Raw genomic sequence first — 57,671 nt, forward strand, 5'->3', positions numbered from 1 at the left:
CAGGAGTTGTTTCTAAGATAGTTAAATAGTCCCACCATATATAAAGGTTACGGATATATTCGTAATTTCTGAGATAAGGAATGGCCGAGTCCAGAAATTTTATAAGAAGAAGTAAAACTTCTTTAATATGACACCTTGAATAACTAAAAAATAATTTAAATAAGCGGGCCTGTGCTCGCTTTTTTATTTAGGAGAATCTATGATTAAGAAAAAAATTTTTCTTCCATTCTTACTTACTTTAATATTAATACTTACTTCTTGCGGCTCTTCTTCAAAAGTTAAAGATGAAAATCCTACAGAAGAAGTAAAGATTGAAGAAAGTAAAAAAATAAGCAAAAAAACTAAGCCTGAAAAAAAGCCGATAGGTGAACCATACGAAATAGGTGTTACCCCTGATGATTATAATATGGATTATGACACCTCTAGACTTTTATCTCTAGAAGATAAAAAAAGTAAGTATTATCCAAAAGATGGGGTAAGGGGATTATATTTCAACACAGGATCAATAAATATTCCTGAAGTATATGAAGGCATAATGGGAATGATAGAAGAAAGTAACCTAAATGCTGTAGTAATAGATGTCAAAGATGACTGGGGAAATATAACCGTAGATTTTGATACCGATAATGAAGATATACAGTATGCAAATACAAAGCTTATAAATGCTAAAACCTTAATAGATGATCTTCATTCAAGAGGCATATATGTAATTGGTAGAATTACAAGCTTCAAAGACTCAATTATAACCAAAATTCACCCAGAATGGGGCTTTACGAAAGCAGATGGTAGCCTTTGGGCAAATGGTCACCAAGAAGCCTTTATGAATCCATTTTTAAGAGAAGTGCAGGATTACAATATTCATATCGCAGAGCTTGCAGCAGAAGCTGGATTTGATGAAATACAATTTGACTATGTAAGGTTTGCAGAAGGTTTTGAAACATTTGGAGATAGCTTAGATTACTCTAGAGGTGAATATGAGAAAGAAAATATGGATGAAGGAGATAAGAGGGTTGCGGCTATTACTAACTTTGTAAGAAGAGCTAGAGAAAGTATACAAGCTTACGGCATACCAATATCTGTAGACGTGTTTGGATATGCTCTACAAGCTGGAAGAGCAAGTGGTATTGGTCAAGATTTCTCTGAAATATCAAATCAGGCTGATATAATGTCATCTATGATATATCCATCCCACTGGGGTCCATATTCATTTGAAATTGAAAAACCTGACTTGGAGCCTTATGAACTAGTTAAAAGATATCTAAAGGAAGAACAAAAAATATTTTCAAAACTCGAGCACAAACCTCAATCCCGTCCATGGATACAAGATTTTACCGCTTCTTGGATAGGAGAGGGAAATTGGATGGAATATGATGCTGATGCTGTACAGGCTCAGATAGATGCGATTTATGAATCAGGTCAAAATGAATATTTGATATGGAATGCAACAAATAAATATTCCAAGGGGGTTGATTATTAAAAAGAGGCTTAGGCCTCTTTTTTAATATAAAAATAAGACTAGTAAACTAGTCTTATAGTCTGTGTTTCTTTCTAAATTGTGAAGGAGTTTCTCCAACTTTTTTCTTAAAAACTTGGTTGAAATAGGACTGGGAATTAAAACCCACTATGGCAGATACTTCTTCCATGGTGTGGTTGGTTGATATAAGAATATTTTTTGAAACTTCAATTCTCTTTAAAATTAAATACTCAATTGGAGTGATTCTATATGATTGCTTAAATTCAGAAATAAGGTGAAACTTATTCATATAAGCCATAGCAGATAGGTCTTCTAATTTGATATCTTCGTGGTAATTAGCATCCATATAAGATTTAATATAGTCAATTTGTCTATTGACTCTCTTATCGTGCTTAACAACTATTTTTTTTCTATATTTTCTAAGTAAATTAATTACTAAAGCACAAGCTAATGAAGAAGCCATAGACCTTGCAAATAAATCGCTTCCCTTATACTCTCTAATTATATCGCTAAATAGCCCTTCAAATTGCAAGGATTTATTTTTATTATCAACGTGGAAATAATTGATATCCATACTTTCATCATTTTTAAGTCCAGCAATTGAAATGCTTTCAATTCCGAAGCCAATAAGCTTGCATGAGCTAATACTTTTATCCACATATAAGGTATGTCCGATATTAGGATTTATTATTACAAGATCACCAGCATTAAAATCTATTACTTCACTTTCTATAGAAAGTTTGCCATATCCTTCAGCTAGATAATAAAAATATGTAAAAGGATGAAACTGAATCCTACTAGCTGCATTTTTGGCAAGAGAATTCTCTTGGGCATCCAATATTCTTATATCAATATTATTTATTGAATTATCATTTTGTAATAATGGTTGATTGTTATCCATCTTAAACCTCTAATCTTTGATGCAAATTTTATAGAAATTGCGTAAAACACTTCTAAAGTATTAATATTATACTATATTTTTTAGGGATATTTAACAATTTTCATTTCAAAAACCATCACTATTTTAGAAAAAATTAAAATATAAATCATAAAATTTTATTAAAGCCAATTTCTTTAAAATGCTAAAAAAGATAAATTGATATAAAAGCTAATAAAAGTATAGTTTGAATAGGTGATAAGATGAGATTAATATCAGATGATATGGCAAATCAAATAAAGGAAAGTTCAGATATTATAGATATAATTGGCGAATATGTCGACTTGAAGAGAGCGGGCTCCTCCTATAAGGGATTATGTCCATTTCATAACGAGAAAACCCCATCATTTACAGTTGACAAGAAGAAACAATTATTTCACTGTTTCGGATGTGGAGCAGGAGGGGATGTTGTTTCTTTTATAATGCAAAAAGAAGGCCTATCATATCCAGAAAGCTTGGAATTTTTAGCCAATAGAGCAGGAATAAATTTAATTTATCAAAATAACCCTGGGGAAAATAAATATAAAAATCACCTATATGATATCAATAAAGATATAATGATGTTTTTTTATAAAAATTTATTAACCAATAAAGCTCCTCAAGATTATTTAGTAAAGAGGGGATTAAGAAGCAATATAGTTAATACCTTTATGCTTGGCTATGCTAAAGATTCTTGGGATGATTTGTTAAATTATGCAAAATCAAAGGGCTATAAGGAAGAGGACCTCTTATCTTTAGGCTTAATAGCTAAGTCTAAAAATGGCAATTATTATGATAAGTATAGGAATAGAGTGATTTATCCCATAATAGATATTTATGGTAGGGTAATAGGTTTTGGCGGCAGGGCAATAGATGATGCCATGCCAAAATATCTAAATTCTCCAGAATCTGAGATATTTAAAAAAAGATATAATTTATATGCTTTAAATAATTTCAAAAAGCAAAATAAAAGAGATTTAATCCTAGTTGAAGGCTATATGGATGTTATAGCTCTCAACAATTGGGGTATAGATATAGCTGTAGCAAGTCTTGGTACAGCTTTTACACTAGATCAGGCAAAACTTGCGAAAAGATATGCTGATAATATCTATGTTTGCTATGATTCTGATGGAGCAGGAATAAAAGCTACTCAAAGAGCTATAGATATTTTTAACCAAGCAGATATAAGCGTAAATATAATTGAGCTTGGAGAGGGACTAGATCCTGATGATTTTGTAAGAAAATATGGCAAAGAAGCCTTTATCGATAAAATGGATAAGGCCTTAGACCAATATAATTATAGGTATAATCAGATATTAGATTCTTACTCACAAGCAAGTGAGAATGAAAAGTTTGATAAGTTAAATTTATTTATAGAATTTCTTGCAAGCATCAAGCAAGATCTTACACGTGAAATTTTTATTAATAACGTATCAAAGCTATTTGACATTGAAAAATCAACTTTAAAAGAGGCTATTACAAAGTATAATAATAAACAAAATAGAACAAACTTCTTTAATAATAAACCGATTGATAAAAAGGTAATAGTTAAGGAAGAGAAGTTAGATTTTAATCAATATGAATTAGAAATTTTAAGGCTTATTTTTATGCAGCCTGATGATTATAAAGAAGAGTCTGAATATTTTGATAAATTTTTAAAAAATCAAAAATTAATTGATTTTAAAGATTTTTTGATTAATAAAGAACCTAGTAAATTTGACAAGAATGATAAGGATTTTAAATTTATTCTAGCTTATGTTATGAATGATAAGAATCCTATCTTAGTAAATGAGTTAAAAGATAAGATTAGCCTGTATGAAAGGCTCCAAAAGATAAAGAAATTAAGAGAAACTGGGCCTACAATTAGTAAGGGGAGAAATGATGACCAGCGATGATAATAAATTGCTCGAAGATGAAGTTCTAAAAGAAATTGTTGAAGAATTTATCTCGATAAGCGAATCCCAAGATGGGGTAATAACATTTAGTCAGATAAATGAATTCGATGATTTTAATGATTTAGAAATTGAAAATCAAAAGTTTATAATAGAAAAAATTACATCTTCAGGAATAGAAATCGTGGAAAAGTCTGAGACTGAGTTAGACAAAGAGGAAGAAGTTGAAGAAGAAATTGACGATGATGAAGATGAAGATATCGATGAAGAAGAGATTGAAAAGGAAATAGATAAGTCTGTAGATGATTTGGCTGGCCTTAAGCTTGATGATCCCGTAAAAATGTATCTAAAGGAAATTGGTAAAGTAAATCTCTTAACAGCAACCGAAGAAATTATTTTATCAAGAAGGATGGAAGCTGGAGAAATAGCCAGAAAAGCTTTAAATGGTAATAAATTTAACAAGCAAAATAAGACTAAACTTGCCAATGATGTATTTTTTGGTGATTTAGCTAAGATATTAACCAATGCCAGTGATAAGCTATCTATAGGCCAAGAAATAGATGCGGAAACAATCGAAGACTTAGATGGTTTGGTCAATATGGGTCGCTTGTTTAACCAAGTTATGACAGATGACCTTGATAAGGACCAGCTTGAGCAGCTTAATGCGAAAATTTTGATATGCAATATAGCCCAACAATCAGTTAATGATGATGACTTAAGCAAGAGGGAAGCAAATATCTTATGTGACCTTTTTGATTCCTTTGACCATATGTTAAAAATCATCGAAAATTCTGAAGTTGTAAATTTGGTGTACCAATCATTTAATGATTTACTTAAAAAAGCAGCCAACAAGGACTTCATTAAGACAAATGATCAGATGGTAATAGATAATCTAATAAAAATATCTGAACTTGCTGGTCGCCTTGAAAATAAAGATAAGTTAAATGATGATGAATCATCATTTTTAGTCTACATGATAAATAAAAGAGATTTTGCTCTTAAAATGTTAAACAATGAAGAATTTACAAGCCAAGAGATAAGAGAATTAAAAAATCAGATAATAAAGTCACAAAGGGCTAAGGAAAAACTAGCTGAAACAAACTTAAGGCTAGTCGTATCCATAGCTAAAAAATACGTAGGCCGTGGCATGAACTTCTTAGATTTAATTCAAGAAGGAAATATGGGTCTTATGAAGGCAGTCGATAAATATGACTACAACAGGGGTTTTAAGTTTTCAACCTATGCCACTTGGTGGATTAGACAGGCTATTACCCGTGCTATAGCAGACCAAGCTAGAACAATAAGGATACCGGTTCACATGGTAGAAACTATAAATAAGCTTGTAAGAATTCAAAGGCAATTGGTGCAGGATTTGGGACGTGATCCATCAAATGAAGAAATAGCTGAAGCAATGGGCATAGAAGTAGATAAGGTATCAGAGATTAGAAAGATTGCCCAAGAACCGGTAAGTCTTGAAACACCAATCGGTGAAGAAGATGACAGCCACTTGGGAGATTTTATAGAAGATGATAGTGCGATAGATCCAGGCGAGGCAGCAAATTATTCAATGTTAAGAGAACAACTAAATGAAGTTCTCTCATGCCTGGGTGCTCGTGAGAAAAGAGTCCTACAATTAAGATTTGGCTTGATTGATGGTACTCCACGTACCTTAGAAGAAGTTGGCAAAGAATTTGATGTAACTCGTGAAAGAATTAGACAGATAGAAGCAAAGGCACTTAGGAAATTAAAATCTCCTAATAAGAGCGAATTATTGAAAGACTTTTTATAAAATGGAAGATAAGAAAAGATTATTAGATATAGTTAAAATACTAGATAAAAATAAAAAAGTCATAGATGTAGGAACCGATCATGGATTGGTTCCTTTATATTTGGCAAAAAATAATATATCAAAAGATATAATAGCAACAGACATCTCAAAACCATCTCTGCAGAAGCTTATAGATAGGTTAGATGATAATACATCAAAGATAATAAAAACTATCCATACAGATGGTTTTAAGGGCCTAAAAAGCGAACCTAATCAGGTAGCAATTATTGCTGGTATGGGTGCAAACACAATTATTGATATAATAAATGATAGTTTAGATTTTGTAAGTAATTTAGATTATCTCATTATAGAATCAAATATTAATACAAGTTTACTTAGAGAATATCTAATGGAAAATGATTTTGATATTGAATTAGACTTTTTAACCTATGAAAAAAGAAAATTTTACGATATTTTAAAGGTTAAAGATAAGAAAACAAGAGATTTGTCATTTGAAGAGTACTATTACGGTTTTACAGATATTGAAAATAAGGGCAAACTTCTTTTAGAAAAGCTAAAAATAGACAAGGATAAAAATAAGAATTTCCTTAATCATATAAAAGAAAATTCTGATGATAAAAAAGCTATTAAAAAAATTGAAGACAGGTTAGAAGCGATAAGAAAGGTGGAAGAAAGGTGCAAATAAAATATTTAATTAGCAAATTAGAAGAAAAGTATCCTTTTTATTTACAAGAAGAATGGGACAATTCTGGCTTACAAATAGGAAATCCTGAAGATGAATTAAGAGGAGTCGTCTTATCCTTAGATTTAGAAGAGGAAAGTATAGACTTAGCTATTGAAAAGAGAGCGAATTTAATAATTACTCATCATCCTTACTTATTTTCACCAACTAAATCCATTGATTTTAGGAATAGTTTCTATAATAGATTAGAAAAAGCGATTAAAAATGACATCACAATTTTCGCCTTCCATACTAATCTTGATATAGCAGAGGGTGGAGTAAATGATAATCTTGGAGAGATAATTGGCTTAAAAGATATGAAAAGCTTAGAGCAAGGTAAAGAACTTGGCCTTGGAAGGTACGGTAATATTGAAAAAATAAATGCTAAAGATTTTCTTAGTCAAGTAAAAGAAAAGTTGCAAGCCAATGAAATTATTTGCTATGGAGATGTTAACAAAGAAATAGAAAAGGTAGGAATATGTGGTGGTGCAGGTGCCTCCTTATTAGATGATGCTATAAGCCTAAATTGCGACTTATTTATAAGCGGAGACATAAAGTATCATGAAGGTATGGATTATGCAAATAAGGGCCTAATTATTGCCGATTTAGGACATTTTGCAAGCGAGAACCATATAATATACAAATTAGAAAAAGAAATAAAGAAAATAATAGGAGATGAAGTTTTTACCTTTTCAAAAACAGACTCATTTAGAACCTTTATTTGAAATTTTTAAAAATAAAGATAAAATACAATACGGAGTAAATTAGATAATCGCGGGGCTTAGGCCACGAGGAAAGTCCGTGCACCATAGAGCAAGGATGCTTGATAACGTCAAGTAGGAGTGATCTTCAGGCAAGTGCAACAGAAAGTATACCGCCAAAATTTGGTAAGGTTGGAATGGCGAGGTAAGAGCTCACCAGCTGTCCTAGTGATAGGCAGGCTATGTAAACCCCATCCGGTGCAAGAACAAAAGGACGCAAAAGGGCTTGCTCGGTCCTGTCCGCAAAATGGTAGTTCGCTTGAGCTTACTAGCAATAGTAAGCCTAGATAGATGATTATCCACGACAGAACACGGCTTACAGATTTACTCTTTACATAATTACTACAGAATTGGTTACAAAAAACAAAAGAGCTGTAGGAAAAAATTACACTTTAACCGGTTACATTTTATAAATATTGGGTAATTTCGGAATAATTCTCAATAAGTATAAAAAAATCCTAATAAAGTGTAATTTTTTTGTAACTAATTATTGACACTTTTGTAAAAAAGATATAAGATATAGTCAGATTTCAAAATAAAACAATAGATTTAACAATTCATAACAATTATGGAGGAGTTATTAATAATGAATAAGAAAAACATAGGTGCGGCGCTTTCAGTTATAGCTGCATCAGCTGCTGTAGCAACAGCATACGCTACAACAGTTACAGATTTACAAAATGATAAACATACAAATTCTTTAATATCTGAGGAAAACAAAGAAGTTGAAAGCTCATCTTCTTTCGTAAAAAGCGATTATACTAAAGAAGTAAAAAATACAAAAATTGCCGGCCAAAAGAGAAATACAGCTAAGGCTAGCAAAGAAATAAAAGAAAACATACTAATTGAGAAAACTGCTCAAAATTTAGTTAAGCCACAAATTATTAAAGCTGAAAAAATAGCTGAAGAAAAAGCGAATCAAGAAGCAGCTAAAGAAATTGTAAGCTATGACGATAAAGATGAAAATGGTGTAGTTAAATATGATGACTCAGACCTTGACCAAGTAATAGTAGATAATTCTAAAGCTAGCGAAAAAGTAGTAGAATATGATGATTCTGCTATAGAAGAAGATGTCGCAGAAAGCCCAGCTAAAGAAGTAGTTACATATCAAGATGATAACGATGTGGAAACTAAAGAAGAAGCGGTAGAAACACAGTCAACAAAACAAGAAGTTAAGGCTCCAGCCTTAGAAGATAAATTTGTAAATACAAATAGTTTAAATATAAGAACAAGCAAAGATGCTAGTAACAACTCAAATATCCTTAGATCAATCAAGGCTGGGGATAAGCTAGTAGGTTATGTAGATGGTGAATGGTTTGTAACAAATGAAGGTTATGTAAACCTAGCTTACCTATCAAACGCATATCCAAGTGCTCTAGTTGAACAAATAAAAGCAGAAGAAGCAAGAGTTGCAGAAGAGGCAAGAAAAGCTGAAGAAGCAAGAAAGGCTGAAGAAGCTAAGAAAGCAGAAGAAGCCAAAGCTCAAGAATCTGCTCAAAAAGCACAAGCCCCAGTAGTTAGAGAAGCAATCTCAAATGCTGAAGAAGCTGTATCAGTAGAATCAACACAAAATACTCCACAAGTTAACCAGAACGCTCAATCAGCAGCAGGAATAGCTAGTCAATACGTTGGGTCTGCTTATGTTTGGGGTTCATCAGATCCAAGTGTAGGTTTTGATTGCTCAGGGCTAACATCTTATGCTTATAGACAAATAGGGGTAAGCTTACCTCACAGCTCACAAGCCCAATTTAACAATGGATATGCGGTAGAATTAGGTAATCTAAAGGCAGGAGACTTAGTGTTCTTCTCATTTGGTGGAGGATCTATCGATCACGTTGGAATTGTAACAGGATCAGATGGTACTTTCGTACACGCATCTACTCCAGAAACAGGCGTTAGAGTTGATAATTTATTCAACGGATCATACCAAAGAGCATACAGAGGAGCTAGAAGAATATTCTAGAAAAAATATAAGCATCCAGAAGCAAGAGCTTTTGGATGTTTTTTCATGGAGAAAAATGAATTTATTAAATACCAAAAATTTAAGAGATGAACTTCTTAATAAACTAAAAAATAATAATTTTAAAAATAAAATCCTACTATTAAGTAAAAATCCAAATAAGGAAGCTATATTTTATAAAAACGTAATAATCAAAAGATGTGAAGAGTTTGGAATTTCTTACGTGGAAAAAGAATTTGATGGAGAAAATAATCATGAAATAATTTCCTTTATAAATTCTTTTGACAAAGCGGATGGCTTTATCATTTTAGCACCTTTTGGCTCAGGTGAAGATTTGACATATTTAAAAGAATCGATCAAAATTAGAGACTTAGATGGTTTTACATTCAAATCCTTAGGCAAGTCTATGGAAGGATGGATAGATTTTCTTCCTGCCACATCAAGAGCTATTGTTAAATTTTTAGAAAATCAACAAATAGATTATAGGGGAAAAAATATAACAATTGCTAATAGGACAAGTGTAATAGGAAAACCACTATCTATGTATTTAGCAAGTAGGGGTGCAAATGTAAGTGTGATAAATAGCTCTTGTCAAAATCCTAAGAGTTTTATCAAAAACTCTGACATTTTTATATCAGCAATAGGGAGTGCATCTTATTATGATCAAACTTATTTTAAAGATGATAGCTTAATAATAGATGTTGGAACTTCGTATATAAATGGTAAGATAGTAGGAGATGTAGACGTAGAGTCTATAAGTGAAATGAATGTCGATTACCTAGGAAGCAAAAGTGGTATAGGTGCGATTACCACGCTTACCTTGTTGGAGGGAATGATAGATAATGCCAATAGTAAATAATGAAAATGATTTAAAAAGATATAATGAATTTGTAAGAAATAGCCCTTACGCTAGACCAATGCAAGATACAGCTTGGTCAAAAATTAAAAACAACTGGACAAATGATTATGTATACATAGAAGAAAATAAGCAGATAATTGCTGCAATGTCTGTGATAGGAATCAAAAATACAAACGGTAAACACTTCTTATATGCTCCTAGAGGGCCAGTATGTGATTTTAGGGATACAAAGCTAGTGGAAGCACTAATAAAGGAAGCGGAGCCTTTAAAAGACAAATACGATGCCTTTCTTTTAAGAATGGACCCAGAGCTAGTATTTGATGAGAAATTAGTCTATGATTATAGGAAATTAGGTTATGATTTTAGAAGTGTGGGACTAGATACTCACTCCTTTACCCAACCAAGATACAATATGATAATAGATTTAACTTGTCATAATGAAGATGAAATATTTGAAAGCTTTTCATCAAAGGGAAGGTACAACGTTAGAAAATCGATAAGAGCTGGAATAAATACAATTATAAAAACTGACGACGAAGGCCTAGATATATTCTATGAACTTACAAAAATAATGGCAGAAAGACAGGAAATCGGCCATAGACCAAAAGATTATTACCAAAGGCTAATAGAATATTTAGATGCAGAAATATTTATATCATATTTTGAAGATAAGCCTCTTTCAGCATCCTTATTAATTCCTTATGGCAATAAGGTTTATTACCTATATGCTGCAAGCTCAAACGAGCTCCGAAACAAGATGCCAAATTATAATATGATTTGGGAAGAAATAAAATGGTGTCTAGAAAAAGGTTATGATTATCTAGATCTAGGTGGGACATTTAGTCTAGATTCAAAAGATGGCCTATATAGGTTTAAGCAATCCTTCTGCTATCCGGATAAGTATTCTAACTTTATAGGTGAATTAGATGTTGTCTATGATAGGGAAAAATACGAAGAATTTTTAATCACAAAATAGTAAAACTCCTCGATAAGAGGAGTTTTTTATGGTTATTATTTACTTAATTGTTTAGCAACCCTAACAGCTTCCTCATATTCAGGAAGATCAGTATTTTGCTTTAAGTATTGGACATATTTTATTGTATTATCCTTATCAACAACAAATACAGACCTATTTAGAAGTTTTAATTCTTCAATTAAGGTGCCATATTTACTTGAAAAATCTCTTGTATTATAGTCTGAAACAAACTTAATTTGATCAGCTTTTTTATTTTTCTTAAATCTGATTTGAGCAAAAGGCAAGTCATTTGAAACTGTAAGGATTATAACATCGTCTGATAAAAACTCAGTTGCTTTTTGAAACATCTTTGTTTGAAGTTCACAAACATCAGTATCTAGAGAAGGAACTACAGAAATAATCTTGATTTTTCCATCCTCTTCATCATAAAAATTATAAGGGCTAAGGTCCATCTTGTTGGCAACAAAATCAGGTGCCTTATCTCCAACCTTAAGTTCCTCACCTAATACAGTAATATCTACAGTACCGAATTTTCCTCTTCTTGTCATAAAACTCTCCTTCATTTTTTCATCCTATTAGCAATATTGTATTACAAGAGCATAAATTATCAATAATTTTAAAATATTAATCTTTAAGTTATTGTAAATAAGGCAAAGATGGAGTATAATTAGCTAGTATGAATTAATAAGGAGGCAAAATGGCTAATTTAGTTTTACAAGCAGAAAAAAGAGAAGCTACTGGTAAAAATAAAGTTAACAAACTTAGAAATAGTGAATTAATACCAGGAGTAGTTTATGCCAAAAATCAAGAAAATGTAAATGTTCAATTTGAAGCTAGAGAATTTGATAAAGTTCTTAGACAAGCTGGAACATCTACAATTATAACACTAGATGTCAATGGAGAAGGTAAAGAAGTACTTATCAAAGATTTCCAAACTCATCCATACAAAAACCAATTTTTACATGTAGATTTTCAGGCTATAGACCAAAATCAAGCAATCAGAGTATCTGTTCCAGTTAACCTAATTGGTAGAGATGATTTAAATGCTGATGCAGGAGTACTAGTACAAAATATCGACGTAGTAGAAGTAGAATGTCTACCAAAATACATCCCACAAACAGCAGATGTTGAAATCAAAGACCTACAAATTGGTGAAAACAAAACAGTTGCTGATCTTGACATCTTCAAAGATGAAAACATCAACGTACTTGCTGATGCAGAAGAAGTTATCTGCTCACTACAAGAAGTATCTGAAGAAGAAATCATTGATGATGAAGAAACAGCAGATGCAGCTGATGTACCAACAGTTGATGAAACTGAAGAATCTGAAGATAACGAATAATATTTAAAGCCATTGCTCTTTATTATAGACAATGGTTTTTTTATTTGGAAATTTTAAAGAAAAAATACTCCTAGACTTATTTTGGGAAAATATAGTATAATGTATATATGAACGGAAAATTTATAGTATTTGAAGGACCAGATGGGTCTGGAAAAACAACCATATTAGAAAAAGTTAAGACGATATTAGAAAATGACTCTCATCCTGTAAGCTTCTATAGGGAGCCAGGTGGAACACCCATTTCTGAAAAAATCAGATCAATAATAATTGATAATGAAAATTCCGAGATGTCAGCAAAGACTGAAGCTCTCCTATTTGCAGCAAGTCGTGCCCAGCTTGTAGAAGAAAGAATTAAACCGGATTTAAAAGCGGGTAAAATTGTAATTTGCGATAGATTTGTCCTAAGTTCATTATTATATCAAGGATTAGGTAGAAATTTGGGTATAGATAAGATAAAGAACATAAATAATTTTGCAACAGAAGGTCTTAAGGCTGACTTAAACATATTTTTCAATATTGACTATAAGACAGCTTTAGAAAGAAAAAGAGCCAATTTTTCTGCAGATAGACTAGAAAACGAAGATTTTTCATTTCACAGAAAGATTTTTGATGGATATATGCAAATGGCTGATCTCTATAAAGATGAAATAGTAAAGGTGGATGCTAGAAAGTCTATAGAAGATTTAACAGAAGATGTAATCAAAATTATTTATGGCTTATTGGAGGAATAAAATGAAATTATTAGTAGCTATAGTACAAGATGCAGACGTTAATTTTTTAATCGATGCCCTAACAGAAGAAGGTTATAGGATAACAAAGCTTTCAACAACAGGTGGCTTTTTAAAAAAAGGCAACACTACCCTCTTAATAGGTGTGGAAGAAGTTAAATTAGACGAAGCACTTGGAATAATAGAAAAGAATTGTAAGAAAAGAAATACCACTACAACAATAATAAATCCTACAGGTGAAAGCTCACTAATAAGCACAACAGTACCTATAGAAATAAGTGTAGGTGGGGCAACAGTATTTATAATTGATGTTGAAAAATATGTACAAATATGACCATATTAGAAAGGCAATTAGCAAATAATAATTTATCTAATGCCTACATAATAGAAGGAGAGGATGTAGGATATAATTTAAAGTACTCCCTAGATTTTGCAAAGGAAGTATTTGATTCTTACGATGTAAAGTCAAGTATAAATTCTGACTTATCAGTAATAGATAAGGAAATAATAGACATATCTACAATTAGGACGCTAATAAAAGATATGGTAATTAGACCTACAAATGGGAAAATCAAAATTTATATAATCCATAATGCTCAAAATTTGAGGATTGAGGCAGCAAACGCCATGCTAAAAAGTCTTGAAGAGCTTAAGGATTATATACTTATAATTTTCACAACAGATAATAGCGGGAAATTACTTCAAACTATAAGGTCAAGATGTCAAATAATTAGTATATCTAATGGAAATTATAAAAACGATATTGATTTTGAGAGACTTTCCGATATAATTAGAGAGATTTATGAGGGAAATCTCTCCTTTTATTATAAAGAGAGAGATTATTTATTAGCCTATAAGGATAAAAAAGATGAATTAATATCATCAATCCTTGAAATTTATAAAGGATTAATTGATTTAAAATATAAAAGTAAAAAGCCATACAGATCAAGCTATGCATATAATCTAGAAAAACTTAGCCAAATGGATTTAAATGTTATAGAAAGATTAATCAGTAAGCTTGAAGAAATACAAATTGCTTATAGGAATAATATTAATTTTGAATTAAGTATAGAAAATATATTTTTTAATATATATAGAGAAGGCAGGAAAGATAAATGAATGTAGTTGGAATAAGATTTAAAAATGCTGGCAAAATATATTATTTTAAGGCCAATGATTTAAACCTTTGTTTTAAAGATAAGGTGATAGTCGAAAGCTCAAATGGTCTAGAACTAGCAGAAGTAGCGCTTGCAAATATAGATATTGACAAGGATAAGTTTGACAAAGACTTATCAAGTGTAATAAGAAAGGCAAGCTCCAGAGATTTAGAGATAGATGAATCAAATAAAGAAGAAGCCCAAGAAGCAATGGAGCTTGCAAAAGAAAAAGTAAGAGACCATCAGCTAGATATGAAAATCGTTGAAGGTGAGTACAGTTTCGATAAGAGCAAAATTACTTTTTATTTTACATCAGAAAACAGGGTAGACTTTAGAGCTCTTGTAAAAGATTTAGCGTCAATATTTAAGAATAGAATTGAGTTAAGACAAATCGGTGTTAGAGACCATGCTAAGCTTAAAGATTTTCATGGCTCATGTGGACAAAAAACTTGCTGCTCTCGTTTTATGACAGAGTTTAATCCTTTATCAATAAAGATGGCCAAAGACCAAGGAATAACCCTAGATCCAAATAAGATATCTGGAGTATGTGGTAGACTTATGTGCTGCTTAGATTTTGAGGAAGATAATTATCTAAAAGCTAAAAAAGAGCATCCTAAAAAGGGCCATAAAGTTTCTACTGTAGATGGAGTAGGTACGGTGGTAGATAATGATTACATTAGAGGTTTGTGTAAGGTTAGGTTAAACCTTGATGAAAGCGATGAGGAAATTGAAGATTTTTATAGGATAGAAGAGATAAGCAAAGACAGATGATAATAATTATCATTATGAATAATTAATCAGATTTCTAGAATATTTTAATAAAATTTCATGTTTTACTTGACATATTATGAATATTATTGTATACTAATCATATAATAAACATAGGAGGAAATTATGGCATACAGAATAGATGAAAATACTTGTATTTCTTGTGGTTCATGCGAAGGTGAATGCCCAGTAGGAGCAATCTCTCAAGGCGATGCTGCTTTTGAAATTGATGCAGATGCTTGTATAGATTGTGGTTCATGCTCAGCAGTTTGCCCAGTAGAAGCAATCGACCAAGAATAATTTCATAGTACATAAAGAATAAGAGACCCCTTTGGGGGTCTTTTTATATGCAAAATATAATTCTCAAATAATTCTTGTTTGTAGTAGATTAAGATAATACTTGAGTAAAGCAAAAATTAAGGTATTATCTATAGAAAATATCTTAGTCGAAAAAATATTTTTGATGATTAATATTAAGATAATTTATTTGTAAATTTAAAACTTAAATAATTATATTCAAGGAGTAAGAAGTGAAAAGAGTAGTAGGACTTGCTATACTAGGATATGGTACAGTTGGCCAGGGGATAGTAAAGCTAATTAGAGAAAAACAAGATTCAATTAAATTCTATACTAATGCAGAAATTGAAATAAAAAAAGTTTTGGTTAGAAAAGTTAGAGATTCTTATGGAGTTGATATTGATAAAAATTTACTTACAACAGACTTTGATGAAATAATAAATGATTCATCTATAGATATAGTTGTCGAAGTTACATCATCAGTTGATCAAGCTAAGGATATGATGCTTAAGGCTATGAAAAATGGCAAGCATGTAGTATCGGCAAACAAGGCTGCTATTAGTAAATATTTTCCTGAATTAAATGACCTTGCTAGGGATTTGAATCTTCACTTCCTTCACGAAGCGGCAGTTGCTGGAGGGATTCCAGTTTTAAAACCCCTTGGGGACCTTGTAATGGAAAATGAAATCACTAGGGTTAGGGGGATTTTAAATGGTACATGCAATTATATTCTATCTAAGATGACTGAAGAAGGACTTGATTATAGCGATGTCTTAAAAGAAGCTCAAGATTTAGGATATGCTGAAGCTGACCCAAGTGCAGATGTTGAAGGTTTTGATACCCATAGAAAGTTAAGAATTCTATCTACAATGGCTTTTAGGCAAGAAGTCAGTGAGGATGATATACTCGTAGATGGTATTTCTAAAATTACAGCAGATGATATTAGAATTCTTAAAGATAATGGCAGGACTATAAAACTAATAGGTGATTCCTATATTGAAGATAACAAGATTAAGGCCTGTGTTGCCCCGGTAGGAGTATATTCAGACTCATATTTTGCATCTGTAAGAGGTGCCTTTAACTCTGTTACTGTCTTTGGTGATATGGTAGGAGAACTTAAATTTTATGGCCAAGGTGCAGGCATGCTTCCTACAGCCAATGCTATCATAAATGACATAATAGATATTATTTTTGATAGACAATCCAAGGTAAGACTTGGCGAAGGTCTAAATAGAAAGATAGATAGCAGTGATATAAGGGCTGATTTTTATCTAAGATATGACAGAAATCTTGTAAATTTAGATGATTTTGATGAAGAAGTTATCGATGATAAATTAAAGGCAAGTCTAATAAGGGATGCAAAATATGTTGATTTAAAGGAAAGACTAGAAGCTGATCCTAATTCTCTTATAGTTAGACTTGAAGGTAGGAATTACTAATGAAATACGTATCCACAAGAACAGACAGAAGCCAAATAAATCCAAGCCAAGCTATAATTAAGTCTATAGCAGATGATGGTGGCCTGTTTGTGCCAATGAATTTTCCTCCATTAGGAGACTTATCTAAGCTTATTGATTTAGATTATAGAGAACTTGCTAGCTACATTTTAAAGATGTATTTTGATGATTTAGGAGATAAGCTAAATATCATTGTAAAAAAGGCTTATGATCAAAAATTCCCAGAGGAAGTTGTAAAGATTAAAGAAACAAATGCCTTTATAATGGAGCTATACCATGGTATAACTCATGCTTTTAAGGATATGGCCCTATCAATACTTCCTTTTTTACTTAAGGCTTCATTAGAAGTAAATGGAGATGATAAGAAAGTTTTAATCCTCGTTGCCACATCTGGAGATACAGGAAAGGCAGCCCTAGAAGGATTTAAGGATGTAGATGGGGTAAGGGCAATGGTCTTTTATCCAAAAGATGGGGTATCAGCCATTCAAAAGCTACAAATGATAAGTCAAGAAGGGGAAAACCTAAATGTTTTTGCTATAAAAGGAAATTTCGACAATGCCCAAACATCAGTAAAAGATGCTTTTAATGACAAGGAATTTAATAAAAAAATCCTAGAAAAAGGCTATGAATTATCATCGGCAAATTCTATAAATATAGGTAGGCTCATCCCACAGGTTGTTTACTATGTTTACACCTATCTAAGACTAGTACAAAATAAAAAAATAAAACTTGGTGAAAAGGTAAATATTGCTGTGCCTACAGGCAATTTCGGAAATGTTCTAGCTGCTTTTTATGCAAAAAACATGGGGCTTCCGGTTAATAAATTGATCATAGCTTCAAATGATAATAAAATCTTAACAGATTTTTTCGAAACTGGGTCTTATGATTCAAATAGAAAGTTGATTTTAACATCATCTCCATCTATGGATATATTGATTTCTTCAAATCTTGAAAGACTATTATATCACCTATCTGATGGAAACGATAAAAAAGTGGCCGAAGCCATGGAATCTTTAAACAAGGATAAAATTTATCTTTGGGATAAGAACTATGATGATTTAATCTATGCAAACTTTGCAGACGAAGAAGATGTAAAAGATGCAATAAAAAGTACTTATGATTCCTACAAATATTTAATAGACCCCCACACAGCTGTTGCTGTAAGTGTTTATGAAAAATATAAAAAAGAAACAGGCGATGATACAAAAACAATAATAGCATCAACAGCCAATCCTCTTAAGTTTCCTGACAAGGTTTTAAATTCCCTAGGAATTGATGGAGGAGATGATGATTTTGAGAAGCTTGAAAAAATAGGAGAGCTTATGGCTAAGGAAGTTCCTGAAAATCTATCAGCCTTGAAGGATATGGAAGTAATCCATAAGGATATAATCGATCCATCTAAGCTAAAAGAAGAAGTTTTGAGGAAATTAAAATGAAGGAATTTATAATCAAGGTACCTGCAACAAGTGCAAATGTAGGTTGTGGCTTTGATAGTTATGGTTTATCACTTAATCTTTTTAATAGTTTTAACTTTAGGGAAAGTGATGAATTTAGAGATGATAACCTAGTTATAGATGCCTATAAATATACTTTTTCTTACCTAGGAAAGGAAGCTATTCCTATAGAGGTAGAAATAGATGGGCTAGTGCCAATGACAAGGGGTCTTGGGTCTTCATCTACTTGTATCGTTGCAGGAATTTATGCTGCCCTTTACATCTTAGAAGGAAAAATTGATAAGGATTTAGCCCTTGATATTGCAGTAGAGATAGAAGGCCATCCAGACAATGTAGGACCTGCAATATTTGGAGGACTTTTGCTTTGTGTAAGGGATGGGGAGAGAGTTTATCATAAAAAAATAATACCAAATAAAAATCTTGAATTAATCGGTCTAATTCCTGACTTTAAGCTAAGGACAGAAGATTCCAGAAATGTGATATCTGATAAACTTCTACTAAAAGATGCTATAAATAATATACAAAGAGCGGCTGCTCTTGGCTTTGCCCTAAAAGATTTAGACAAGGATTTGATAAAAATTTGTCTAGATGATAAAATCCACCAGCCATATAGGAAATCCTTAATAAAAGGCTATGATAAAATATATAATAAATCATTAGAGCTTGGAGCACTAGGTGTTTACTTAAGTGGAGCAGGTCCTACAATGATGCTAATAGCAGATAAGAGAGATGATATTTTTGATGATATCAAAAAAAATATGGCAAGTGATTTTTCAACTTGGCAGGTAAAAAAACTTAAAATTGACCCAGAAGGGGCATATATAGAAAATTTATAAAAAAGGCTAGCTTTAAATAGCTAGCCTTTATAGATGGAGCTAGAAACAGGACTTGAACCTGCAACTTCCGGTTTACGATACCGTTACTCTACCATTGAGTTATTCTAGCATAAATACATTTTACTAGTATTTTTTTATTTCGTCTATATAATATATAGTGTTAGAATTAAATAATTAGAATGGAGCAAAAATGGACTATTCAATAATTTTAGAGCAAATTTACAATTTTATAATAAATAATCAATTTATAGGATTTGCAATAGGAGCTTTTCTTGTCCTAATCATTCTATATATTGCATCAAAGACCTTTAGAAAAAGCGGCTTATTTTTACTGACAACAAGCTTTTTAATCGATTTAAGTATAAGGAGTTTGCCATTTGATATATATAACAACTACCCTTATGTTTTCAATATTGTGATAGGCCTTTACATAGCAGCTTTCATAGATTTTTTGATAAGAGTTTTGTTAATTTTAATTAAGCTTAAAAAGAAAGAAAAGCGTGAAGATTCATCCCTAAAGAATTTTGTGAAATTTACTGGGATAAGACCTTTTTTACTCATGCTTATCGTAAATCTTGTTAATTTTAATAATGTCTTACCTAAAAACATTATAAATCTTTTAACAAGTCTTTCTTTTTTGTATATGGTTTTTAAGACCTTATATTCGACTTATCAATATCTGAGCCAAAAAGAAAATATAGTTATAGACGACCAGATGGATTTTTCGGATATAGATGCTTATTTATCATCAGATAATAAAAATTCTAAGAAGCGCCATAGAAGAGTGCTTAAAAATAAAAGTAGTATAGAAGAGGCAAAAGAGAAAATAGATTCAAAAGGGCCTATTCCTATGTCAAATTTCAAAAAGAAATTAAAAGCTGATGAACCCATAGAAAAAATTGAAAAAGATCTCTCTAATACCGATATAATTAATTTGATGGCTAGTTCAAACAACTTAGTAACTACAATGACTCTAACAGATTTGAATACAAAAAAAACAATCTCTTACAAGAGTGAGAAAGCAAAATTTAATTTATTAGAAGATGACTCCTACAGGGTGGATTTAGAATTTGAAGTTATAAATGATTATGACTATGGTAGATTTATGGATATTCTCTTAGCCTATGATGAAGATAGGGAAAGGTATAAATTCGAGTTAAGTATAGATGATAACAAATCAAGAGAGCTAAAGATGGTTTTCTTTGATCCAAGTCATATTGATAAAGTAAATGAGAAAGATCATAGCTTAGCTGGTAAAACTATATCTTTAATTTTTCCGAAATATAAGATAAACTTCATTAAAGGGAACTACCAATGATAAACAGAGAAGAACTATTAAAATCATGGAAATCTGATAGGAGATTTCTAAGTACAAGTGCTTTAAAGGTAATAGCATCTACAGCCATGCTTCTAAGTCACCTAGCACAATCATTTTTATTATATGGTTTAGGATATATTAAACTTGCAGATACTTTCATGCTAATAGGGAGAATCGCCATGCCAATATTTTCCTTTCTATTAGTCCAAGGGATTATACTAACAAGTGATATTAAAAAATACTTGGCTAGGTTATTAATTTTTGCCTTTATTTCAGAAATATTTTATGACCTAGCCTTTACGGGGACGGTTTTTGACTTTTCAAGGCAAAATGTATTTTTTACCTTATTTTTGGCTGGAACCATGCTTTATATATGGCAAATAGCTGAAGAAATGGATTCTTTCAAGAAAATATTACTTATTTGTTTGTCATTTATAAGTGTATCCTTAATAGCTATTGCCATAAACGCTGACTATACTTATAAGGTAATCACAGCTATTGGTCTATTATATTTTGCAAGAAATAGTAAAATAATGACAGGCCTTGCGATTTTATTGTCATTTGCTTTTTCGCGATTCACTAGAGGCTATGCGGTTTATATTCCTTACATGGTTTATTTATCTATACCACTCATATTTTTATATAACGGACAAAAAGGTAAATCTAGCAAGTGGGGATTTTATATATTTTATCCAGCGCATTTATTAATTATATATATATTGAAAATTATTTTATTATAAGGGATTTATGAATATTACAGAAATTTTATCAAAAGAATTAAATATTAAAGAAGACTCAATAGACAATGTTATCAAACTCTTGGATGAAGGCTCAACAGTAGCCTTTATAGCAAGGTATAGGAAGGAAGTCACAGGTAATCTTACAGATGTTGAGATAAGAGATATTGAAAAAAATCTCAACAAGCTAAGAAATATCGAAAAAAGGCAGGAAGAAATAATAAATGCCATTGATAATAAAGGCCAGCTAACAGATGAATTAAAAGAAAAAATCTTAGCAACTAACACCCTTACAATCTTAGAAGATATCTACGCACCTTTCAAATCTAGAAGAAAGACCAGGGCTGATATAGCTAGGGAATTTGGACTTGATAAGTTTTTAGATAAGCTTCTTACAGATATTAGCGATGAAGAAGCAGCCATAAAGGAAGCTATTAATTATAAGCAAGAAAATTTAGAAGATGAAAAGGAAATTATAATAAGAGCTCTAGATATACTTGCAGAAGACATTGCGAATTCAATAGAAGCTAGAAATATTATAAGAAGAGATGGCCTTGTGAGGGCATGTCTAGTGAGCAAGCTTAAGGCAGAAGAAGATAATCTTTACGAAAATTACCATGATTTTTCTAAAAAGCTTAAGGATTTGAAATCTTTTCAAATTTTAGCTATAAATAGGGCTGAAAAAGAAGATATATTGACTGTAAAGATTGAGTTTACTGATGACTATAACAAAAACTTAATCTATAAGCTCATAAGTCAGGATAAGACCTATAATTCTTACCAAGAAGGCTTGGTAAAAGCTACAATCGATGATGCTTACAAGAGACTGATGCTTCCATCAATTACAACTGAACTTAGAAATAAGCTTACAGAAGAAGCTAGCGATGAGTCTATTAGAGTCTTTGGAGATAACCTAAAGCCTTATTTGTTGCAAAGGCCAATCAAAGGCCAAGTTGTAATGGGACTTGACCCAGGTTTTAGGACAGGTTGTAAGGTAGCTGTTGTAGATAAAAATGGAAAATATTTGGATAAGGCAGTAATTTATCCGGTAGAACCCCATAAGAAAGAAAAAGAAGCGATAGCAATTCTTAAAGGTCTGATAGAAAAATACGGGGTAAGTCTTATAGCTCTTGGTAATGCAACAGCATCTAGGGAAACTGAGCTAGTTGTAAATAAACTCCTTAAGGAAGTAGAAGGTGTAAGCTATGCTATAGTAAATGAGGCAGGTGCTAGTGTTTACTCAGCTTCAGCCCTTGGAGAAGAAGAATTTCCAGACCTTGATGTAACAATAAGAGGGGCCATCTCCATGGCAAGAAGACTCCAAGACCCTATGGCAGAGCTTGTAAAAATTGAACCAAAACATATAGGAGTTGGTCAATACCAACATGACCTTGATGCTAAAAAGCTAGATTTAGAGCTTGCCAAGGTGGTTGAAGATGCAGTAAATGAAGTGGGAGTTAGTATAAATAATGCTTCCTATAAGCTTTTATCATATGTATCAGGTCTAAATCAAAATCTTGCAAAAAGAATTGAAGAAGATTTTAAGGATGGAAAGATTAAATATAGGAAGGACCTTTTAGATGTAAAAGGACTTGGAAAGAAAACCTACGAGCTTGCTGCAGGCTTTTTGAGATTTCCATCATCACCCGAGATTTTGGACAATACAGGAGTCCACCCTGAAAGCTACAAGATAGCAAAAAAACTTGAAGGTTTAAACTTAGATGAGATAAACATAGAAGAAACTGCCCAAAAATTAGAGGTAGGAGAACCGACCCTTAGAGATATCATAAAAGAGCTAAAGAAGCCCGGAAGGGACCCGAGAGATGATAATCCCGAGGTTTTAACAAAAAAAGAAGTTATGAGTCTTGATGACCTAAAAGAGGGTATGATACTTAAAGGAAAAGTTAGAAACATAACTGACTTCGGAGCTTTTGTAGATATTGGAGTAGGAACAGATGGACTTGTTCACATATCAGAGATTTCCGATAAGTTTATCAAAAATCCTCATGATGTTTTGACAAACTCTGAGGTAGTTACAGTAAAAATTATAGAAATAGATAAGAAAAAAGAAAGAATTGGTCTTTCAATGAGGAGTGTTAATTAAATGAGATTATCAAATTATTATATGCCAACATTAAGAGAAGATCCTGTTGATGCAGAAACAGCAAGCCACAAACTTCTAACCAGAGGTGCTTTTATCAGACGTCAAGCTTCAGGAATTTATTCTTTCTTACCACTTGGTAAAAAGGTTATAAATAAAATCGAAGCAATAGTTAGAGATGCCATGGATAGCCATGGAGCAATTGAGGTATCAACATCAATCTTACAACCTAGAGAAATTTGGGATGCATCAGGCAGATGGGAAACATTTGGTCCTGAGATGTTTAAAATTAAAGACAGACACGACAGAGAATATGCCCTAGGTCCAACAGCCGAAGAATCTTTCGTAGATTTAGTAAAAGATGAGCTTAATTCTTATAAGCAACTTCCACTTAATATCTACCAAATAGTAGATAAGTTTAGGGATGAGAAAAGACCTAGATTTGGTATAAATAGGTCACGTGATTTCCTAATGAAAGACGCCTACACCTTTGACCAAGACTTTGAAGGACTAGAAAAAGCATATGACAATATGTGGAAGGCTTATGAATATGCCTTTGACAAAATGAAGCTTGACTACAGAATAGTTGAAGGTGATACAGGAGCTATGGGTGGTAGAAAGAGTCACGAATTTATGGCCCTTGCTGAAAGTGGTGAAGGAGTCATCCTTTATACAGAAAATTCTGATAAGGCTTATACAGACGAAAAGGCAAGAAGCATAGTTCCGGTTATAAAAGAAGAAGAAAAAGAATTGGAATTAGTAAAAACTACTGACAAGAAAACCATAGAAGATGTAAGCGAATTCTTAAATGAAGAAAAAATCAAATGTGCAAAGGCAGTAGACCTTTTGGTAGAAGGAGAGCTTGTATTTGTCTTTATCCCTGGTGATAGGGACTTAAATATGGCTAAACTTATTGCCTATCTGGGTGTGCCAGAGCACGAAATTTTCATGGCAGATGATGAAAGTATAGAAAAATATACTGAACCTGGCTATACAGGACCAATCGGCCTAAAGGATGTAAGGGTAATAATTGATAAGTCACTTACTGAAATTAATAACCTTGTAGTGGGAGCTAACAAGGCTGGTTACCACTATATAAATGCAAACTATAAGAGAGATTTTGATGGGGAGATTGCAGAAGATTTAACCCTAGCCAAAGAAGGTGATGATGCTTATGATGGCAGCGGAAAATACTTATCAGCTCGTGGTATAGAAGTAGGAAACATCTTCCAATTAGGAACTAAATACTCAGAAGCGATTGGGGCAAATTTCCTAGACCAAAATGGCGTTTCAAAACCATTCGTTATGGGCTCTTACGGTATAGGTGTATCAAGATCTGTATCAGCAATTGTAGAGCAAAACCACGATGATAAGGGAATAATCTGGCCTACATCTGTAGCACCATTTGAAGCCATAGTTACAATTGTAAATCCAAACAAGGAAGAGCAAAAAGAACTAGGTGAAGAGATTTATAAAAATCTAAAAGATGCTAGGATAGATGTTCTTCTTGATGATAGAAAAGAACGCCCAGGTGTTAAATTTAACGACAGGGACCTAATAGGAATTCCATATAGGATAACAGTAGGTAAGGATGCAAGTGAAGGAATAGTAGAATATTCAAAAAGATCTGATCTTGAAAATATTAACCTAAATAAAGAAGAAGCTGTAGAGACAATTATAGAAAATATCTATAAAGATTTGCAAGACTAAGGCAATAATGGGTATCATAGTAGTAAAGGATATAAATTTTAGGGCATAAGCCCGGAGGAGAAAATAATGTTAGTAAATGCAAAAGAAATGTTAGACTTAGCTTATGAAAATGGTTATGCAATTGGCCACTTCAATACAAACAACCTTGAATGGACAAAGGCAATCCTACTTGCTGCAGAAGAAAAGAAAACTGCAGTTATAATAGCATCAAGTGAAGGTGCTGCAAAATATATGGGAGGCTTTAAAGTAGTAGCTGACCTAGTTAAAAATCTTCACGATGCTCTAAACATAACTGTTCCTGTAGCAATCCACTTAGACCACGGTTCATATGAAGGTGCAAAAGCTTGTATAGAAGCTGGCTTTACATCAGTAATGTTTGATGGCTCACACTTCCCAATAGATGAAAACCTTGAAAAAACAAGAGAAATTGTTAAACTAGCTCACGAAAAAGGCATCTCAGTAGAAGGTGAAGTTGGCGGAATCGGTGGAGAAGAAGATGGAGTTGCATCAGCTGGAGAACTTGCAGATGTTGAAGAATGTAAAAATCTTGCAGCATGCGGCATAGACTTCCTAGCAGCTGGTATTGGTAATATCCACGGTGTATATCCTGCTGATTGGCAAGGACTTAACTTTGAAAGACTACAAGAAATTTCTGATGCAGTTAAAATGCCAATAGTTCTTCACGGTGGTACAGGTATTCCAAGTGATCAAATCAAAAAAGCAATCAGCCTTGGAGTATCAAAAATCAACGTAAATACAGAATGCCAAATCGAATTTGCTAAGGCAACAAGAGCTTATATAGAAGCTGGCAAAGACCAACAAGGCAAGGGCTTTGACCCAAGAAAACTTCTAAAAGACGGTACAGATGCAGTACAAGCCCTAGTAGAAGAAAAAATCGAAATGTTTGGTAGCACAAATAGTGCCAAAAACTAAATAGAGATATAAAAAGAAAAATAATAGGGGCCTTGTGCCCCTTGATTTTTTATAAGACTTATGGATAATTTAAAAGATAAAAAATTAGTTGATCTAAGAGAAATAGCTAAAGACCTAGGCATAGAATCAATTAGTAAATATAGAAAAGATGAATTAATAAAACTTATTGAAGAAGAAAATAAAAATAAGGAAGAAGAAAGTCAAGAAGCAAAAGAAAATGACCTAGGTTCTAAATTTGATTGTGATGGAATACTTGAAATATTACCAGATGGTTTTGGATTCTTAAGAACCCAACTTTACGAGTCAGGTGATGATGATATCTATGTCCCACCTAAGCAAATAAAGATGTTTAGGCTAAAAACCGGAGACTACATAGAGGGAATAGCTAGAGAAAAACACGACAAGGATAAGTTTTCTCCTTTAATATTTGTATCAAGTGTAAATGGTATAAAACCAGGAGATGCCTTTAATAGACCACCTTTTGAAGACTTAACACCTATATATCCAGATGAAAGAATAAGCGTAGAAACAGATTCTAAACACTTATCTGGCAGAATAATTGATATAATAAGCCCTATAGGAAGGGGACAAAGAGGCCTTATAGTTTCTCAGCCAAAGGCAGGAAAGACAACACTAATCAAAGAAATAGAACGAGCCCTAGAAAAAAACTACGATGACCTTAAAATATTGGTCCTCCTAATCGACGAAAGACCAGAAGAAGTAACAGATTTCATAAGATTTGTAAATGAATATAGGGATCCAGAAAATGTCTTGATGAGAACTGAGGTAGCTGCATCGACCTTTGACATGCCACCACAAAACCACATAGACATAGCAGAAATGGTCCTAGAGCGAGCTAAGAGGTTTGTTGAGGAGAAGAAGGATGTAGTGATTCTTCTTGACTCCATCACAAGGCTTGCAAGAGCCTATAATATTATGACTCCTCAATCAGGCAGGACCCTATCAGGTGGTCTTGATACACTAGCACTTGTTGGTCCAAAGCAATTTTTTGGTGCTGCAAGAAATATTGAAGATGGCGGCTCACTTACAATACTAGCTACAGCCTTAGTAGATACTGGTTCTAGGATGGATGATATGATTTTTGAAGAGTTTAAGGGAACAGGTAATATGGAAATCCACCTAGATAGACGTTTATCAAATAGAAGGATATTCCCAGCTATAAATATCGAAAAATCATCAACAAGACGTGATGATCTTCTTTTATCAAAAGAAGAAATGGAAGCTATTTATAAGCTAAGAAATTCAGACCTAAATACAACAGAATCTATTCTGGAGTTAATCGATTGGATGAAAAGGACAAAATCTAACGAAGATTTTGTTAAACTGATAAATTCATCCCTTAAATAACTTGATTTAAGTATACAAAGCAGGTATAATTTTAATTGCTTATTGAAATGGAAGATAGAGGTGAATTATGAAAAAAGAATTACATCCAGAATATCACCAAGCTAAGGTAACTTGTGTGTCTTGTGGCAACGAGTTTACAGTAGGTTCAACAGAAGAAGAAATCAAAGTAGAAGTTTGCAGCAATTGTCACCCATTCTACTCTGGTAAACAAAGAACTGCTGAACGTGGTGGTAAGGTAGAAAGATTTAACAAGAAATACGGTAGAAAATAATAGAAAGAAATATAAGGTAAGGCAACTTACCTTATTTTTGTGTAAAATAATGAAAATATCAGAATTTTTAAAAAAAGATTACAACACAACACTCATAGCTCTTTCCTATATTTTAGATAAACCCAAATCTTTTATACTCTTAAATCAAAATTTAGACCTAAAAGAAGAAGAATCTAGAAAATTAAACGATATAATAAATATGAGGAAAGAATCTATTCCCCTCCAATACGCCATAGGCTGGTGGGAATTTTATAATTTAAGGCTTAAGGTTGATTCGAGAGCTCTTATACCAAGATTTGAAACAGAGATAATTGTTGATTATATTATAAAATCTAACTTTAATAAGAAAAAAATCCTAGATATAGGAACAGGTAGTGGTGCTATAGCCCTAAGTCTTGCCTATAATCTAAAGGACTCTCTTGTCATTGGATCAGATATAGAAGATAAGGCCCTAAGCTTAGCAAATGAAAATAAAGAGCATCTAGATATAAATAATGTCGGCTTTATCAAATCTGACTTATTTGAAAATATTGAAGGCAAATTTGATTTAATAGTATCAAACCCACCTTATATCAATGAAGTAGATTATGAAAGTCTCGATAAAGAGCTTTTTTATGAACCTAAATCAGCCCTTTATGGTGGTGTAGATGGCTTAGATTTCTATAGGCAAATTATAAAAGATGCACCAAACTATCTAAATGATGGAGGACACCTAATTTTTGAAGTAGGTTATGATCAAAAAGATGAGATTAATGAATTATTGAAGAATGAAAATTTTATTAAGATAAAAAACATAAAAGATTTTAACGATTTTGATAGATTTATTATTGCACAGAAAGGATAAATTATGTTTGAAAATCTAGAACATGTTAGAGAAAATTACAAACAACTTGAATTAAAACTTGCAGATCCTGCAGTTTTAGCAGATATGGATCAATTTAGAAAAGTTTCTAAAGAGTACAATTCACTAAAACCAGTAGTTGAAAAATACGAAGAAATTAAAAACGCAGAAGATACAATAGAAGAAAATCAAGAGCTTCTAAACGAGACAGATGATCAAGATATGATTGCTATGCTCAAAGAAGAAATTGATGAAAACAAGAAAAACCTTGAAGTCTTCAAAGATGAAATGCAAATTCTTCTAATACCAAAGGACCCTAACGATGAAAGAGACGTAATTGTTGAAATTAGACCAGGGGCTGGAGGTGATGAGGCAGGACTTTTTGCTGGAGACCTTTACAGAATGTATAACATGTATGCTGATAAGGCAGGCTTTAAGACTGAAGATATTGAGGTTAACAGCCAAGGGGTAGGTGGAATTAAGGATGCTACCTTTGTTGTAAGAGGTGAGGGAGCTTATTCTAAATTGAAATACGAATCAGGAGTTCATAGGGTTCAAAGAGTACCTGAAACAGAATCTGGTGGTAGGATACATACATCTACAGCAACTGTTGCAGTTCTTCCAGAAGTTGATGAAGTAGAGCTTCACATAGATCCTAACGATATTAGGGTGGATGTTTATAGGTCAAGTGGTAATGGTGGCCAGTCTGTAAATACAACTGACTCTGCTGTAAGACTTACCCATATACCAACAGGTCTGGTTGTAGCCATACAAGATGAAAAAAGTCAGATAAAGAATAAAGATAAGGCCATGAGAGTTCTTAGGGCTAGACTTTATGAGTTAGAAGAAGAAAAAAGAAATAAAGAAATAGCAGATAACAGAAAAAGCCAGGTAGGTACTGGTGATAGGTCTGAAAGAATAAGAACATATAACTTCCCTCAAGGAAGAATAACCGACCACAGGATCAATAAGACCGTTTACCAACTAGATGATTTTCTAAATGGAAATATAGAAGATATGATTAACTCCCTAATAGCAGAAGATCAAACTAGAAAGTTAGAAAAAATAGGCGAGGAAGAATAGTTGTTTGATTTCCTCGCTAAAAGATTGGTAAAGGATTATAAAAATACAGATAATCCTGATGTAAGGCTAGATTTAATAAGTGTATCGTCTCTTATTGGCATAATAATGAATATCATACTTTTTATAAGTAAGATTATTTTAGGTTTTGTAAGTAAGTCTACAGCTATCTTAAATGATGCCTTTAACAACCTTTCTGATTCGGTAGTCTCAATAATGGCCTTAGTTGGTTCTAGTTTTTCTAAAAAACCAGCCGATAAGGACCATCCATTCGGGCATGGTAGGATAGAATATGTGGTATCCTTACTTGTTTCGATAGTGATTATCTATGTGGGACTTATGCTTTTTATAAATTCTGCAAAGTCTTTTAATGATAATAACCCCAACGGTCTAAGTTTATTAAGCTTTATAATATTATTTGCCGGTATCTTGATAAAAGTATACATCTATAGGTTAAATGCAAAATTATATAAAGATTTAGAATCAGACCTGAACCTAGGTGTAATGCTTGATGCTAGAAATGATATAATTTCAACCAGCGCAATCATTTTAGGTGTATTTTTGCAAAGATTTGTAAGTTTTAACCTAGATGCTGCAATGGGTATTGTAGTAGCGTTTTTTGTTATAAAGCCTGGTATAGACTTATTTAATGAAACAGTAAAATATTTATTAGGTGAAAGAATTGATGAGCATATAGAAGAAAAGATTTCTGAAATATTATTATCTGGCCAATATATAAAGGGCATGCATCATTTGGATATTCACCAATATGGTAGGGGACAGATAATAGGGTCTTGCCATGTTGAGGTTCCAGGAAATTTGACTGTCAGTGAACTTCATAATGAAATAGACAGGATCGAAAAAATTATTAGGAAGGAAACAGGAGTGATACTTACACTTCACGCTGATCCGACTTATTGTATTTTAGATTAAAGAAGGCTAAATGAAAACAGAAGTTTTAGAGTTAGATAGAAATAACATTGATGAAAAAATAATAAAAAAGGCAGCAAGCTTGATAAATGAGGGAGAACTTGTAGCCTTTCCGACTGAAACAGTCTATGGACTTGGGGCAGATGGCCTAAATGATAAGGCTTGCCAGAAAATTTTTAAGGCTAAACATAGGCCGGCCGACAATCCTTTGATTTTACACATTTCAGATCTAGAAATGCTAGAAAAATTAGTAGATGATATAAAAGAAACGGATAAGGCCCTATTTAAGCTTTGGCCAGGGCCACTAACACTGATTTTTAAGAAATCCAAGCTAATACCTGATTCTGTCACAGCAGGAGGGGATACTGTAGCTATAAGATATCCATCAGATAAGATTGCAAATAGGCTAATAGCTACTGCAAACACACCAATTGCAGCCCCATCTGCAAATATTTCAGGTAGGCCATCGCCAACTAATGCAGCTGATGTTTTTTTTGATATGGATTCTACCATACCTATGATATTAGATGGTGGAGAGTCTAATATTGGTATAGAATCTACTGTTCTTGACTTATCAGAAGATGTGCCAGTGATACTTAGACCCGGCTTTTATACTTTTGAGTTTCTAAAAGAGATTATCCCTGATGTGAGACTAGATGATAGCCTTGTAGATGCAAGTGTCAGACCAAAATCACCAGGACAAAAATATAAGCACTACGCCCCAAAGGCTAAGATGAAAGTATTTGTAGGCCAAGGAGCAAAAGATTATATTTATAATCTTGCAAATTCTTATAAAGAAAAATCTTATAGGGTAGGAATATTAGGATTTGAGGATTCTAAAGAAATATTTAAAGATTTTAATTTTATAAGCTTTGGTGATAGAAATGACTTATCTACAATGAGCCATGTTTTATTTTCTGCCTTAAGGCAGATGGATAGGATGGATGTAGATATTATTCTAGCAGAAGGTGTTAAGGAAAATCATTTGGGTAAGAGTATAATGAATAGGATGAAAAAATCGGCAGCAGGCGATGTGAATTATATAGGAGATAAATAACAATGAAAAATGTAAAAGTATTAGACCATCCAGTAATCAAACACAAAATTTCCATTTTAAGAGATATAAATACAGGATCAAATGAGTTTAGATCTCTAGTTACAGAAATAGCTATGATGTTAGCTTATGAAGCAACATCAGATTTAGAGCTTGAAGAATACGAAGTAGAAACACCAGTTGCAAAGACAACAGGCTATAGACTAACAGGGAAAAAAATCGGTATTGTTCCAATCCTTAGAGCAGGCCTTGGAATGGTTGATGGGGTATTAGAAGTCCTACCAGCAGCTAAAATTGGTCATATTGGTATGTATAGAAACGAAGAAACCCTACAACCTGTAGAGTATTATTGCAAACTCCCTAGCGATGTGGAAAATAGAGACATACTCGTAGTAGATCCAATGCTTGCTACAGGTGGTTCAGCTTGTGATGCTATAGATAGACTAAAAGAATATGGCTGCAAATCTATCAAATTATTAAGTGTAATAGCAGCACCTGAAGCTTTCAAATTACTTGAAGAAAAACATCCAGATGTAAAAATATATATAGCTCAATTAGATGAGAAATTAAATGAAAATGGCTATATAGTACCAGGACTTGGTGATGCCGGCGATAGGCTATTTGGCACTAAATAAGGACTTGATATGGCGGGAAAAGAAATTTTAGTAATAAATTCTAATGGACCTCTACAGGGAGAAGTGAATATTTCTGGAGCGAAGAATTCGGCTCTTCCAATACTAGCTGCCTGTGTGTTAGGTACAGAAGAAATAATATTGGATGGTGTTCCTGAGCTTAAGGATGTAGAGATAATGGTCGAAGTCCTTAAGCATTTAGGAAGTGAAGTAAAGTATTTAGACACTAATACCTTAAGCATAAATTCAGCTTCAATTAATACCTGCGAGACACCTTTTGATCTAATGGATAAGATGAGAGCTTCATTTGTTGTTATGGGTCCACTCTTATCAAGATTTAATGCAGCTTACACAAAGGCTCCAGGCGGATGTAATATAGGAAGTCGTCCAATAGATTTACACTTAAAGGGTTTTGAGGCTTTAGGAGCATCTAATATAATAAATGATGATGAAATATCTATAGAAGCAAAAGATGGTCTAGTAGGAACAGAGATATACCTAGACTTCCCATCAGTAGGAGCTACACAAAATATTATCATGGCAGCGACTCTTGCAAAGGGTAAGACCACTCTAGAAAACGCAGCCAAGGAACCAGAAATAGTAGACCTTGCTTCTTTCTTATCAAAAATGGGAGCAAATATAAAGGGAGCTGGTACATCAACAATTGTAATTAATGGCGTAGAAAAGCTAAAGGGAACAAGACATACCATAATTCCTGATAGGATAGAAGCAGCAAGCTATATGACAGCTGCAGCTATGACTAGGGGAGAGGTATTGATTAATAATGTTATCGGCAGCCACATCAGACCTGTTATAGCGAAGCTTGTTGAGATGGGTGTTGAAGTAGAAGAGATTGAAGATGAGGATAAGATTATTGTAAGGGCAAATAAGGGCAAGCTTAAGGCTACCAACATCCAAACACTTCCTTATCCAGGTTTTCCAACAGATGCTCAAGCTCAATTTATGGCGCTAATGACAGTTTGTGAAGGTGAGAGCAGGATTCAAGAAACTGTTTTTGAAAATAGGTTCATGCACGTAAATGAACTATCAAAAATGGGGGCTGTTATCGCAACATCTGGTAATAGAGCGACAATTGCAGGTGTTGAAAAACTTCATGGAGCAGATGTAAAGGCAACAGATTTAAGAGCAGGCGCTGCCCTTGTAATGGCAGGACTTGTAGCTGAAGGCACTACTAGAGTATTTGACATTTACCACATAGATAGGGGCTATTCAAATCTAGTAGAAAAACTTACCAAGCTTGGAGCAGATATTAAGAGAGTTAGAGTAGAATAAATGAAAATAGAAGGCATAGTAACAAACATTAGGTATAGAAATGATGAAAGTGGTTATAGTGTAATGACCCTTGACACTACTGATTCAGATATTACCATTGTTGGTACTATGCCTATTTTTAATGAGGGAGATAGGATAGAAGTAGAGGGAGATTTAACCTATCATGATAAATATGGTGAGCAGATAAATGTCAGAAATGTAAGTCTTAAAAAACCATCAGATAAAGAATCAATAATTAAATTTTTATCAAATTCAAATATAAGAGGAATTGGACCTAAAACAGCTAAGGCCATCTATCAAAAATTCGGAAATGAGTCTCTGGACATCCTATATGACAATACAGAAAGACTTATAGAAGTAGAAGGAATTGGCAAGAAAAAACTAAGAGATATAAGCTTATCGGTAGAAGACACTAGAGATTCTAGACAAACTATGGAATTTTTAAATAAGCTAAGAATTTCTTACAATCTTTCTATGAAAATCTATAATAAATATGGTGAAAATACCAGAGATATAATAAGGGCAAATCCTTATAAGCTTATAGAAGATATAAAGGGAATCGGCTTTAATATGGCAGATAGCCTTGCTCGTAGTATGGAAATGAAAGTCAATTCATCATTCCGTATATCAGCAGGACTTTCCTATGTGATTGATTATGAGGCTGTTTTTAATGGCCATACAAGCTTAAAATTAGAAGATTTGATAATTAAGACCCAAAATTTACTAAAAATAGATAAAGACCTAATATCTAGACAAGTTGAAGAAGATTTGCTTTCTGGCAAACTTGAGCTGGTAGTAATAGATGATGTCTCCTATGTATATGCCAAAAGTCTTTATAAGGCAGAAAAATCTGTAGCAATGAACTTAGCCAAAAAAATTGCTGCCTCTTACATTTTTGATGTAAGTATAAATGAGGACTTAGATCCATATTCCAAAGAACAAAAAGAAGCTATAAATAAGGCTTTTGAGAATATGCTACTTGTAATAACTGGTGGGCCAGGTACTGGTAAAACAACCATAATCAACGCTATAACAAAGATACTTGATGATAATGATCTATCCTATGCCTTGGCAGCTCCAACTGGTAGGGCGGCCAAAAGAATGCAAGAATCAACAGGTAAGGAAGCCTATACCATCCATAGGCTTGTGGGAATCAGGCCAGATATGCCGATAGCTGAATATAACGAAGAAAATCCAATCGAAAAAGACTATATAATTGTCGATGAGATGAGTATGGTTGATATTTATCTGATGAAAAGTCTTCTCGATGCGATCGGGGAAAATACAGCCCTAATTCTAGTGGGAGATAGCGACCAGCTCCCATCAGTAGGCCCTGGTAATGTCTTATCAGATATTTTAGAAACCAATATCAATTCAGTGAGGCTAGAAAAAATATTTAGGCAGGCAGGAGAATCTAATATAGTTTTAAATGCCCACAGGATAAATAAGGGTGAATATCCGTTTTTAAACCAACCGGGCAAGGATTTTTTCTTTATAAATGCAAATTCTAAAAATTTTAAGGAAAGTCTCCTAGAATTAATAAAAGATAGGCTACCAAATTTCTATAAACTTGACCCGATAAATGACATCCAAGTCCTATCCCTATCAAGAAAGACAGCTTGGGGAGTCGATTCTATCAATGAAGCCATTCAAGAAACTATAAATAAGCAAAATATTTTTTTGAAGATAAATAATAAGACTTTTAAACTCTACGATAAAGTCATGCAGGTTAGGAACAATTATGACCTAAAGGCAATCAATATGGTTGAAAATGACGATGGAGTTTATAATGGCGATATTGGTATTATTAAAGAGATTGATTCAAATGAGGAAAGCTTTAAGGTAGAATTTGAAGATGGTAAGCTTATAAAATATAAAAAAGAAGACATAAAAGATCTTGACTTATCCTATGCCATCACAGTCCACAAGTCTCAAGGCTCAGAATTTAAGTGTGTTATAATTCCTATGATGCAGGTGGCACCTATGCTTTTAACTAGAAACTTACTTTATACTGGTATAACTAGGGCTAAGAGCCTTGTAATACTATTGGGTGAGAAGAGATTTATAAAAACAATGGTCGATAATAATAGGTCAAATAAGAGAAATACCAACCTAGCCTATTGGATAGGGGAAATGGAGTCTATACTTGCTGATTGATTTTTTATTTTTAGACCCTAACAAGTGTTATATTTGTAAGGAAGAATATATCTACAAATACCATATCTGTAGAGATTGCTTTGACAAACTAGACTATGTAGATAATGAATTTCTAGTAGGAAATACCAAGGCCTATGCCATGTTTTTTTATGATGATTTTTTGAAAAAACTAATAGGGGATTATAAGTTTGAAAGAAATACATCCCTTTCCAGAGTTTTTTCTGAATTTCTGTATGAATATGGGACTAGGAAAGGCTTATTTGATGCTGATTATATATTGACATCTCCATCTTCAAAATCAACTCTAATAGATAGGGGATTTGATCAAATAAGGATGATTACAGATGACTTTATAGAAAGGATAAGGCCAAGCTATCTGGATGAATTTAGAAAAGTTAAAGACACCAAGGCTCAGCATGATTTAGGCAGGGAGGAAAGGAGTCTCAACCTAGTTGATGCTTTTGTTTGCCAAAAAGATTTGACAGGCAAGTCGGTTCTTATTATCGATGATATCTTAACAACGGGCAATACAGCTAAGGAAATCATTAAAGTATTAAAAGCATCTCATGCCAAAGAAATAAAAGTATTGGCCCTTGCTTCAGAAAAAAGGGTAATCTAAAAGCCAAGCACAAGCTTGGCTTTATTTGTGCCCTTAGGCAAGACTTTCTTCTTTTTCAGCTTCCTTAAGGAATTCATAAATTTTTACGGCTAGGGCCATTTCAATTCTTTTTCTAAATAATTTGCAAGAATATTCGTGGGTGTGGTTTAAATCGCCTGTGGCATTGTAGTTATTTGCCGCACAGCCTCCTGAACAATACATATTGGCCCAGCATGACCTACACTCTTCTTTAGAATAGCAGTTGCAGGTTTTAAAGCGATTTACAAGCCCCTTATTTTTTACTCCATCATAGATATTTCCGATTATAAAGTCTTCATTGCCTACAAATTGATGGCAAGGATAGAGGTCGCCTGTAGGGGTTACTGCCATATATTCTGTACCAGAACCGCATCCAGAAAGTCTCTTGTGGATACAAGGCCCATTTTCAAGATCAATCATATAGTGGTAGAAAATAAATTTATCATCCTTATCAATTGCTTCCATCATCATGTCAGCAAGTTTCTCATATTGATCATAGAGGATATCAAGGTGCTCATCTTTTAGAGCATATTCATTATCAGGTGAACCAACAACAGGTTCAAGGGATGTCCTCTTAAAACCTAGGTCAAGATAAGTCTTGATATCTTCTGTAAAATCAAGGTTATTGGCTGTATAGGTTCCTCTCATATAGTATTCCTTATCACCACGTCTTTCGACAAGTTTTTGAAATTTTGGAACTATAAGGTCGAAGGAGCCTGTTCCCTTCATAGTTTTTCTGAAATGATCGTGCTTTTCGCGTCTTCCATCCAGGGATAAGACAACATTTTTCATGTTCTCATTTAAGTAGTCAATATTTTCGTCGTTTAGAAGTAGGCCATTGGTTGTAAGGGTGAAGTTAAAGTGCTTGTTAAATTCTTCTTCCTTACTTCTAGCATAGTCTACTGTGTATTTTACAACGCTTAGGTTCATCAAAGGTTCACCACCAAAAAAGTCAATATCTAAATTATAGTGGCTTCCAGAATTTTCTAGTAAAAAGTCAATAGCAGCTTTGGCCACTTCCTTTGACATAATCGCATCAGGTCCATGATAGGTTCCACCCTTAGCAAAGCAATAATCGCAGGTAAAATTACAGGTATGGGCTACATTTAGGCAAAGGGCCTTGATAGTTGTAGGTTTTTTTGTTACATCTATGGCAAGGTCCTTGAAATTATCTTCTGTAAACAATTGGCCGCTTTCAATAAGGTCGCTTACTTCATTGAAGGCAGCTTCTAATTCTTCATCTGTCACATTGTACTTAAGGCTTAAATCTGTTTTTAGCTTATCTATGTCAGAATTCTTGTAAGATTCTATTATATCGTATGTAAGGTCATCTACTAGATGAACAGAACCACTGTATATATCTAAAACAATATTAAAACCCTTAGCTTTATATTGATGTATCATTATTCCTCCTATGGTTTTTTAACCTAATATATTATACTTAATTACTAGGAATATAAAAGTTAAGAATACAAAAAGACCCTCGCAATTACCCAAAAAATCAGATAAGATTTGCAAAGGCCTTCTAATATGTAAGCTCTTATTTATTTTTTTTGCTAACACATTCTTGGTTTGCAACTCCGCAAGATGTTTTGCAAGCAGATTGGCAAGAAGTTTGGCATTCACCACAACCACCATCTTTTTTGCTCTTGTGTAAGTTTCTTGTATTTAATGTAAGAATTCTTTTCATAATACACTCCTTATAATTCATCTTTGTATATAATTTTAGCATTTTTATTCACTTTTGTCAATAAGGCAAGAAATTTCATCTTCGATATTTAAAGAAAGGCCCTTTGATTTCATAAAATCTAGGCAAGCCAAGGTATTTTCATCAATGATTTCTCCTGGCGTAAGGATAGGAATGCCAGGCGGATATGCATAGACAAATTCTCCTCCAATGTGGCCTATAGAATTTTCTAGCTTTACCATAGATTTTTCTTTTTCATAAGCCTGATACAGTTCATATTTTTTTGTAGGCCTTGGATAAGTAAAGGTATAAGAATTTTTATATTTGAAAAGCTCCTTATCAATTTTTAATAAAACTTCTTCTAAATATTTAAAAGCTTCTTCACTATCAAAAATACTTGCTATTAAGAGAGCGTAGGATGGATAGGCCATCTCTATTTCAATCTTATTTTTCCTAAGGATTTCTTGAAGCTCTAAGCCACTTACATTGGCGTCTTTACAGGATATAAGTATTTTTGACCTATCCTTATCCTTATGGTCAATTAGCTTTAAGTTTTTAAGGTCAAGGTCATATAGCTTATCTAAATTTTTATTTAAATCATCCATAAGCCTATAAAATTTTGGGAAATTTTCTATCATTTCATCTATGGATTGTAAAATTAGATAAGATGGGGATGATGTTTGAAAAATCGCCATACTTTCCTTAAGACTTCCTATCAAAGATTCATCATTTACCAAAAGAGCGGCTGATGGGGTAAGGGCTGAGAGATTTTTGTGAAAGGATGTAACAGCTAGGTCAAAGATATTTTTATAAAGTTCATTTAGGTATAAGTGGCTCCCGTGGGCTAGGTCTACAAAAAGTTTGGTCTCATATTTTTGGCATATGCCATAAATTTTTTCTAAATCTAGTATATAACCTTCATAGGAAGGACTTGTCACCACCACAGCCCCATAGGATTTGTTTTTTAATTTATTCTCTAAAACATTATAATCGATACCTGCTACAGCGCTTACCTCATCTGTTATTATATCGATGTAGTCAAGTTTGCATTTATTTATGAGAGCGGCATTATAAACAGCCTTATGGGATGACCTCTCTATTAGAAGATTTTTATTGTTTTTGCTGAGGCTTCTTATTGCTGCAAGGATGCCATTTGTTGATCCATTTGTAGAAATTATAGCATCTTTTACTCGATAATTTTCGGCAATAGCTATCTGCATTTTTACAAAGATTTCTTTGGGGTCATTGAGGTTATCAAGTCCTTCTATTTCTGTAAAATCTCTTAAATATCCCAGGTCATTTCTTAAAAGCTTCGATCTTTTGTGGCCTGGCATATGGAAGGGATAGGTATTTTCATTTAGATATTCATCAATTTTTTTAATTAACATGATTCCTCCTGTCTTTATTATAGCCTAACTTACAAATATTTTAAGAAAATCTTTTAAAAAGGGTGTAAAATAGTCATAGGTGATAAAATGAAAAATAATATGATAAAAATAATTAAATCGGTACTTGTATTTTTGATGTTTGTAGTGGTTTTTGCTGCAGGTTTTCTCTTACTAAACTTTTTTAAAAATGATGGAGCTGGTGGTGAAATTTTTGATATTTCAAATGACAGAGGGTTTATGTTCTTGCTTGCAGGAGTAGATTCGACTGGAGAAGATACTGGCACAAGAACAGACACGCTTATGCTTGTCAATGTAAATAAGGATAAAAACACCATAGACATGATTTCAATCCCAAGAGATTCCTATGTTTCAATTAGGGGGTCAATGGATAAGATTAATGCAGCCCACTCTTATGGCGGAATTGATTTGACAATGGAAGTTGTGAGGGATTTTCTAGGAATAAATCTGGATAAGTACTTTGTTATTTCATTTGATGCAGTTATTGCAGGGATCAATGCCCTTGGCGGTATGGATGTAGAAGTAAGTAATGAAGTAGCAAGTGCCATGGGCATTAGCCCAGGAATAAGGAAAATGGCAGGTGATGAGGTCTTAGCCTATGTTCGCTTTAGAAAGGGCTATCAAAATGCAGACCTTGGTAGGATAAATACCCAACAAGATTTTATGAAACAGTTTATAAAGGAAGCAACAAAGGCAGAAAATATAAGCAAGCTTCCATCAGTATACAAGGCTATGAAACCATACATTAAGACAAATATAGGTCTTAAAAACCTTTCGTCCTTAGCTTTAGATTTTAAGAGCGTAGATCCTTCAAATATTAATTCCATTCGTCTTGAAGGTGAGCCATTTAATGCGGGTGGTATATCTTATTTTAAGGTTTATCCTAATTCTATAGAAGAAATTAGGCAAAATTATCTAAAATCTTATTTAAGAAATTAATATTAGGGTATAATACAAATGTACAAAGATGGAGGAGATATGGACATAAAATCATTAATCAGGGTTATAGAAGACTATCCAGAAAAAGGTATATCTTTTAAGGATATAACAACCTTACTTAAAAATAGGGAAGGCTTTAAAGAAACCCTAGATAGGTTAGAAGAAGCATTAAAAGATTACGAGTTTGACTATATAGCAGGAGTAGAATCAAGAGGACTTATTTTTGGTGCACCCCTTGCTGATAGATTAAACAAGGGCTTCATTCCTATTAGAAAACCAGGGAAATTGCCTGGAGAAATTGAAAGAGTATCCTATGAGCTTGAATATGGTTCAAACGAGCTTGAAATCCACAAGGATGCCCTAAAACCAGGGGACAAAATTGTAATAGTAGATGATCTTATAGCCACAGGTGGATCTGCTAAGGCAAGCGCAAAACTAGTTGAAAGCCTTGGAGCAGAAGTTGTATGCTTTGAATTTTTAATCGAACTTACAGGCCTAAAGGGTAGAGAATATCTAAAAGATTACGATGTAATATCAATAGTAGAATACGACCACTAAAATTTGGAGCTTTATTAGTAAAGCTCTTTTTTATTGGTTAAATTTATATAAAAATTATTGGTCAAAAAGTCATAAATATACTTGAAATGCATATTTAAGTCAGTATAATTAAATTAAGGTCAGAGATGGTCAAACGAAAAAGATGGAGGTAAATATGCAATATAAAGATTACTATGAAGTGCTAGGGGTGGATAAGAAAGCTAGCGCCGATGAGATCAAAAAAGCTTATAGAAAATTAGCTAAAAAATACCACCCAGACCTTCATCCAGATGATGAAAGTGCACACAAAAAATTTACAGAAATAAATGAAGCCTACGAGGTTTTATCAGATCCTGATAAGAGACAAAAGTATGATACCTTTGGTTCAGGAGCCAATTTTACAGGTGGTCAAAATTTTGATCCGAGAGATTTTGGATTTGATTTTGGAAACTTCGGAAATGGCTCATACACATATACAAGTTCGAATGATTCAGGTTTTTCAGACTTTTTTGATACCTTATTCGGTGGTTTTGGATCTAAAAGTCATAGCACAAGCCACAGTTCAAGGTTTGGGGGTTTTGGAAACGGATTTTCAAAAAAAGAAAAATCGAAGCTAAATACCGAAGTTACTATATCAATAGATGAAGCCATGGAAGGTACATCTAGAAAGATATCTGTTAACTCACAAGGAAGGCTTACCGATATAGATGTTAAGATACCAAAGGGTCTTAAAAACAAAAATAAGATTAGAATTGATGGTTCAAAATACGGTCTTGCAGCAGATATATATGTAAAAGTTAATATAAAAGATGATGAATACCTTGCTCTTGATGGAATAGATTTAATCAAAAAAATTAAGCTTAGCCCATGGGATGCCTACTTTGGAAAAAAGGTAAAGGTAGATACTAAATCAGGGGCCTTGCTGGTAAATATTCCAGAAAAGATAAATACAGGCAAAAAAATTAGACTAAAAGATAGGGGTTATGTAGATAGGAAAAATAACAAGGGCGATTTAATCCTTGAAATTCAAATAGATAACCCAGATCTTAATGAAGAACAAATCGAATTATATAAAAAGTTAAAAGAAATCGAGGGATAATATGGATAACAATAAATTAACACAAAAATCAATTGAAGCAATTAATAATGCAAATTCAATGGCTATAAAAGATGCAAACCCAGAAGTGACTGAGTTTCATCTTGGCCTAGCCCTAGTAGAAAGTTCAGATTCCTATGTATCAATGGTTTTAAAGGACATGGGAGTAGATGTAAATTCTTATAAAAACGATCTAGAGAAAAAGATAGAGTCTTTGCCAAAACAATCAGGAAATGCTAAGACCTATCCATCACAAGTATTTCAAAGAATATTCCTAAAAGCAGAAGATGAAGCAGAAGCAATGGGGGATTCCTTTATATCAGTAGAGCACATCTACCTATCACTACTTAAGGAAAAAAGTGAGGTCACTGATCTTAACAAGAGATATAATATTACCTACAAGGCCTTCAAAGATACTGTCCTAAAAGTCAGGAATGGTCAAAAAGTTACAAGCGATAACCCAGAAGAAACTTCAAATCCTCTAGAAAAATTCGGTAGAGACCTAACAGCAGAAGCTAGGGAAGGTAAGATTGACCCAGTTATTGGTAGGGATAGTGAGATTAGAAATGCTCTTAGAATCCTAAGTAGACGTAAGAAAAACAACCCTGTCCTAATAGGTCAACCAGGTGTTGGTAAGACTGCTATAGTTGAAGGTCTTGCCCAAAGAATTGTAAATAACGATGTTCCAGAGCCACTTCAAGGCAGGAGGATTTTCTCACTTGACATGGGTGCCCTAGTAGCAGGTGCTAAATACAGGGGCCAATTTGAGGAGAGACTCAAGGCAGTAATTGAAGAAGTCAAAAAATCTGAAGGTCAGATTATAATGTTCATAGATGAGATCCACACCATAGTTGGAGCTGGTAAGAGCGAGGGTGCAATGGATGCATCAAACATCATGAAGCCAATGCTTGCCCGCGGAGAAATCAAGGTAATAGGTGCTACAACCCTAAATGAATATAGGGAATACATCGAAAAAGATGGGGCCCTTGAAAGAAGATTCCAAAAGGTAATGGTAGATGAACCATCTGTAGAAGATACAATTTCAATTTTAAGGGGAATCAAAGAAAAATATGAAGTCTACCACGGAATTAGAATTCAAGATAGTGCTGTAATAGCAGCAGCTGAATTATCAGACAGGTATATATCTGATAGGTTTTTACCAGATAAGGCAATAGACCTTATGGATGAAGCTTGTGCTACAGTTAGGACAGAGATAGATACCATGCCTAGCTATTTAGATGAGCAAAAGAGAAAGCTTTTACAATTACAAATTGAAATAACAGCTCTTAAAAAAGAAGAAGAAGAGTATTCTAAGAAAAGACTTGAAGAGTTAGAAAAAGAATTGGCAGATTTATCTGAAAAATATAATGAAGATTTCCTTAAATGGAAAGAACAAAAATCTGCTATCGATGAAGTTAAGGATATAAAAGAAGAAATCGATAGGGTCAAGATAGAAATTGACCAAGCTGAGAGATCTTATGATTTTGAAAAATTATCTGAACTTAAATATGGTAAGCTAGTTGCTCTTGAAAATAAACTAAAAGAAGTAAGTGGCAAGTCAGAAAATGAAAATAAAGAAAGCATAAAAGAGGAAGTTACTGATGAAGATGTAGCTGATGTAGTGAGTTCTTGGACAAATATACCAGTATCAAAACTTGTAGAAAGTGAAAGAAGTAAAATCCTTCACCTAGATGAGACCCTTCATCAAAGAGTAATTGGACAAGATGAAGCTATCAAGGCAGTAGCAGATGCAATAATAAGAGCTAGATCAGGTCTTAAGGATGAAAATAGGCCAATAGGATCCTTCATTTTCCTAGGTCCTACAGGTGTTGGTAAAACAGAGCTTGCAAAGAGCCTAACTGAGGCCATGTTTGATGATGAGCACAATATGATAAGGATAGATATGTCAGAATATATGGAAAAATATTCTGTATCAAGACTTATAGGTGCAGCTCCTGGCTATGTTGGCTATGAAGAAGGAGGCCAATTAACAGAGGCTGTAAGACGTAAACCTTACTCAGTAATCTTATTTGATGAGATAGAAAAAGCCCATCCAGATGTCTTTAATATACTTTTACAAGTCTTAGATGATGGAAGGCTTACAGATAGTCAAGGTAGGACTGTAGACTTTAAAAACACCATCATAATAATGACATCAAACATCGGCAGCCAGTACCTAATTGATGGTCTAAAAGAAGATGGCACAATCAAGGAAGAAAATAAATATCAAGTAGAAGAAGCCCTAAGACATTCCTTTAAGCCAGAATTTTTAAACAGGATTGATGATATAGTTATGTTTACACCACTAACTAGCGATCAAGTTTATGAAATAATAGATCTACAAATCGACAATATAAGAAAGAGATTAGCTGATAGGGATATCAAACTTGAAATAAGCCCAGCAGCAAAAGAATATATCCTAGAAAATTCTTATGATGTAGAATACGGTGCAAGGCCAGTCAAGAGATTCCTACAAAGAAACGTTGAAACTATGCTAGGTAAATTGATTATAGAAGGAAAGGTAGCAGAAAAAGATACAGCAGTCTTAGTTCTAGATGAGAATAATAATTTGACCTTTGAAGTTAAATAGCTTAGTTAAGACAAGTAGAAAAATAGACAGAGTGATTTAATAGATTGCTCTGTTTTTTCTTTGGCTATTTTAAGCCATAACTACTATATGTAGTATTTAATTGTAATTTGAATACTACATATAGTACTAATTATTTTACAGAAAATCTTATTTGTGGTATCATATATACATAAGATTTCGGAGGTAAAAATGTTACAAGTAATAAAAAGAGACGGGACTAAAGTCGATTTTTATAAAGATAAAATTACTCTAGCCATAGAAAAAGCCATGCATTCCCCAAGTGGTATTTATGTGGAAGGCCAAGCGGCTGAGATAGCTAGTGAAATTGAGGAGAGATCTAAAAATAAAAGAGAAATCTCCATTTATGAAATTGAAGACCTAGTCTACTACAAATTAATAGATAGGAAAAATCCTGCAACAGCTAAGGCCTACGAGTCCTACAAGGCAGTTCAAGCCTACAAGCGTGAGCAAAATACATCTGACGATGAAATAATTGGTCTATTAAATCAGACAAATATAGATGTAATGGATGAAAACTCAAACAAAAATCCAATAATTGCCTCAACTCAAAGGGACTTAATAGCAGGAGAGGTTGCAAAAGATATAGCAAAGAGAAAACTAATCCCAGCTGATCTTGTAGAGGCTCACGAATCAGGAGCCATACATATCCACGATCTTGATTATCTAATCCAGCCGATTTTTAATTGCTGCCTAGTAGATATGAAAGATATGTTAGACAATGGGACAGTTGTCAACGAAAAGATGATAGAAAGTCCAAAATCATTCCAGGTAGCTTGCAATGTTATGACCCAAATCATAGCCCAAATTGCATCAAACCAATATGGGGGCCAATCAATAAATATATCATGCCTAAGCCCATATCTTAAAAAATCATATGCTAAAAATCTTAAATTATCAAAAGAAATTCTGGCAAATGAGGAAGATATCCAAAAAATGGCCAAGGCTCTTACCCAAAGAGATTTGGAAAGTGGTATACAAACTATCCAATACCAGATAAATACCCTCATGACAAGCAATGGTCAATCACCATTTGTAACCTTATTTATGCATACAGATGAAAATGATCCTTACTTGGATGAGACAGTCCAAATAATAAGAGAAATCCTAAAGCAAAGAATAGAAGGAATCAAAAACGAGCAAGGAGTTTATGTAACTCCAGCCTTCCCTAAGTTAATATATGTCTTAGATGAAAATAATATCCACATAGATTCAAAATATTTTGACCTAACAAAGCTTGCAGCCAAATGTACGGCAAAAAGAATGTATCCAGACTATATTTCAGCTAAGAAAATGCGTGAAAATTACGAAGGCAATGTATTTTCGCCAATGGGATGTAGGGCCTTCCTACCTCCTTACAAGGATGAGTATGGAGATTATAAATTTGATGGTAGGTTTAACATGGGAGTTTGTACAATAAACCTCCCTCAAATTGCAATCCTTGCAGACGGAGATGAGAAGTTATTTTTTGAAATACTAGAAAAAAGACTAGATTTAGTAAAAAGAGTAGGACTCTTAAGATATGAACACTTATCAAAGGTCACAAGTGACTCATCACCAATCCACTTCCAACATGGAGCGATAGCAAGACTTAAAAAACACGAGTCAATAAAACCACTTCTAGAAAATGGTTATGCCACAGTAACCATTGGCTATATAGGAGTCTATGAAGCAACCAAGCTTACAAAGGGAGTATCCCATACCACAAAAGAAGGCTATGAATTTGCCATGAAAATCATGGAACTTCTAAATTCCAAGAAGGAAGAATGGACAGATAAATACCATATAGCCTTTGCAGTTTATGGAACACCAGCAGAAAGCTTAACCCACAGGTTTGCATCAATTGATAGGGAAAGATTTGGAGATATAGCTGATGTAACAGATAAGGGCTATTATATAAACTCCTTCCATGTGGATGTTAGAGAGCATATAACAGTATTTGATAAGTTTGATTTTGAAAGTAATTTCCAAAAATTATCAACCGGTGGTTGTATATCTTATGCAGAAATTCCAAATATGACCAATAACATTGAAGCAGTTCTTACAATGATAGAATATATTTATGACCACATCCAATATGCCGAATTTAATACAAAGAGTGATTATTGTGGCAACTGCGGCTATGATGGGGAAATTCTACTTGATGATGATAACCAATGGTATTGTCCAAATTGTGGTAATCACGATAGGGCTAAACTTACAGTAGTAAGGAGGACTTGCGGATATCTTGGTGAAAATTTCTGGAATGAAGGAAGAACTAAGGAAATAAAAGCGAGAGTGCTCCACATATGAATTACGGTCAAATAAGAAAATACGATGTAGCAAATGGTTCTGGTATCAGGACCACTTTTTTCCTAACAGGTTGTGATAGAAATTGTCCAAATTGTTTTAATAGGGACTATATGGATTTTTCTTATGGGAAAAAATGGGATAGGGCAGCCGAAGAAGAGGTTATTTCTTATCTTAAACTTAAGGAAGTAGAAGGGCTTACAGTCCTAGGAGGCGAGCCTTTTGAAAATCCTTTAGGCCTTAAAGAAGCTTTAATAAACATAAGAAAAGAAGTAGATAAGTCCATATGGGTTTACACAGGTTTTAAGATAGAAGATCTGATGAATATAAAATTAGCTAGAGAGATTTTAGAGGAGATTGATGTCTTGGTAGATGGTGAATTTATAGAAGAGCTCAAGGATTTAAAGCTTAAATTTAGAGGTTCTTCAAATCAAAGAATAATAGATGTTAGGAAAACTTTAGAAAATAATGAAATTATTCTCCTAGATGGGTATAAATAGAAAAAGAGTAATTTAGGAGGAAATATGACAGATAGAAGAAGAGGTTCAGGAAGTAAAGGATTAATTATAGGCATAATTGTAATTATTGCCCTTGGATTATTCATGATAGTTCCAACCTATAATAGACTTGCAGGAAGTCGTGAAAATGTAAATCAAGCCTACGCTCAAGTACAAAATGTTGTTCAAAGAAGGGCTGACCTTATACCAAACTTAGTAAGTACTGTAAAGGGATATACAGATCATGAAAATGAAACCCTTACAGCAGTAACAAATGCTAGAGCAGGTATACAAAATGCTAAGGGCCCAGAAGAATTAGCAGAAGCAAATGATCAGTTAACAAGAGCTATAGGTGATATCAATGTAGTAGTAGAAGCCTATCCGGAGCTTAAGGCAGATACACAATTTGTTCAGCTTATGGATGAGCTTGCAGGAACAGAAAATAGGATTTCAACAGAAAGAAAGAACTATAACGAAGCAGTTGGTGAATATAATAAAGATATTAGAAGATTTCCAACAAATATCATAGCTAAATTTACAGGCTATGACCCAGCAGAATATTTCAAGGCTGATGCAGCTGCACAAGATGCACCAAAAGTAGACTTTGGTAACTAGGAGAAATATTATGAGAAAGGCAAGATTTAAAAGGCTAGGAATACTAATAGCGGTTCTTTTCTGCCTTTTTCAAATTAAATCTTATGCTAGTATACCAAGTCCAAGCACAGATTATTACCTAGATGAGCTTGGAATACTAGATGAAGCCACAAAAGAAAATATAAATAAGACCAATAGACAGCTAGAAGATAAAACTGGCTCTCAAGTGGTCGTTGTAAGCCTAGAAAACCCAGATGGACTTGATGGTTATTCTTATGGAACTGATATCTTTAATGCTTGGAAAATAGGCGATAAAGATAAGGAAAATGGAGTACTAATCCTATTTTTAGGACCAGGACCAAATGGTAAAAGACAAGTAAACATAATTACTGGTTATGGTATAGAAGGTAGGCTTAATGATGGTAAGGTAGGTAGAATAATTGATAGCTTCATGCTCGAAAAGCTTAAAGAAGGCGATTATTCACAAGCTCTAAATGAAGGATTTAATGCAGTTGTTGGAGAAATAGCTGCGGAATATGACATTGAGCTTGAAAAGGACTACACTTCCTACCAGGAAAGACTTGAGCCTGTTGATAGTGACGATGGATTTCCTATTTCAACACTAATAATGCTTTTGGTAATATTTATAATAGTCTCAAATCTTTTAAACAATAATAACAGAAGAGGCGGAGGCGGCTTTAGAAGAAGAGGCCCGGGTGGCTTTGGAGGATTTTATCCAAGAGGTGGAGGCTTTGGAGGCTCATCTTGGGGAGGATCAAGCTTTGGCGGCGGCTCTGGCGGAGGATTTTCCGGAGGAGGAGGATCATCTGGTGGCGGAGGAGCTGGCAGAAGTTTTTAAGGAGAATTAATGAAAGGATATTTAGCAAGTCATTTTTTTAATGATGCTATGTTTAGATGGACAGAAGATTTAGCCCAGTATATAGAAAAAAATACTAACCTAGAACTCTATGTTCCACAAAGAAATGCAGATATAAATGATAAAAAGACAAATGATGCAATTATCACAGATATAAAAATATCTCAAGCTGATACTGCCAAATTAAAAGAAGCAAATATATTGATAGCCAACCTTGATGGATTGACTATAGATGATGGAGTGGCAGCAGAGATTATGGCCCATGGAGTAATGAGAGAATTTGAAATAGATCATGGAATAGATTTTCCAAGGATGATTATAGGGATAATCACGGATATGAGATATCTAGGCACAGGTGAAAATAAACTATATAGGAATCTCATGGTTGTTGGAAAGGTAAAGGAGCATGGTCACTTGGTAGTAGGCTATGCTGGGGATGATTCCTTCAAAAAAGAAGTAATAACTCATATAAATAAATTTATAGAAGCAAATAAATAAAGGGCTGTTGCAAAACTATGAATAACTATCGTCCCATCATTAGAGGGTTCTCTTAGAAAATTTTTGGCCTAGCCTGCCGGCTCATGGAGGCAAAATTTTCGTGGAGGTTCCTCTAATGATTTGGGACGATTTATTCATTCTGCAACAGCCTCTTATTATTTTAATTTATCTAGTAATTTTGTAGCTATGAAATATAAAAGGAAATAGTTTATTATTCCATCTACTAATACTTTAATAAAACGTGAAACTAACATTGCTTTGTAAGGTGTATTCATCAATTGGCTTAACCATAAGGTATTTAAGAACATATGGCAGATATAAAACACAAAAAAAACCATAAGCCCTACTTGAACCTTCATAGAAATGTTTTTATCCTTTGAGTATTCTGATATTATTCCTGGAATTAGACCAGTCAAAACAGATACTAGGGTAAATCCAAAGTGTGGAGTGCCTCCAGCATTTATAGCAACACCTATTAAGTCGGCTGCAAGTCCAGCAAGAGCTCCAGGTATCGGACCTAATAGCATGCCTGCGACCATCAATGGCAAGTGGCCAAAAGAAAACTTAATTGAAGGTGTGATAAAAATACCAAAAAATCTTGAAAAGATGATTGATAATGCTGTTAGCATAGCAGCTTTCACGAGTGAATCAATACTTAATTTTTTATTCATTTTTTTCCCCTTTCTATCAGAGGGCAGCGGTTGCGATAAAGAATCATGAATCTTCTTCGTCTGGAAACAACAACCCATTTTCCAGCACTTAATGCTCTTTACCTACTCTGATAGAAATATTATAAACTTTTATCTTAAATTTGCAATTATTCTTTTGGGTCTAGGACAAAGCCTTGGTTTTTGAGGGTTTCAAATATCTTATTTCTATTTTTTATAATAGTACCTTGTTTTTTAGGAATTTGTGAAGAAAATGATGCGCTCTTTCTGCCATTTTCCCTAAGGTCGTAATAGGTAGTCATTTCTTTATCATAGTCTGAAATTATATCTAGATATGAGTTATAGGTCTTATAAGAATTTTCAAAAGTTTTTAACTTTATGTCCATTCTTGGTTTGATTTGAGGATTTTGGTTTGGAATTCCAAAGCCAACACCCACTACCGGATAGGTTAATTTTGGCATCTTCAAAAGCTCTATAACTCTGGCTGTGTCATTGTGGATATTTCCAAAATAATTTGCACCTAGCCCTAAAGATTCGACTGCAACTGTCAGGTTTTGGGCAGCTATTACTCCATCAGTAAAGCCTTGGATAAATTTATCAAAGCTTATGATATTATCATTTTCAAGCCCCATTTCCTTGGCAATTTCATAATTTCTCTTTAGGTCAACTATGAAAATCCATAGCTCAGTAGCCCTTGCCATATAGGCTTGGTTGCCATTATCGGCAAGCTCATCTTTTATTTTTTGATCTGTAACCCTGATTACAGACATATTTTGCATACCATTGCTTGATGCAGACATATTTACTACATCTAGCAAGGTTTTTATTGTATCTTGATCAATTTTTTCATCAGTAAATTCTCTAATTGTCCTGTGATTTAATAGGTTTTTTATGGTTTCGTTCATATAGGCCTCCTTACCATACCTATACCCAATATGTTATAATATACTTAGGAGAGACTATGAAAATTAAAACATCTGTTAGAAACCTTATTGAATTTGTCATGAGATCTGGCGATATAGACAATAGATTCCGTGATAATACTAGGATGATAGAAGGCATAAGAGCCCACCAAAAAATCCAAGCCCAATATGGTAAAAATTATAAAAAAGAATACAAACTCACAAATACCACTAGTTACAAGGATGTAGAATTTGTAGTTGAAGGTAGGGCTGATGGTGTTGGAAAAAAGGACGACTTATTTTTAATTGATGAAATTAAATCAACATCTAGGGACCTTGGAGAGATGACAGATAAGAATAAACTCCATTGGGCCCAAGCCAAGTGCTATGCATATTTTTATTCACTTGATAATAATTTAGATAAGATGCTTATCACCCTAACTTATGTTTCCACAGAAGATTATAAGTCAAAAACCTTTGAAAAAGAATTCTCCTTTGATGACCTAAAAGATTTTTATTTTGCCCTATTAGATGATTATCTTGTATTTTCTAAAATATTGGCTAAAAATAGAGAGACTAGAGATGAAAGCCTAAAAGATTTAGAATTTCCATTTGGCTCTTACAGGAAAGGTCAAAGAAAGATGGCGGTTGGAGTTTATACCGCAATTCTAGATAAGAAAAATCTCTTTGTAGATGCACCAACTGGAATTGGTAAAACAATTTCAACTCTATATCCTTCTTTAAAAGCTATGCCAAATAATCTGGCAGATAAAATTTTTTACCTTACCAGTAAAAATACCATAGCTAAGGAAGCCTTAAAGAGTTTAAACTTATTGAAGTCTAAGGGAATGTTTATAAAAGCTCTTCAGCTTACAAGCAAGGAGAAGGTCTGTATAAATGATGAAGTTTCCTGCAATCCTATTGATTGTCCATATGCCCTTGGCCATTTCGATAGGGTAAATGAAGCCTTAAAGGACATCCTTTCTGAAGAAGAGATAATGGATTATGACACTATTATTGAATATTCAAAAAAATATTCTGTTTGCCCGTTGGAATTTGAGCTTGATATAAGTTTATATGCAGATGTTATTATTTGTGATTATAATTATGTTTTTGATCCAAATGTATTTTTAAGAAGATTTTTTGATGAAGTTATAGATTCTTATGTATTTTTAATTGATGAAGCTCATAATCTCTTAGAAAGGTCTAGGGATATGTATTCTTTTACGTTTTTAGAGTCAGACTTTACATCCCTAGTTAAAAATTTGGATGAGAAAAAGGAAAAAAAGCTAGTTTCTAAACTTTCTAATATTACAGAAGATTTTTATAAGCTTGGCCAAATAGCAAAAGGCAAGACCTATTATTTTACAAGTGATTATATAGACATCTTAGATAAGGATTTGATTTCCTTATCAAAAACCATGGAGAAATTTTTGGTAGAAGAAAAGGACCACGAATCTTACGATCAGGTCTTAGACTTATATTTTGATATAAATAAGTATCTTAAGGTGTCAGATTATTTTACAGATGGATTTTATAATATAATATCTTATGATCCAGAATCAATGGAGAGATCTTTTGAGATAAAGTGTGTTGACCCAAGAGAAGTTCTAAAGAATAAATATAAGCTAGCAAGAAGCTCTATATTTTTCTCAGCCACCCTCTCACCGATGCCTTACTTTATAAAGATGCTAGCAGGTGAGGAAGCCTTAAAGTTAAGATTAGATATGCCCTTTAATCCTAATCACCTAATGATTCTTAAAAGTCCTATATCAACTAGGTATAGGGATAGGAACAATAACTTGGCAATCCTTGCTGAGGATATAAATGAATTTGTAAAATCAAAAAAAGGCAATTATTTTATTTTCTTCCCATCTTATTCTTATATGGAAGATGTGGCAGAATATTATAGGGAGAGCTTTGATGATAGTATAATAGTTCAAGAAAGAATTATGGATGAAGCTAAGCGTATCGAATTTCTTGAGGAATTTACAGAAGATTCTGCTAGGGTAGGATTTTTAGTCCTAGGTGGAATTTTTTCTGAAGGAGTTGACTTAAGAGGGGATAGGCTTATAGGGTCTATGATAATATCTGTAGGCATGCCAGGCTTATCAAACGAGAGAAATCTAATCAAATATCATTTTGACAAAAATCAATACGATGGTTTTGATTATTCCTACACCTATCCAGGCTTAAATAAAGTATTTCAAGCCGCAGGCAGGGTTATTAGGAGTGAAGAAGATAAGGGGATAATTTATCTAGTTGATGACAGGTATTTCTGGCAAAAATATATGAGACTTTTTCCAAAACACTGGAGAAACCAAGCCTTGGTCAATGATAGCCAAAGCTTACAAAGAGCAATAAATAATTTTTGGAGTGATAATGAAAAAAAGACCAACTAAAGAAATAAAAATAAGCGAAATGAAATACCCAAATCTTTCCATAGGATATGATGAAAATGGGAGAAGGGTTGAGTTTAAGGGAGGAATCCTAGGTCAAACTATAAATGTAAAGACTGGCAAGAAAAATAAGGAAAGAATAAGGGCTAAGTACATAAATCTTATAGAGGAATCAAAGCTAGAAAATGCGAGGGAGTATTGCCCACATGCAGGAGTGTGCGGGGGATGTGCCTACCAAAAAATTCCTTATGAAACAGAGCTAATGCTAAAGCATGACATGATCAAGACTCTCTTTAAAGACAGCGGAATCAGCTATGATGGAAATATAAAAATAAATAGGTCTGCAGTGACTAAGGGCTATAGAAATAAGATGGAATACACCTTTGGAGATGCTGTAAAGGGTGGTCCGCTTATACTCGGTCTTCACAGGCAAAGAAGGTTTTATGAAATCGTAGATTGCTATGATTGCAACATAGTAGATGATGATTTTAATAAAATAAGGGCTGGAGTTCAAAAATATTTTAGGGAGAAAAACACCGACTTTTACCACAAAACTACTAAAGAAGGTCTTTTGAGACATCTTGTAGTAAGAAAGGCCCACCACACAGGCCAAATCATGGTAATACTTGTCACAAGCTCAGATGACAGCTTTGATGGTATGAGGTTAAGGCTTTTTATGCATATGCTCCTTGATCTGGACTTGGATGGAAGGATATTTTCAATCTATCATGTCTTAAATGATTCTCTAGCAGATGCGGTAATTCCTGAAAAGATAAAGTTAATCTATGGCAAGGAATATATAACAGAAGAAATGCTTGGCCTATCCTTTAAAATATCGCCATTTTCATTTTTTCAGCCAAATGTCTTTACAGCGGAAAAACTTTACCAAAAAGCCTTCGACCTTGCTGAAATTAACTCAACTATGAATGTCTTAGACCTATACTCAGGAACAGGAACCATTACCCAGTTAATGGCAACTGTAGCAAATACAGCAACAGGTATAGAAATAGTCGAAGAAGCAGTTGACAAGGCAAGGGAAAATGCTAAGCTAAATGACCTTAATAATGTAAATTTCCTTTGTGGAGATGTCCTAGAAGAGATTGAAAAAGTAGGAGATAAATACGATGTTGTAATCCTTGACCCACCAAGGGCCGGCATAAGTCCAGCATCTCTAGATAAAATCCTAAATATCGACTGCAAGAAATTTGTATACATTTCATGCAATCCAAAAAGTCAAATGGATAACCTAAAGGTATTTTTAGATAAGGGCTATGAGATAAAAGATTATGAAATCTTCGACCAATTTCCAAATTCAAGACATTTAGAGGCAATTGCTTTACTTGAGAGGAGCTAGGAATGGATCTATATAAAATATTATTTTTTGCCTTAATAATTCTTGTTCTGGCTATTTATATTCTTTTAATAGTTAGAAAAAATAAAAATAAAGATCTTATAGCAGCGAGTACAGAAGATAATAATTATATGACTGAAGGCATGACTATAGGAATGTGCTTGGGAATGGCTATCTCAATGCTTATAGATGCTGATAATATGGCGATTGGCTTATCTATTGGTATGATGCTAGGCATGGTAATTGGGATGAACATTAAGAAATGATTTAAGCGAGGTGCGCTTATGTATGATATTTATATTCAATTAGCTATATTTTTGGCCTTTGTCTTTGTCCTTAAAATGTTCTTGCCCAAAATAAAAGGCCACATGGGTGAATCTATAGTTAAAATTAAACTTAATAGCCTAGATAAGGAAAAATATAAGGTAATTAATAATTTAGTATTAGAAAATGCAGGAGGGACTACAAAGTCTACCCAAATTGATCATCTTGTAGTATCAACTTATGGGATTTTTTCTATAGAAACTAAAAACTATAAGGGCTGGATATATGGGTCTGAATTTGGCAAAAACTGGACTCAAAACATTTATGGTAACAAGAAAACTTTCATGAATCCAATCTTACAAAATTACGCCCATATAAAGGCTGTAGAAAATATTTTAAAAGATTTGTATCCTAATATGAAATACTTTTCTATTATAGCCTTTTCTCCAGAAGCAGAAATTAAAGTAAAGCTTAAGGAATCTGTAGTTTGTAAGATGTCGCAGGTCTCAAAAGAAATAGAAAAATTATCTAATGAAGATATAATCGATAAAGATGAATTAGAAAAGATTTTAGAAATAATCCAGGGAAATAGGCTAAATATAAGCAACAGAGACCATGTTAAAAACATAAAAGAAGCTAAGAAAAATAAGCTTAAAACCCAAACAGGTTCTACAAGCGAGACAAAAAAATCCCCAAGTAAGAAGATTGAAAAATCGGAAGAATCAAAATCTAAAATAACAAAGGAAGAGGTTAAAGAGAAGGAAGCTAAGCTAGATATGAAAAAAGAAAAGAATGAAAGTATCAAGCTTTGCCCAAAATGCGGAGGTCCTCTTGAAATAAGAACTGGTAGATATGGATCTTTTCTAGGCTGTACTAATTATCCAACTTGTACTTATGTGGAAAGTATTAAGGCATAATTTTTTATAAGATAGCTTGTAATTTTAGTTGTGATACTATTAAATTAAAAAGATTTGTTGACTGAATAAATCCATTTATTCTCAAAAAAACTTTGCAACATATCATATATAAGAAATTTAAGTCCGGTTTTTAAACTGGATTTTTATTTATCTATTTTCGCATACTTTGATGGAAAATGGGTAAACACTAATTGAGAGAGTAAATTAATAGGAGGAAAATATGGCAAAAAAGAATGATAAAGGTCAACATGATTTTATTAAAGCACCTTTGACACCAAAAGGAGCTGAAAAGGTAAAACCTGTTAAGGATAATGCCAAGATTAAAGATTTGGAAAAAAATAAGGTTGATAATAAGGGGAAGGCTTTTACAACCAATAAGGGCCTAAAGATGGCTGAAGATGAATTTTCCCTTAAGGCTGGCAGGAGAGGACCTACTCTTCTTGAAGACTTTCATCTAAGAGAAAAAATCATGCACTTTGACCATGAGAGAATTCCTGAAAGAATTGTCCACGCTCGTGGTGTAGGTGCCCATGGGATTTTTAAATCTACCAAGGATATGAGTAAGTACACAAAAGCATGCCTATTTTCAGGCCATAACAAAGAAACCCCATTATTTTCAAGGATATCTACTGTAGCAGGCTTTAGGGGCTCTACAGATACACCTCGTGATGTGCGTGGTTTTGCTATAAAATTTTATACCGAAGAAGGAAATTATGACATAGTTGGAAATAATGTGCCAGTATTTATTATCCAAGATGCAATAAAATTCCCAGATTTTGTCCATGCTGTTAAACCAGAACCAGATACAGAAGTACCTCAAGCCCAATCAGCCCACGATACTTTTTGGGATTTTGTAACTCGTAACCAAGAGTCCGCTCATATGGTTATGTGGCAAATGAGTGATAGGGCAATTCCTTTAAGTCTACGCATGGTTGATGGTTTTGGAGTCCATACTTTTAGATGGATAAATAAAGAAGGTAAGGCATGCTTTGTTAGATATCAATGGAACCCACAACTAGGAGTCCACTCTAGAGTATGGGATGAAACCTTAAAGGTATCTGGTAATGATCCAGATAGTCAAAGAAAAGATATGTATGATGCCATTGATGAAGGCTCTTACCCAGTTTGGGATTTCTGTGTCCAAATTCTTCCTGTTGAAAAAGAGCATGACTTCCCATTTGATATCCTAGATCCAACTAAGGTTTGGCCAGAAGAAGATATTCCAAAGGTAAAAATTGGGGAAATGATCTTTAATAGAAATGTAGATAATTACTTTGCAGAAACAGAGCAAGTTGCTTTTAATCCAGGCAATGTAATACCTGGTATTGATTTTTCAAATGACCCACTATTACAAGGCAGACTTTTCTCCTACACAGATACTCAGTTATTAAGGCTGGGTGGACCAAATTTTGCACAAATTCCAATAAATAGACCAGTAGTTGGAGTCCACAATAACCAAAGAGATGGCTGGCACCAACATATGATAAATAAGGGCCCAGTAGCTTATCATAAATCAATTATAGATGACCAATCTCCATATTATGAAAGCCCAGAAAATGGTGGCTATGAACATTATCAAGAAAAAATTGATGGCCAAGTAATCAAGGCAAGAGATGATAGTTTTAGAGACCACTTTAGCCAGGCTACAGCCTTCTATAAGTCAATTAGTAAGGTTGAGCAAGAACATATTATA

53 protein-coding genes, 1 tRNA gene, 1 other RNA gene and 1 riboswitch (1 of these 56 running past the window's edge) are annotated in these 57,671 nt (G+C 33.4%); of the genes, 47 read left to right on the top strand and 8 right to left on the bottom strand.

All coding sequences use genetic code 11. The annotated features are described in order from the left end of the window. Positions 1-199: 199 nt before the first annotated feature. Positions 200-1,477: a putative glycoside hydrolase gene (locus tag ACCQ42_RS03800; RefSeq protein WP_106460582.1), complete on the top strand. Its 1,278-nt coding sequence runs from the start codon at positions 200-202 to the stop codon at positions 1,475-1,477. 52 nt (positions 1,478-1,529) lie between these two features. Here the strand turns inward: ACCQ42_RS03800 and ACCQ42_RS03805 are convergent, their stop codons facing one another. Further along, on the bottom strand, positions 1,530-2,375 hold the full coding sequence (locus tag ACCQ42_RS03805) for an AraC family transcriptional regulator (protein WP_311530544.1): 846 nt from the start codon (positions 2,373-2,375) through the stop codon (positions 1,530-1,532). Positions 2,376-2,614: 239 nt separating this feature from the next. On the opposite strand from ACCQ42_RS03805, the gene dnaG reads away from it, so the two are divergent. The 8 genes from dnaG to ACCQ42_RS03845 all read left to right on the top strand — a co-directional run bounded on the left by dnaG (position 2,615) and on the right by ACCQ42_RS03845 (position 11,348). Further along, positions 2,615-4,285, top strand: coding sequence for a DNA primase (gene dnaG, locus ACCQ42_RS03810; protein ID WP_265236473.1), 1,671 nt, complete (start codon positions 2,615-2,617; stop codon positions 4,283-4,285). Then, positions 4,272-6,071: an RNA polymerase sigma factor RpoD gene (gene rpoD, locus ACCQ42_RS03815; RefSeq protein WP_106460579.1), complete on the top strand. Its 1,800-nt coding sequence runs from the start codon at positions 4,272-4,274 to the stop codon at positions 6,069-6,071. Before dnaG ends, rpoD begins: the two co-directional genes overlap by 14 nt. 1 nt (position 6,072) lies before the next feature. Beyond that, on the top strand, positions 6,073-6,756 hold the full coding sequence (locus ACCQ42_RS03820) for a tRNA (adenine(22)-N(1))-methyltransferase (protein ID WP_410035440.1): 684 nt from the start codon (positions 6,073-6,075) through the stop codon (positions 6,754-6,756). Next, positions 6,747-7,517 (top strand): Nif3-like dinuclear metal center hexameric protein, encoded by a 771-nt coding sequence (locus ACCQ42_RS03825; RefSeq protein ID WP_311530547.1) that lies wholly within the window; start codon positions 6,747-6,749, stop codon positions 7,515-7,517. Before ACCQ42_RS03820 ends, ACCQ42_RS03825 begins: the two co-directional genes overlap by 10 nt. A 31-nt stretch (positions 7,518-7,548) precedes the next feature. Then, positions 7,549-7,888: RNase P RNA component class A (gene rnpB, locus ACCQ42_RS03830), an RNA gene on the top strand. A gap of 251 nt (positions 7,889-8,139) precedes the next feature. Continuing rightward, entirely contained in the window at positions 8,140-9,516 is a 1,377-nt protein-coding gene (locus ACCQ42_RS03835; protein WP_410035441.1) for an NlpC/P60 family protein, read from the top strand. 55 nt (positions 9,517-9,571) lie between these two features. Further along, a complete protein-coding gene (locus ACCQ42_RS03840; RefSeq protein ID WP_410035442.1) occupies positions 9,572-10,372 on the top strand; it encodes a bifunctional 5,10-methylenetetrahydrofolate dehydrogenase/5,10-methenyltetrahydrofolate cyclohydrolase in 801 nt (266 codons plus the stop codon). Beyond that, positions 10,356-11,348, top strand: a complete 993-nt coding sequence (locus ACCQ42_RS03845) for a lipid II:glycine glycyltransferase FemX (RefSeq protein WP_410035443.1) — start codon at positions 10,356-10,358, stop codon at positions 11,346-11,348. Before ACCQ42_RS03840 ends, ACCQ42_RS03845 begins: the two co-directional genes overlap by 17 nt. 35 nt (positions 11,349-11,383) lie before the next feature. Here the strand turns inward: ACCQ42_RS03845 and tpx are convergent, their stop codons facing one another. Continuing rightward, positions 11,384-11,896, bottom strand: a complete 513-nt coding sequence (gene tpx / locus ACCQ42_RS03850) for a thiol peroxidase (RefSeq protein WP_410035444.1) — start codon at positions 11,894-11,896, stop codon at positions 11,384-11,386. Between the two features lie 149 nt (positions 11,897-12,045). On the opposite strand from tpx, the gene ACCQ42_RS03855 reads away from it, so the two are divergent. The 9 genes from ACCQ42_RS03855 to thrB all read left to right on the top strand — a co-directional run bounded on the left by ACCQ42_RS03855 (position 12,046) and on the right by thrB (position 19,387). Next, the gene (locus tag ACCQ42_RS03855; protein ID WP_410035445.1) at positions 12,046-12,690 is read left to right on the top strand and encodes a 50S ribosomal protein L25; all 645 of its coding nucleotides are present in this window, start codon (positions 12,046-12,048) and stop codon (positions 12,688-12,690) included. A 107-nt stretch (positions 12,691-12,797) separates the two neighbouring features. Then, entirely contained in the window at positions 12,798-13,421 is a 624-nt protein-coding gene (tmk, locus tag ACCQ42_RS03860; protein WP_410035446.1) for a dTMP kinase, read from the top strand. A gap of 1 nt (position 13,422) precedes the next feature. After that, positions 13,423-13,752 carry a cyclic-di-AMP receptor gene (locus ACCQ42_RS03865; protein ID WP_410035447.1) on the top strand — a complete coding sequence of 110 codons (330 nt, stop codon included), beginning with the start codon at positions 13,423-13,425 and terminating at the stop codon, positions 13,750-13,752. Next, positions 13,749-14,537: a DNA polymerase III subunit delta gene (locus ACCQ42_RS03870; protein WP_106460569.1), complete on the top strand. Its 789-nt coding sequence runs from the start codon at positions 13,749-13,751 to the stop codon at positions 14,535-14,537. Before ACCQ42_RS03865 ends, ACCQ42_RS03870 begins: the two co-directional genes overlap by 4 nt. Next, positions 14,534-15,346 (top strand): PSP1 domain-containing protein, encoded by an 813-nt coding sequence (locus ACCQ42_RS03875; protein WP_410035448.1) that lies wholly within the window; start codon positions 14,534-14,536, stop codon positions 15,344-15,346. The genes ACCQ42_RS03870 and ACCQ42_RS03875 overlap by 4 nt, the downstream gene beginning before the upstream one ends. A 123-nt stretch (positions 15,347-15,469) precedes the next feature. Further along, positions 15,470-15,643 carry an indolepyruvate ferredoxin oxidoreductase subunit alpha gene (locus ACCQ42_RS03880; RefSeq protein ID WP_106460567.1) on the top strand — a complete coding sequence of 58 codons (174 nt, stop codon included), beginning with the start codon at positions 15,470-15,472 and terminating at the stop codon, positions 15,641-15,643. Between the two features lie 230 nt (positions 15,644-15,873). Further along, a complete protein-coding gene (locus ACCQ42_RS03885) occupies positions 15,874-17,079 on the top strand; it encodes a homoserine dehydrogenase (protein ID WP_410035449.1) in 1,206 nt (401 codons plus the stop codon). Then, entirely contained in the window at positions 17,079-18,533 is a 1,455-nt protein-coding gene (gene thrC, locus ACCQ42_RS03890) for a threonine synthase (protein ID WP_410035450.1), read from the top strand. Before ACCQ42_RS03885 ends, thrC begins: the two co-directional genes overlap by 1 nt. After that, on the top strand, positions 18,530-19,387 hold the full coding sequence (thrB, locus tag ACCQ42_RS03895; RefSeq protein ID WP_410035451.1) for a homoserine kinase: 858 nt from the start codon (positions 18,530-18,532) through the stop codon (positions 19,385-19,387). Before thrC ends, thrB begins: the two co-directional genes overlap by 4 nt. 34 nt (positions 19,388-19,421) lie before the next feature. On the opposite strand, the gene ACCQ42_RS03900 is transcribed toward thrB, so the two are convergent. Then, positions 19,422-19,496, bottom strand: a tRNA-Thr gene (locus ACCQ42_RS03900). 81 nt (positions 19,497-19,577) lie between these two features. On the opposite strand from ACCQ42_RS03900, the gene ACCQ42_RS03905 reads away from it, so the two are divergent. The 15 genes from ACCQ42_RS03905 to ACCQ42_RS03975 all read left to right on the top strand — a co-directional run bounded on the left by ACCQ42_RS03905 (position 19,578) and on the right by ACCQ42_RS03975 (position 36,431). Then, a complete protein-coding gene (locus tag ACCQ42_RS03905) occupies positions 19,578-20,705 on the top strand; it encodes a hypothetical protein (RefSeq protein WP_106460563.1) in 1,128 nt (375 codons plus the stop codon). Next, a complete protein-coding gene (locus ACCQ42_RS03910; protein WP_410035452.1) occupies positions 20,702-21,445 on the top strand; it encodes a TraX family protein in 744 nt (247 codons plus the stop codon). The genes ACCQ42_RS03905 and ACCQ42_RS03910 overlap by 4 nt, the downstream gene beginning before the upstream one ends. Before the next feature lie 7 nt (positions 21,446-21,452). Continuing rightward, positions 21,453-23,546, top strand: coding sequence for a Tex-like N-terminal domain-containing protein (locus ACCQ42_RS03915; protein ID WP_410035453.1), 2,094 nt, complete (start codon positions 21,453-21,455; stop codon positions 23,544-23,546). Continuing rightward, on the top strand, positions 23,547-25,253 hold the full coding sequence (locus tag ACCQ42_RS03920) for a proline--tRNA ligase (RefSeq protein WP_410035454.1): 1,707 nt from the start codon (positions 23,547-23,549) through the stop codon (positions 25,251-25,253). It begins immediately after the preceding gene. 66 nt (positions 25,254-25,319) lie between these two features. Further along, positions 25,320-26,186, top strand: coding sequence for a class II fructose-1,6-bisphosphate aldolase (gene fba / locus ACCQ42_RS03925; protein ID WP_410035455.1), 867 nt, complete (start codon positions 25,320-25,322; stop codon positions 26,184-26,186). Positions 26,187-26,246: 60 nt separating this feature from the next. Beyond that, positions 26,247-27,554 carry a transcription termination factor Rho gene (rho, locus tag ACCQ42_RS03930; protein WP_410035456.1) on the top strand — a complete coding sequence of 436 codons (1,308 nt, stop codon included), beginning with the start codon at positions 26,247-26,249 and terminating at the stop codon, positions 27,552-27,554. Between the two features lie 67 nt (positions 27,555-27,621). After that, on the top strand, positions 27,622-27,825 hold the full coding sequence (rpmE, locus tag ACCQ42_RS03935; protein WP_106460557.1) for a 50S ribosomal protein L31: 204 nt from the start codon (positions 27,622-27,624) through the stop codon (positions 27,823-27,825). A gap of 49 nt (positions 27,826-27,874) precedes the next feature. Continuing rightward, the gene (gene prmC, locus ACCQ42_RS03940; protein WP_410035457.1) at positions 27,875-28,669 is read left to right on the top strand and encodes a peptide chain release factor N(5)-glutamine methyltransferase; all 795 of its coding nucleotides are present in this window, start codon (positions 27,875-27,877) and stop codon (positions 28,667-28,669) included. Between the two features lie 3 nt (positions 28,670-28,672). After that, positions 28,673-29,749: a peptide chain release factor 1 gene (prfA, locus tag ACCQ42_RS03945; protein WP_311530565.1), complete on the top strand. Its 1,077-nt coding sequence runs from the start codon at positions 28,673-28,675 to the stop codon at positions 29,747-29,749. Further along, a complete protein-coding gene (locus tag ACCQ42_RS03950) occupies positions 29,750-30,679 on the top strand; it encodes a cation diffusion facilitator family transporter (protein WP_106460554.1) in 930 nt (309 codons plus the stop codon). It begins immediately after the preceding gene. A gap of 10 nt (positions 30,680-30,689) precedes the next feature. Continuing rightward, entirely contained in the window at positions 30,690-31,733 is a 1,044-nt protein-coding gene (locus ACCQ42_RS03955; protein ID WP_106460553.1) for an L-threonylcarbamoyladenylate synthase, read from the top strand. Positions 31,734-31,735: 2 nt separating this feature from the next. Further along, positions 31,736-32,365, top strand: coding sequence for a uracil phosphoribosyltransferase (gene upp / locus ACCQ42_RS03960; RefSeq protein WP_106460552.1), 630 nt, complete (start codon positions 31,736-31,738; stop codon positions 32,363-32,365). A 9-nt stretch (positions 32,366-32,374) separates the two neighbouring features. Continuing rightward, positions 32,375-33,655 carry a UDP-N-acetylglucosamine 1-carboxyvinyltransferase gene (murA, locus tag ACCQ42_RS03965; protein WP_265212417.1) on the top strand — a complete coding sequence of 427 codons (1,281 nt, stop codon included), beginning with the start codon at positions 32,375-32,377 and terminating at the stop codon, positions 33,653-33,655. Further along, positions 33,656-35,812, top strand: a complete 2,157-nt coding sequence (recD2, locus tag ACCQ42_RS03970; RefSeq protein ID WP_410035458.1) for an SF1B family DNA helicase RecD2 — start codon at positions 33,656-33,658, stop codon at positions 35,810-35,812. Next, positions 35,802-36,431, top strand: coding sequence for a ComF family protein (locus ACCQ42_RS03975; RefSeq protein WP_311530570.1), 630 nt, complete (start codon positions 35,802-35,804; stop codon positions 36,429-36,431). The genes recD2 and ACCQ42_RS03975 overlap by 11 nt, the downstream gene beginning before the upstream one ends. A gap of 33 nt (positions 36,432-36,464) precedes the next feature. Here the strand turns inward: ACCQ42_RS03975 and scfB are convergent, their stop codons facing one another. The 3 genes from scfB to ACCQ42_RS03990 all read right to left on the bottom strand — a co-directional run bounded on the left by scfB (position 36,465) and on the right by ACCQ42_RS03990 (position 39,524). After that, positions 36,465-37,853: a thioether cross-link-forming SCIFF peptide maturase gene (scfB, locus tag ACCQ42_RS03980; protein ID WP_410035459.1), complete on the bottom strand. Its 1,389-nt coding sequence runs from the start codon at positions 37,851-37,853 to the stop codon at positions 36,465-36,467. 136 nt (positions 37,854-37,989) lie between these two features. Then, on the bottom strand, positions 37,990-38,139 hold the full coding sequence (gene scfA / locus ACCQ42_RS03985) for a six-cysteine ranthipeptide SCIFF (protein ID WP_106460548.1): 150 nt from the start codon (positions 38,137-38,139) through the stop codon (positions 37,990-37,992). A gap of 44 nt (positions 38,140-38,183) precedes the next feature. Next, positions 38,184-39,524: an aminotransferase class I/II-fold pyridoxal phosphate-dependent enzyme gene (locus tag ACCQ42_RS03990; protein ID WP_106460547.1), complete on the bottom strand. Its 1,341-nt coding sequence runs from the start codon at positions 39,522-39,524 to the stop codon at positions 38,184-38,186. 87 nt (positions 39,525-39,611) lie between these two features. On the opposite strand from ACCQ42_RS03990, the gene ACCQ42_RS03995 reads away from it, so the two are divergent. The 9 genes from ACCQ42_RS03995 to ACCQ42_RS04035 all read left to right on the top strand — a co-directional run bounded on the left by ACCQ42_RS03995 (position 39,612) and on the right by ACCQ42_RS04035 (position 49,477). Then, a complete protein-coding gene (locus ACCQ42_RS03995) occupies positions 39,612-40,481 on the top strand; it encodes an LCP family protein (RefSeq protein WP_106460546.1) in 870 nt (289 codons plus the stop codon). A gap of 39 nt (positions 40,482-40,520) precedes the next feature. Beyond that, positions 40,521-41,039: an adenine phosphoribosyltransferase gene (locus tag ACCQ42_RS04000; protein ID WP_106460545.1), complete on the top strand. Its 519-nt coding sequence runs from the start codon at positions 40,521-40,523 to the stop codon at positions 41,037-41,039. Positions 41,040-41,193: 154 nt separating this feature from the next. Continuing rightward, on the top strand, positions 41,194-42,117 hold the full coding sequence (locus tag ACCQ42_RS04005) for a J domain-containing protein (RefSeq protein WP_106460544.1): 924 nt from the start codon (positions 41,194-41,196) through the stop codon (positions 42,115-42,117). Between the two features lies 1 nt (position 42,118). Continuing rightward, the gene (gene clpB, locus ACCQ42_RS04010; RefSeq protein ID WP_410035460.1) at positions 42,119-44,704 is read left to right on the top strand and encodes an ATP-dependent chaperone ClpB; all 2,586 of its coding nucleotides are present in this window, start codon (positions 42,119-42,121) and stop codon (positions 44,702-44,704) included. A gap of 189 nt (positions 44,705-44,893) precedes the next feature. Further along, complete coding sequence (nrdD, locus tag ACCQ42_RS04015) at positions 44,894-47,014, top strand: anaerobic ribonucleoside-triphosphate reductase (protein ID WP_410035461.1); 2,121 nt, start codon at positions 44,894-44,896, stop codon at positions 47,012-47,014. Then, on the top strand, positions 47,011-47,511 hold the full coding sequence (nrdG, locus tag ACCQ42_RS04020; protein ID WP_410035462.1) for an anaerobic ribonucleoside-triphosphate reductase activating protein: 501 nt from the start codon (positions 47,011-47,013) through the stop codon (positions 47,509-47,511). The genes nrdD and nrdG overlap by 4 nt, the downstream gene beginning before the upstream one ends. 24 nt (positions 47,512-47,535) lie before the next feature. Continuing rightward, positions 47,536-48,123: a LemA family protein gene (locus ACCQ42_RS04025; protein ID WP_410035463.1), complete on the top strand. Its 588-nt coding sequence runs from the start codon at positions 47,536-47,538 to the stop codon at positions 48,121-48,123. 10 nt (positions 48,124-48,133) lie between these two features. Beyond that, entirely contained in the window at positions 48,134-48,961 is an 828-nt protein-coding gene (locus ACCQ42_RS04030; RefSeq protein WP_410035464.1) for a TPM domain-containing protein, read from the top strand. Between the two features lie 9 nt (positions 48,962-48,970). After that, a complete protein-coding gene (locus ACCQ42_RS04035; protein ID WP_106460538.1) occupies positions 48,971-49,477 on the top strand; it encodes a nucleoside 2-deoxyribosyltransferase in 507 nt (168 codons plus the stop codon). Positions 49,478-49,632: 155 nt separating this feature from the next. Here ACCQ42_RS04035 and ACCQ42_RS04040 read toward each other — a convergent pair whose 3' ends face one another. Next, positions 49,633-50,148: a folate family ECF transporter S component gene (locus ACCQ42_RS04040; RefSeq protein ID WP_265212403.1), complete on the bottom strand. Its 516-nt coding sequence runs from the start codon at positions 50,146-50,148 to the stop codon at positions 49,633-49,635. 22 nt (positions 50,149-50,170) lie between these two features. Then, positions 50,171-50,260: riboswitch (THF riboswitch) on the bottom strand. A 34-nt stretch (positions 50,261-50,294) separates the two neighbouring features. Next, entirely contained in the window at positions 50,295-51,050 is a 756-nt protein-coding gene (locus ACCQ42_RS04045) for a nitroreductase family protein (protein ID WP_410035465.1), read from the bottom strand. Between the two features lie 56 nt (positions 51,051-51,106). On the opposite strand from ACCQ42_RS04045, the gene ACCQ42_RS04050 reads away from it, so the two are divergent. The 5 genes from ACCQ42_RS04050 to ACCQ42_RS04070 form a co-directional block, all read left to right on the top strand. Continuing rightward, positions 51,107-53,449, top strand: a complete 2,343-nt coding sequence (locus tag ACCQ42_RS04050) for a helicase C-terminal domain-containing protein (protein ID WP_410035466.1) — start codon at positions 51,107-51,109, stop codon at positions 53,447-53,449. After that, positions 53,430-54,800 carry a 23S rRNA (uracil(1939)-C(5))-methyltransferase RlmD gene (rlmD, locus tag ACCQ42_RS04055; RefSeq protein ID WP_410035467.1) on the top strand — a complete coding sequence of 457 codons (1,371 nt, stop codon included), beginning with the start codon at positions 53,430-53,432 and terminating at the stop codon, positions 54,798-54,800. The genes ACCQ42_RS04050 and rlmD overlap by 20 nt, the downstream gene beginning before the upstream one ends. A 2-nt stretch (positions 54,801-54,802) precedes the next feature. Next, complete coding sequence (locus ACCQ42_RS04060; RefSeq protein WP_265236531.1) at positions 54,803-55,063, top strand: DUF2700 domain-containing protein; 261 nt, start codon at positions 54,803-54,805, stop codon at positions 55,061-55,063. An 18-nt stretch (positions 55,064-55,081) separates the two neighbouring features. Next, on the top strand, positions 55,082-55,978 hold the full coding sequence (locus ACCQ42_RS04065; RefSeq protein WP_410035468.1) for an NERD domain-containing protein: 897 nt from the start codon (positions 55,082-55,084) through the stop codon (positions 55,976-55,978). Between the two features lie 220 nt (positions 55,979-56,198). Beyond that, positions 56,199-57,671, top strand: the 5' portion of a protein-coding gene (locus ACCQ42_RS04070) for a catalase (protein WP_410035469.1). Its footprint extends 657 nt past the window's final position; only the first 1,473 of its 2,130 coding nucleotides appear in the window; it begins with the start codon at positions 56,199-56,201; the stop codon falls past the right edge of the window.

The sequence above is a fragment of the Anaerococcus kampingae genome (assembly GCF_046365475.1).
GTDB lineage: Bacteria > Bacillota > Clostridia > Tissierellales > Peptoniphilaceae > Anaerococcus > Anaerococcus kampingae.

What these genes read in the sequence shown, in the direction of transcription:
- nrdG (WP_410035462.1), top strand. Translation starts at nt 47,011, where the DNA reads ATGAATTACGGTCAAATAAGAAAATACGATGTAGCAAATGGTTCTGGT.
- ACCQ42_RS03845 (WP_410035443.1), top strand. Translation starts at nt 10,356, where the DNA reads ATGCCAATAGTAAATAATGAAAATGATTTAAAAAGATATAATGAATTT.
- upp (WP_106460552.1), top strand. Translation starts at nt 31,736, where the DNA reads ATGAAAAATGTAAAAGTATTAGACCATCCAGTAATCAAACACAAAATT.
- murA (WP_265212417.1), top strand. Translation starts at nt 32,375, where the DNA reads ATGGCGGGAAAAGAAATTTTAGTAATAAATTCTAATGGACCTCTACAG.
- prfA (WP_311530565.1), top strand. Translation starts at nt 28,673, where the DNA reads ATGTTTGAAAATCTAGAACATGTTAGAGAAAATTACAAACAACTTGAA.
- ACCQ42_RS03910 (WP_410035452.1), top strand. Translation starts at nt 20,702, where the DNA reads ATGATAAACAGAGAAGAACTATTAAAATCATGGAAATCTGATAGGAGA.
- ACCQ42_RS04060 (WP_265236531.1), top strand. Translation starts at nt 54,803, where the DNA reads ATGGATCTATATAAAATATTATTTTTTGCCTTAATAATTCTTGTTCTG.
- rlmD (WP_410035467.1), top strand. Translation starts at nt 53,430, where the DNA reads ATGAAAAAAAGACCAACTAAAGAAATAAAAATAAGCGAAATGAAATAC.
- thrC (WP_410035450.1), top strand. Translation starts at nt 17,079, where the DNA reads ATGAAATACGTATCCACAAGAACAGACAGAAGCCAAATAAATCCAAGC.
- rho (WP_410035456.1), top strand. Translation starts at nt 26,247, where the DNA reads ATGGATAATTTAAAAGATAAAAAATTAGTTGATCTAAGAGAAATAGCT.
- ACCQ42_RS03955 (WP_106460553.1), top strand. Translation starts at nt 30,690, where the DNA reads ATGAAAACAGAAGTTTTAGAGTTAGATAGAAATAACATTGATGAAAAA.
- ACCQ42_RS03800 (WP_106460582.1), top strand. Translation starts at nt 200, where the DNA reads ATGATTAAGAAAAAAATTTTTCTTCCATTCTTACTTACTTTAATATTA.
- nrdD (WP_410035461.1), top strand. Translation starts at nt 44,894, where the DNA reads ATGTTACAAGTAATAAAAAGAGACGGGACTAAAGTCGATTTTTATAAA.
- tmk (WP_410035446.1), top strand. Translation starts at nt 12,798, where the DNA reads ATGAACGGAAAATTTATAGTATTTGAAGGACCAGATGGGTCTGGAAAA.
- ACCQ42_RS03865 (WP_410035447.1), top strand. Translation starts at nt 13,423, where the DNA reads ATGAAATTATTAGTAGCTATAGTACAAGATGCAGACGTTAATTTTTTA.
- scfB (WP_410035459.1), bottom strand. Translation starts at nt 37,853, where the DNA reads ATGATACATCAATATAAAGCTAAGGGTTTTAATATTGTTTTAGATATA.
- ACCQ42_RS04030 (WP_410035464.1), top strand. Translation starts at nt 48,134, where the DNA reads ATGAGAAAGGCAAGATTTAAAAGGCTAGGAATACTAATAGCGGTTCTT.
- thrB (WP_410035451.1), top strand. Translation starts at nt 18,530, where the DNA reads ATGAAGGAATTTATAATCAAGGTACCTGCAACAAGTGCAAATGTAGGT.
- rpoD (WP_106460579.1), top strand. Translation starts at nt 4,272, where the DNA reads ATGACCAGCGATGATAATAAATTGCTCGAAGATGAAGTTCTAAAAGAA.
- ACCQ42_RS03995 (WP_106460546.1), top strand. Translation starts at nt 39,612, where the DNA reads ATGAAAAATAATATGATAAAAATAATTAAATCGGTACTTGTATTTTTG.
- ACCQ42_RS03915 (WP_410035453.1), top strand. Translation starts at nt 21,453, where the DNA reads ATGAATATTACAGAAATTTTATCAAAAGAATTAAATATTAAAGAAGAC.
- dnaG (WP_265236473.1), top strand. Translation starts at nt 2,615, where the DNA reads ATGAGATTAATATCAGATGATATGGCAAATCAAATAAAGGAAAGTTCA.
- ACCQ42_RS04040 (WP_265212403.1), bottom strand. Translation starts at nt 50,148, where the DNA reads ATGAATAAAAAATTAAGTATTGATTCACTCGTGAAAGCTGCTATGCTA.
- recD2 (WP_410035458.1), top strand. Translation starts at nt 33,656, where the DNA reads ATGAAAATAGAAGGCATAGTAACAAACATTAGGTATAGAAATGATGAA.
- ACCQ42_RS04000 (WP_106460545.1), top strand. Translation starts at nt 40,521, where the DNA reads ATGGACATAAAATCATTAATCAGGGTTATAGAAGACTATCCAGAAAAA.
- ACCQ42_RS03990 (WP_106460547.1), bottom strand. Translation starts at nt 39,524, where the DNA reads ATGTTAATTAAAAAAATTGATGAATATCTAAATGAAAATACCTATCCC.
- ACCQ42_RS04065 (WP_410035468.1), top strand. Translation starts at nt 55,082, where the DNA reads ATGTATGATATTTATATTCAATTAGCTATATTTTTGGCCTTTGTCTTT.
- tpx (WP_410035444.1), bottom strand. Translation starts at nt 11,896, where the DNA reads ATGACAAGAAGAGGAAAATTCGGTACTGTAGATATTACTGTATTAGGT.
- ACCQ42_RS03855 (WP_410035445.1), top strand. Translation starts at nt 12,046, where the DNA reads ATGGCTAATTTAGTTTTACAAGCAGAAAAAAGAGAAGCTACTGGTAAA.
- ACCQ42_RS03880 (WP_106460567.1), top strand. Translation starts at nt 15,470, where the DNA reads ATGGCATACAGAATAGATGAAAATACTTGTATTTCTTGTGGTTCATGC.
- ACCQ42_RS03805 (WP_311530544.1), bottom strand. Translation starts at nt 2,375, where the DNA reads ATGGATAACAATCAACCATTATTACAAAATGATAATTCAATAAATAAT.
- rpmE (WP_106460557.1), top strand. Translation starts at nt 27,622, where the DNA reads ATGAAAAAAGAATTACATCCAGAATATCACCAAGCTAAGGTAACTTGT.
- ACCQ42_RS03905 (WP_106460563.1), top strand. Translation starts at nt 19,578, where the DNA reads ATGGACTATTCAATAATTTTAGAGCAAATTTACAATTTTATAATAAAT.
- ACCQ42_RS03920 (WP_410035454.1), top strand. Translation starts at nt 23,547, where the DNA reads ATGAGATTATCAAATTATTATATGCCAACATTAAGAGAAGATCCTGTT.
- fba (WP_410035455.1), top strand. Translation starts at nt 25,320, where the DNA reads ATGTTAGTAAATGCAAAAGAAATGTTAGACTTAGCTTATGAAAATGGT.
- prmC (WP_410035457.1), top strand. Translation starts at nt 27,875, where the DNA reads ATGAAAATATCAGAATTTTTAAAAAAAGATTACAACACAACACTCATA.
- ACCQ42_RS04005 (WP_106460544.1), top strand. Translation starts at nt 41,194, where the DNA reads ATGCAATATAAAGATTACTATGAAGTGCTAGGGGTGGATAAGAAAGCT.
- ACCQ42_RS03840 (WP_410035442.1), top strand. Translation starts at nt 9,572, where the DNA reads ATGAATTTATTAAATACCAAAAATTTAAGAGATGAACTTCTTAATAAA.
- ACCQ42_RS04025 (WP_410035463.1), top strand. Translation starts at nt 47,536, where the DNA reads ATGACAGATAGAAGAAGAGGTTCAGGAAGTAAAGGATTAATTATAGGC.
- ACCQ42_RS03875 (WP_410035448.1), top strand. Translation starts at nt 14,534, where the DNA reads ATGAATGTAGTTGGAATAAGATTTAAAAATGCTGGCAAAATATATTAT.
- ACCQ42_RS04050 (WP_410035466.1), top strand. Translation starts at nt 51,107, where the DNA reads ATGAAAATTAAAACATCTGTTAGAAACCTTATTGAATTTGTCATGAGA.
- scfA (WP_106460548.1), bottom strand. Translation starts at nt 38,139, where the DNA reads ATGAAAAGAATTCTTACATTAAATACAAGAAACTTACACAAGAGCAAA.
- ACCQ42_RS03820 (WP_410035440.1), top strand. Translation starts at nt 6,073, where the DNA reads ATGGAAGATAAGAAAAGATTATTAGATATAGTTAAAATACTAGATAAA.
- clpB (WP_410035460.1), top strand. Translation starts at nt 42,119, where the DNA reads ATGGATAACAATAAATTAACACAAAAATCAATTGAAGCAATTAATAAT.
- ACCQ42_RS03835 (WP_410035441.1), top strand. Translation starts at nt 8,140, where the DNA reads ATGAATAAGAAAAACATAGGTGCGGCGCTTTCAGTTATAGCTGCATCA.
- ACCQ42_RS04045 (WP_410035465.1), bottom strand. Translation starts at nt 51,050, where the DNA reads ATGAACGAAACCATAAAAAACCTATTAAATCACAGGACAATTAGAGAA.
- ACCQ42_RS03870 (WP_106460569.1), top strand. Translation starts at nt 13,749, where the DNA reads ATGACCATATTAGAAAGGCAATTAGCAAATAATAATTTATCTAATGCC.
- ACCQ42_RS04035 (WP_106460538.1), top strand. Translation starts at nt 48,971, where the DNA reads ATGAAAGGATATTTAGCAAGTCATTTTTTTAATGATGCTATGTTTAGA.